The 41,060-nt window shown below is 71.9% G+C and carries 39 protein-coding genes; 16 read left to right on the plus strand and 23 right to left on the minus strand.

Features of this window, described 5'->3' with window-relative positions:
• The first annotated feature begins 135 nt into the window (after window positions 1-135).
• The gene (locus ACZ4NT_RS29690; protein ID WP_467728352.1) at window positions 136-681 is read left to right on the plus strand and encodes a GNAT family N-acetyltransferase; all 546 of its coding nucleotides are present in this window, start codon (window positions 136-138) and stop codon (window positions 679-681) included.
• Window positions 682-748: 67 nt separating this feature from the next.
• On the opposite strand, the gene ACZ4NT_RS29695 is transcribed toward ACZ4NT_RS29690, so the two are convergent.
• The 9 genes from ACZ4NT_RS29695 to ACZ4NT_RS29735 all read right to left on the minus strand — a co-directional run bounded on the left by ACZ4NT_RS29695 (window position 749) and on the right by ACZ4NT_RS29735 (window position 10,491).
• Window positions 749-2,242, minus strand: a complete 1,494-nt coding sequence (locus ACZ4NT_RS29695; protein WP_467728353.1) for a type IV secretory system conjugative DNA transfer family protein — start codon at window positions 2,240-2,242, stop codon at window positions 749-751.
• A gap of 73 nt (window positions 2,243-2,315) precedes the next feature.
• Window positions 2,316-3,740, minus strand: coding sequence for an ATP-binding protein (locus tag ACZ4NT_RS29700; RefSeq protein ID WP_121402112.1), 1,425 nt, complete (start codon window positions 3,738-3,740; stop codon window positions 2,316-2,318).
• Between the two features lie 14 nt (window positions 3,741-3,754).
• Complete coding sequence (locus ACZ4NT_RS29705) at window positions 3,755-5,296, minus strand: SCO6880 family protein (RefSeq protein ID WP_121404647.1); 1,542 nt, start codon at window positions 5,294-5,296, stop codon at window positions 3,755-3,757.
• 14 nt (window positions 5,297-5,310) lie between these two features.
• On the minus strand, window positions 5,311-6,630 hold the full coding sequence (locus tag ACZ4NT_RS29710) for a hypothetical protein (protein WP_467728354.1): 1,320 nt from the start codon (window positions 6,628-6,630) through the stop codon (window positions 5,311-5,313).
• Window positions 6,620-7,462: a hypothetical protein gene (locus tag ACZ4NT_RS29715; protein ID WP_467728355.1), complete on the minus strand. Its 843-nt coding sequence runs from the start codon at window positions 7,460-7,462 to the stop codon at window positions 6,620-6,622. The genes ACZ4NT_RS29710 and ACZ4NT_RS29715 overlap by 11 nt, the downstream gene beginning before the upstream one ends.
• Window positions 7,463-7,647: 185 nt before the next feature.
• Window positions 7,648-7,956: a hypothetical protein gene (locus tag ACZ4NT_RS29720; RefSeq protein WP_099503752.1), complete on the minus strand. Its 309-nt coding sequence runs from the start codon at window positions 7,954-7,956 to the stop codon at window positions 7,648-7,650.
• Between the two features lie 414 nt (window positions 7,957-8,370).
• A complete protein-coding gene (bla, locus tag ACZ4NT_RS29725) occupies window positions 8,371-9,276 on the minus strand; it encodes a class A beta-lactamase (protein WP_467728415.1) in 906 nt (301 codons plus the stop codon).
• Window positions 9,270-9,635 carry a DUF397 domain-containing protein gene (locus ACZ4NT_RS29730; protein ID WP_467728356.1) on the minus strand — a complete coding sequence of 122 codons (366 nt, stop codon included), beginning with the start codon at window positions 9,633-9,635 and terminating at the stop codon, window positions 9,270-9,272. The genes bla and ACZ4NT_RS29730 overlap by 7 nt, the downstream gene beginning before the upstream one ends.
• Before the next feature lie 10 nt (window positions 9,636-9,645).
• Entirely contained in the window at window positions 9,646-10,491 is an 846-nt protein-coding gene (locus ACZ4NT_RS29735; protein ID WP_467728357.1) for a helix-turn-helix domain-containing protein, read from the minus strand.
• Between the two features lie 204 nt (window positions 10,492-10,695).
• Between ACZ4NT_RS29735 and ACZ4NT_RS29740 the strand changes: the two genes are divergently transcribed.
• The 4 genes from ACZ4NT_RS29740 (at window position 10,696) to ACZ4NT_RS29755 (ending at window position 14,194) form a co-directional block, all read left to right on the plus strand.
• Window positions 10,696-11,142: an ATP-binding protein gene (locus ACZ4NT_RS29740; RefSeq protein WP_121402116.1), complete on the plus strand. Its 447-nt coding sequence runs from the start codon at window positions 10,696-10,698 to the stop codon at window positions 11,140-11,142.
• Between the two features lie 87 nt (window positions 11,143-11,229).
• Window positions 11,230-11,994 carry a trypsin-like peptidase domain-containing protein gene (locus ACZ4NT_RS29745; protein ID WP_121402117.1) on the plus strand — a complete coding sequence of 255 codons (765 nt, stop codon included), beginning with the start codon at window positions 11,230-11,232 and terminating at the stop codon, window positions 11,992-11,994.
• Window positions 11,995-12,262: 268 nt separating this feature from the next.
• Window positions 12,263-13,270 carry a bifunctional lytic transglycosylase/C40 family peptidase gene (locus tag ACZ4NT_RS29750; protein ID WP_183116926.1) on the plus strand — a complete coding sequence of 336 codons (1,008 nt, stop codon included), beginning with the start codon at window positions 12,263-12,265 and terminating at the stop codon, window positions 13,268-13,270.
• Window positions 13,271-13,489: 219 nt separating this feature from the next.
• A complete protein-coding gene (locus tag ACZ4NT_RS29755; RefSeq protein WP_467728358.1) occupies window positions 13,490-14,194 on the plus strand; it encodes a phosphatase PAP2 family protein in 705 nt (234 codons plus the stop codon).
• Between the two features lie 42 nt (window positions 14,195-14,236).
• Here the strand turns inward: ACZ4NT_RS29755 and ACZ4NT_RS29760 are convergent, their stop codons facing one another.
• Both ACZ4NT_RS29760 and ACZ4NT_RS29765 read right to left on the minus strand, forming a co-directional pair.
• Window positions 14,237-15,805, minus strand: coding sequence for an FAD-binding oxidoreductase (locus ACZ4NT_RS29760; RefSeq protein WP_467728359.1), 1,569 nt, complete (start codon window positions 15,803-15,805; stop codon window positions 14,237-14,239).
• 204 nt (window positions 15,806-16,009) lie between these two features.
• Window positions 16,010-16,177, minus strand: a complete 168-nt coding sequence (locus ACZ4NT_RS29765) for a hypothetical protein (protein ID WP_183116812.1) — start codon at window positions 16,175-16,177, stop codon at window positions 16,010-16,012.
• Window positions 16,178-16,298: 121 nt separating this feature from the next.
• Here ACZ4NT_RS29765 and ACZ4NT_RS29770 point away from each other — a divergent pair, with 121 nt between their 5' ends.
• The gene (locus ACZ4NT_RS29770) at window positions 16,299-17,135 is read left to right on the plus strand and encodes an SCO4651 family lipoprotein (protein WP_467728416.1); all 837 of its coding nucleotides are present in this window, start codon (window positions 16,299-16,301) and stop codon (window positions 17,133-17,135) included.
• 119 nt (window positions 17,136-17,254) lie between these two features.
• Window positions 17,255-17,446, plus strand: a complete 192-nt coding sequence (locus ACZ4NT_RS29775; RefSeq protein ID WP_121402121.1) for a hypothetical protein — start codon at window positions 17,255-17,257, stop codon at window positions 17,444-17,446.
• 21 nt (window positions 17,447-17,467) lie between these two features.
• Here ACZ4NT_RS29775 and ACZ4NT_RS29780 read toward each other — a convergent pair whose 3' ends face one another.
• Window positions 17,468-17,824 carry a metal-sensitive transcriptional regulator gene (locus ACZ4NT_RS29780; protein WP_121402122.1) on the minus strand — a complete coding sequence of 119 codons (357 nt, stop codon included), beginning with the start codon at window positions 17,822-17,824 and terminating at the stop codon, window positions 17,468-17,470.
• A 236-nt stretch (window positions 17,825-18,060) separates the two neighbouring features.
• On the opposite strand from ACZ4NT_RS29780, the gene ACZ4NT_RS29785 reads away from it, so the two are divergent.
• Window positions 18,061-18,681 carry a DUF47 family protein gene (locus tag ACZ4NT_RS29785; protein WP_121402123.1) on the plus strand — a complete coding sequence of 207 codons (621 nt, stop codon included), beginning with the start codon at window positions 18,061-18,063 and terminating at the stop codon, window positions 18,679-18,681.
• Window positions 18,682-18,688: 7 nt separating this feature from the next.
• Complete coding sequence (locus ACZ4NT_RS29790) at window positions 18,689-19,687, plus strand: inorganic phosphate transporter (RefSeq protein WP_121402124.1); 999 nt, start codon at window positions 18,689-18,691, stop codon at window positions 19,685-19,687.
• A 148-nt stretch (window positions 19,688-19,835) separates the two neighbouring features.
• On the opposite strand, the gene pstB is transcribed toward ACZ4NT_RS29790, so the two are convergent.
• From pstB to ACZ4NT_RS29840, 10 genes are all read right to left on the minus strand, one after another.
• Entirely contained in the window at window positions 19,836-20,612 is a 777-nt protein-coding gene (gene pstB / locus ACZ4NT_RS29795) for a phosphate ABC transporter ATP-binding protein PstB (RefSeq protein WP_121404651.1), read from the minus strand.
• 46 nt (window positions 20,613-20,658) lie between these two features.
• Window positions 20,659-21,723, minus strand: coding sequence for a phosphate ABC transporter permease PstA (gene pstA, locus ACZ4NT_RS29800; protein WP_467728360.1), 1,065 nt, complete (start codon window positions 21,721-21,723; stop codon window positions 20,659-20,661).
• Window positions 21,720-22,727 carry a phosphate ABC transporter permease subunit PstC gene (gene pstC / locus ACZ4NT_RS29805; protein WP_121402126.1) on the minus strand — a complete coding sequence of 336 codons (1,008 nt, stop codon included), beginning with the start codon at window positions 22,725-22,727 and terminating at the stop codon, window positions 21,720-21,722. The genes pstA and pstC overlap by 4 nt, the downstream gene beginning before the upstream one ends.
• Before the next feature lie 100 nt (window positions 22,728-22,827).
• A complete protein-coding gene (pstS, locus tag ACZ4NT_RS29810; protein WP_121402127.1) occupies window positions 22,828-23,958 on the minus strand; it encodes a phosphate ABC transporter substrate-binding protein PstS in 1,131 nt (376 codons plus the stop codon).
• 372 nt (window positions 23,959-24,330) lie between these two features.
• Entirely contained in the window at window positions 24,331-24,786 is a 456-nt protein-coding gene (locus ACZ4NT_RS29815) for an NUDIX hydrolase (RefSeq protein ID WP_121402128.1), read from the minus strand.
• A 64-nt stretch (window positions 24,787-24,850) separates the two neighbouring features.
• Window positions 24,851-26,077: a CHAD domain-containing protein gene (locus ACZ4NT_RS29820; protein WP_467728361.1), complete on the minus strand. Its 1,227-nt coding sequence runs from the start codon at window positions 26,075-26,077 to the stop codon at window positions 24,851-24,853.
• Window positions 26,058-28,289: an RNA degradosome polyphosphate kinase gene (locus ACZ4NT_RS29825; RefSeq protein ID WP_467728362.1), complete on the minus strand. Its 2,232-nt coding sequence runs from the start codon at window positions 28,287-28,289 to the stop codon at window positions 26,058-26,060. Before ACZ4NT_RS29825 ends, ACZ4NT_RS29820 begins: the two co-directional genes overlap by 20 nt.
• 342 nt (window positions 28,290-28,631) lie before the next feature.
• Entirely contained in the window at window positions 28,632-30,671 is a 2,040-nt protein-coding gene (locus tag ACZ4NT_RS29830; RefSeq protein WP_467728363.1) for an ABC transporter permease, read from the minus strand.
• Window positions 30,668-31,567, minus strand: a complete 900-nt coding sequence (locus ACZ4NT_RS29835; RefSeq protein ID WP_467728364.1) for an ATP-binding cassette domain-containing protein — start codon at window positions 31,565-31,567, stop codon at window positions 30,668-30,670. The genes ACZ4NT_RS29830 and ACZ4NT_RS29835 overlap by 4 nt, the downstream gene beginning before the upstream one ends.
• Window positions 31,564-31,980 carry a GntR family transcriptional regulator gene (locus ACZ4NT_RS29840; RefSeq protein ID WP_121402132.1) on the minus strand — a complete coding sequence of 139 codons (417 nt, stop codon included), beginning with the start codon at window positions 31,978-31,980 and terminating at the stop codon, window positions 31,564-31,566. Before ACZ4NT_RS29840 ends, ACZ4NT_RS29835 begins: the two co-directional genes overlap by 4 nt.
• A gap of 165 nt (window positions 31,981-32,145) precedes the next feature.
• Between ACZ4NT_RS29840 and ACZ4NT_RS29845 the strand changes: the two genes are divergently transcribed.
• From ACZ4NT_RS29845 to ACZ4NT_RS29865, 5 genes are read left to right on the plus strand one after another with little or no spacing between them, the layout of a single operon-like run.
• Window positions 32,146-32,688 (plus strand): RNA polymerase sigma factor, encoded by a 543-nt coding sequence (locus ACZ4NT_RS29845; RefSeq protein ID WP_121402133.1) that lies wholly within the window; start codon window positions 32,146-32,148, stop codon window positions 32,686-32,688.
• Entirely contained in the window at window positions 32,685-33,539 is an 855-nt protein-coding gene (locus ACZ4NT_RS29850) for a cupin domain-containing protein (RefSeq protein WP_467728365.1), read from the plus strand. The genes ACZ4NT_RS29845 and ACZ4NT_RS29850 overlap by 4 nt, the downstream gene beginning before the upstream one ends.
• Window positions 33,536-34,417, plus strand: coding sequence for an ABC transporter ATP-binding protein (locus ACZ4NT_RS29855; protein ID WP_121402135.1), 882 nt, complete (start codon window positions 33,536-33,538; stop codon window positions 34,415-34,417). Before ACZ4NT_RS29850 ends, ACZ4NT_RS29855 begins: the two co-directional genes overlap by 4 nt.
• A complete protein-coding gene (locus ACZ4NT_RS29860) occupies window positions 34,414-35,955 on the plus strand; it encodes an ABC transporter permease (protein ID WP_467728366.1) in 1,542 nt (513 codons plus the stop codon). Before ACZ4NT_RS29855 ends, ACZ4NT_RS29860 begins: the two co-directional genes overlap by 4 nt.
• Window positions 35,943-36,605: an ABC transporter gene (locus tag ACZ4NT_RS29865; RefSeq protein WP_121402137.1), complete on the plus strand. Its 663-nt coding sequence runs from the start codon at window positions 35,943-35,945 to the stop codon at window positions 36,603-36,605. The genes ACZ4NT_RS29860 and ACZ4NT_RS29865 overlap by 13 nt, the downstream gene beginning before the upstream one ends.
• Before the next feature lie 27 nt (window positions 36,606-36,632).
• Here the strand turns inward: ACZ4NT_RS29865 and mshD are convergent, their stop codons facing one another.
• Window positions 36,633-37,559, minus strand: a complete 927-nt coding sequence (gene mshD / locus ACZ4NT_RS29870; RefSeq protein ID WP_467728367.1) for a mycothiol synthase — start codon at window positions 37,557-37,559, stop codon at window positions 36,633-36,635.
• 235 nt (window positions 37,560-37,794) lie between these two features.
• On the opposite strand from mshD, the gene ACZ4NT_RS29875 reads away from it, so the two are divergent.
• Together ACZ4NT_RS29875 and ACZ4NT_RS29880 are read left to right on the plus strand one after the other, a co-directional pair.
• Window positions 37,795-39,594, plus strand: a complete 1,800-nt coding sequence (locus ACZ4NT_RS29875) for a bifunctional metallophosphatase/5'-nucleotidase (protein ID WP_121402139.1) — start codon at window positions 37,795-37,797, stop codon at window positions 39,592-39,594.
• 77 nt (window positions 39,595-39,671) lie between these two features.
• Window positions 39,672-40,889 (plus strand): LmeA family phospholipid-binding protein, encoded by a 1,218-nt coding sequence (locus ACZ4NT_RS29880; protein WP_121402140.1) that lies wholly within the window; start codon window positions 39,672-39,674, stop codon window positions 40,887-40,889.
• Window positions 40,890-41,060: the final 171 nt, after the last annotated feature.

Consider the following 41,060-nt stretch of genomic DNA (forward strand, 5'->3'; position numbering starts at 1 on the left):
GGACCCTGTGGGAGAGTAGGACGCCGCCGAACAAATTGTGAGAGAACCCCCGTACCGGGGATACCGGTACGGGGGTTTTCTGCGTTGTACAGAAATCGTTTCCGCTCCGGACGGGCCGGCACTACCGTGACCGGCATGAACCATGTGATCCGGTCGATTCGTGCCGACGAGTGGCGGGCCGTGAAGGAGCTCCGGCTCGACGCGCTCCAGGACCCCGACGCTCCCATCGCCTTCCTGGAGACGTACGAGGACGCCGCCGCGCGGCCCGACTCGTTCTGGCAGGAGCGGGCCGCCGGTGCCGCCGAAGGCACCAAGGAGCGGCAGCAGTTCGTCGCCGAAGGGCCGGACGGGGAGTGGGCCGGCTCCGTGACCGTACTGGTCGAGCAGGCCGGGGCGCAGGATCCCTTCGGAGGCGTGGTCGAGCAGGCGCAGGGACACGTGGTCGGGGTGTACGTACGGTCCGGACGACGGGGGAACGGGCTGATCGGGGCGCTTCTCGAAGCGGCTCTGGAGTGGTCCTGGGGGCTCGGCCTGGAGCGGGTGCGGCTGTTCGTCCACGAGCGCAACTCCCGTGCGGCCGCCGCCTACCGCAAGGCGGGATTCGTGCCGACGGGCATGACGACGTCCATGCCGGGGGACAGCGGCGAGCTGGAGCTGGAGTTCGCCATCGAGCGTGCCTGAGGACGCCGGCGCGAAGGGATACCGAAACGCAGGGAGCGGAAGCGAAGGGGGCGCGGCCCGGCGGTCCTCAGACCGGCAGGTCGTACTGCGGCCAGCGGGAACGGCTCTGTTCCTGACTGCGCAGCAGGGCCAGCGTGGGCAGTCCCCGGTCCGCTCCGCCGGTGAGCAGCTCCGGGAGCTGGGGGAGCGGGGCGACCGCCGCCACGTCGTCCAGGACGAGGGTGAGTGGTGGGTCGAGGCGACCGGAGGATGACCGTTCGGCCATGCGCCGGCCACGCTCGACCACGCTTGAGGCGAGGGCCGTCAGGAGCGGCATCGCGCCGGGGTTCGCCTTCGGGTCCTCGATGGGTTCACCGACCACATAAAGCGTGCCCCCTTCGTTGACGAAGGAATCCAAGGTGAGTGCATCAGTTCGGTTGGGAGTGCAGGCCTCCCGGACGTTGACCGTGAAGAGCGACGAGAGGGCGCGGGCGGTCAACTCGTGGGCGATGTCCCTGCGTTCCGGATGCGAGGTGAGTGCCGCCTCCAGCTCACCCGCCGAGCCGGCGGCTGCCTTCGGGTTCGTGCGGAGGGCGCGTACGGCGTCCTGGACCTGGTTGCCCTGGGCCCAGCGGTGGACGTGGCGGAAGGCGCTGCCCTCCACCGCGGCCGCGTGCAGATAGCTCCGCAGCAGCGTCTCCGCCACATCGGCCATCGCCTGGTCCACCTTGGCGCCGGGGCGTACGGGGGCGAGGAGGGCGGCGGCCCGTGCCGTGGCCGTGGCCCTGTCCTGGCAGCCGGCGAGGGGGGACCAGTGGAGGCGGGCCGGGGTGTCGCACAGGTGTGTCGGATCGTAGAGGAGGACCGGGCCGAGCTTGGCCCGGGCGTCCTTGGTCTCCGACCAGACGGCCGGGCTGGACGTGACGACCAGGACCGGGCCCTCCGCGTCGCGCACCGCCTGGACGGCGAGGGGATGGCGGGTGTCCGGGGGGCCGAGGACGACGGGACCGCGCTGCGGGGGGACCACCGGGGTCAGGGGTGTCTGCCAGGCCGGTGGCCGGGCTGCCGCCGATGGGGAGTTCTCCGGTTCGTCCGCCCGGGCGGTCTGTTCCAGGGCCGTCGTCGGTGCGGCCGGAGCCGTCTCCCGGGCGTCCGCCCGCTGGGCCCGCTCCCGTGGCTCCGCCGCGGCCGCCGTGGACCCTTTCCGTCCGGCGCGGCCGGGTCTTCCCGCTTTCCAGCGGGCCACCGTGCCCATGACGAAGACCGTGAGGACCAGCAGCACCATCAACTGGCCGATGAACAGGCCCCAGAACAGGCCGTAGCCGGAGAGCTGGCCCCCGGGGGTGTCCGGCCAGGCGCCGGGGATGTCGTGCGGGCGGCCGATCAGATGGCGCATGGCCAGGGGCGTACGGCCGAAGGTGACCCCGTCCGGCCAGACGCCGTGGGTGAACAGCCCGGCCAGTCCCGTGGCCGTCCACACCATCAGGGTCATTCCGAGGAGGAAGGCGAGGATCCCGACCAACAGCCCGTCGGGAATGCCTCCGTCGCCCTCCGGGCGGTGGGCGCGCTCGTCCCGTCTCATCTCACGCCGCCGTTCTCGCGTCTGGTGCCGGCGTCGTACGTACGCCGTCTCCCGGCACCGGTCGTGCCGTCGTTCATGCCACCGTGGACTCGGACGAGCCGTCGAGGTCGTTCAGGTGCTGCTCCATGAAGGCCGCCGCCCGTTCCTCGGCCTCCAGTTCCGCGGCGCGCAGGGCGTCGTGGGCGAGGTGGTCCTCGGAGGACTCGGTCATCGCACGGTCGGTGAAGACGAGCGGCCGTTCCGTCTCGGTGATCAGGTGCTTGACCACCTGGACGTTGCCGTTGACGTCCCAGACCGCGATGCCGGGTGTGAGGCTCGGGATGATCTCGACCGCCCACCGCGGCAGTCCGAGGACCCGGCCCGTCATCCGGGCCTCGTCCGCCTTCTGGGCGTAGATGGTCCGGGTCGAGGCCATCTTCAGGATCGCCGCGGCCTCCTTGGCGGCGGCTCCGTCCACCACGTCGGACAGGTGGTGGACCACCGCCACGAAGGACAGGCCCAGCCGTCGCCCGAACTTCAGCAGACGCTGGAAGAGCTGGGCGACGAAGGGGCTGTTGATGATGTGCCAGGCCTCTTCGACGAGGAAGATGCGCTTCTTCCGGTCGGGCCGGATCCACGTGTGCTCCAGCCACACACCCACGATGGCCATCAGGATGGGCATCGCGATCGAGTTGCGGTCGATGTGGGACAGGTCGAAGACGATGAGCGGGGCGTCCAGGTCGATGCCGACCGTCGTCGGGCCGTCGAACATGCCGCGCAGGTCACCGTCGACGAGCCGGTCCAGGACCAGGGCGACGTCGAGGCCCCAGGCCCGTACGTCGTCTATGGCGACGTTCATCGCCTCGGCCGACTCCGGCTCGGGGTGGCGCAGTTGCTCGACGATGTCGGTGAGCACCGGCTGGCGCTCGACGATCGTCTCGTTCACGTAGGCGTGCGCGACCTTCAGGGCGAAGCCGGACCGCTCGTCGAGGCTGTGGCCCATGGCGACCTCGATGATCGTCCGGAGCAGCGCGAGCTGCCCGGTCGTGGTGATCGCCGGGTCGAGCGGGTTGAGCCGGATGCCCATGTCCAGGGCGGCCGTCGGGTCGAGGCGGATGGGGGTTATGCCCAGCTCCTCCGCGATGAGGTTCCACTCGCCGACGCCGTCCTCGCCCTGGGCGTCGAGCACCACGACCTGCCGGTCGCGGAACCGCAGCTGGCGCATGACGTAGGTCTTCTCCAGCGCCGACTTGCCGTTGCCGGACTCGCCGAGCACCAGCCAGTGCGGGGCCGGCAGCTGCTGGCCGTACAGCTGGAAGGGGTCGTAGATGTAGCCCTTGCCGGAGTACACCTCGCGCCCGATGATCACGCCGGAGTCGCCGAGGCCCGGTGCGGCGGTCGGCAGGTAGACCGCCTGGGCCTGGCCCGTCGACGTACGCACCGGGAGGCGGGTCGTCTCGACCTTGCCGAAGAGGAAGGACGTGAAGGCGTCCGTGAGGACGGAGAGCGGATCCCGCATCAGTGCATCAGCCCCTACCTGCGGATTCCGGTGGCGAACGGCAGTGTGTTCACAAAGGCGCGGTGGTGCTCGCGGTCGCACCACTCCAGCTTCAGGTACGACTTGCCGGCCGAGGCGCGGATCGTCCGCTTGTCGCGGGCGAGTGCCTCGGGGGTGCGGGAGGAGACCGTGATGTAGCCGACGAGGTTCACGCCGGCGGCACCGCTCGCGAGGTCCTCGCCGCGCTGGTCGAGCCGGTTGTGGGAGGCGATGTCGCGCGGGTCCACGGTCCGGTTCATCTTGGCGGCGCGGCTGGCCTCGGCCTCGTCGTTCGTCTTCTCGGTCAGCATCCGCTCGATGGCGACCTCGGTGGGTTCGAGGTCCATCGTCACGGCGACGGTCCGGATGACGTCCGGGGTGTGGACCAGCAGCGGGGCGAGGAAGTTGACGCCGACGGGGGTCATCGGCCACTCCTTCACCCAGGCCGTGGCGTGGCACCAGGGGGCGCGGGTGGAGGACTCGCGGGTCTTCGCCTGGAGGTACGTCGGCTCCATCGCGTCCAGTTCGGCCGGCCAGGCGTTGCGCTTCGTCATCGCCTGGATGTGGTCGATCGGGTGGTCCGGGTCGTACATGGAGTGCACGAGTGAGGCGAGGCGGCCCTGGCCGAGCGGCTGCCGTACGCGGATGTCGGCCTCCTGGAGCCGGGAGCAGATGTCCGTCAGCTCGCGGGCCATGACGACGGCGAGCCCGGCGTCCCGGTCGAGCTTGCGTCCGCCGTGCGGCCGGACCGCGCGCGCCATGGCCTGGGCCTCTGCGGCGAGCTCGCGGGAGTAGTGCATGCAGGCCACGAGGTACGCGCGGTGCTGCTCGCTGCTCGTGGACACCATCGACTGCAGTTGGTCGTACGACTGCTGGAGCCAGCCGGGGGCCCGGTCGTCGCCGCGGGTGGCGACGTCCTTGGCGTGGGCGTCCGGGTCGGCGGGGAGGGTACGGGCGAGCATCTGGATCCTGGTGACGAAGCCGTCGCCGTTCGCGACGTGCTTCAGCAGGGTCCCGAAGCGGTCGACGAGGGCCTCCTGGTCCTCGCTGTCCCGCAGGCCGACGCCCGGGCCCTCGATCTCGATCGCGGCCGTCACCGTACGCCGGTCGGCGTGCAGGAGTACGGCGATCTCGTCCGGTCCGAAGGGGGCCGCCAGCCAGTTGATCCGGCCGATGCCCGGCGGCGGGCCGATCTCGATCTCGCGCCCGTCGATCCGCGTGCCGGCCTCCATGACGTTGGACCGGTAGGCGGTCCCGCGGCGGAGCGAGCGCTTGTAGCTGCGGTTGATCTCGAACCACTTGTAGAACGTCCGCCGCTTGTACGGGACGTACACCGCGGCGAGCGCCAGCAGCGGGAAGCCCATCAGGAGCACGATGCGCAGGGAGAGGACGGGAACGAGGAGCCCGCACATCATGCCCAGGAACGCGCCCACGATGATGAGCGCGATCTCGCCCGACTCGCGGTTCCGGCCGACGATCGCGTTCGGCCGGGCGCGGCCGATCAGATATGTACGGCGGGGCGTGACCGGATGGGACATGTGGGACTCGGTCGTCAACGCCCTTCACCTCCCGTGCGGTTGGTACTGCTGTTGCGGGTGTTGCCTGCGTGCGGGGTGTTGGCCGGGCTGGTACGCGGCGGGGGTGCGGCGGAGGGGACAGATCCGCCGCCTCCCGCGGGCGTACGCGTGCTGTGGGCGGCCACACCGCCGCTCGCGGGGTTGGCTGGCCGGGGCGTGGACGACTGGCCGCCGCCTCCGCCGTGGTCGGCTCGGGTGCTGTGGGTCTTGATGCCCTGGGCGACGAGGGTGGCGGGCGAGCTCATCACGGCCGCGGCCTTGCCCTCGGCGCCCTGCATGATGCGGTTGTTGCGGGAGTTCGCGATCTCGTCGCCGAAGCCGGGCACGAAGCGGTAGATCATGCCGCTGGCGAAGATGGCCAGCAGGATGATCGCGAGTCCGGACACGATCGCGGCGATCGAGTCGGGGCCGCCGTCGGAGGCGAGGGCCCCGGCGAGGCCGAGGACGATCACGATCACCGGCTTGACGAGGATGACCGCGATCATCACGCCCGCCCAGCGGCGGACGTGGCCCCAGAGGTTCTTGTCGACGAGGCCCGCGTAGACGACGACGCCGAGGAGGGCGCCGACGTACAGCAGGACGGCCCTGAGGTACAGCTCCAGGTAGAGGACGCCGGCGGCGACGATGGAGACCAGCGACACCAGCATCAGCATGATGGGGCCGCCGCCGATGTCGTCGCCCTTGTCCAGGGCCTCGGAGAACGTGCCGAAGAACGCGTCGGTCTGGTTGCCGGTCGTCTTCGCGAGGACGTCGCTGACGCCGTCCGTCGCCGAGACGACGGTGTAGAGGATCAGCGGGGTGAAGGCCGACGCGAGCACCGTCAGCCAGAGGAAGCCGACCGCCTCCGACAGGGCGGTGGTGAGCGGGACGCCCCGCACCGCCCGCTTCGCGACCGCCAGCAGCCACAGCAGCAGGGTCAGGATCGTCGACGCCGCGAACACGACGGCGTACTGCTGGAGGAACTTGGGGTTCGTGTAGTCGACGTTCGCCGTCTCCTTCACGGCCTCCGACAGCTTGTCGACGGTCCAGGAGGCGGCGTCGGCGCAGCCCTTCGCCAGGGACGAGAGGGGGTCGAGGGTGGCGGTGAGGTCGTTGGACCCACCACCGGTGGATCCCTTGTCGCTCTCGCCGCGCTCGCAGTACTGCTTGGCGGGGCCCGCAATCAGAGAGCAGGGGTCGTCGGAGGGCTTGGGCGTGGGAGCTGCGTAGGCGTTCGACGCCAGAAGTACGGCCGTGGCTTGCGCCGCCGACAAGATGCCGGTGAGCTTGAGCGTGCGGTGCGAGCTACCGGGCATACGTGAACCCTCCGAACTCCTCGACCGCCTTGCCGATCTCGTCGGCTCCGGAGACGGGATTGTCTCCGTTGACCGGCGTCGGGCCGGTCTTCTGACTGGTTTCCAGGACTTTCCAGTCGCCGTTCCAGTTGAGCTTCATGGTCACGGTGAACCAGCTGCTGGTCACGGGCTTGGTCGAGCTTTCGCCGGCAAGGCCGAAGAGGCTGTTGCACCAGACCTCGACGGTGGCGGCTGTGTCGCTGGAGGACGTGACCTTGGTGCCTACGGGCAGCGTGCGGTAGACGAACGTGTTGCCTGCGGGCGCCGTGCCGTTCTCCGTGAGGCCGATCTTCTTGAACAGCTCCGGTGAGTAGTCCGCATCGAAGCCGGACTGCAGTCGGTCCACTGCGGAGGGGGCTGCGATGGCCTGCACGATCTCGTGCCGCTTGGCCGCGGTGAACATGCCGTCGGAACCCAGCGCGACCGCGTAGTTCGCCCCGGCGCTCTGTGCGCCCAGCTCGCTGTGGCTGTACCCCGACGGGATGTCACCCGTCTTCGACCGCACCGGGCGTTCCCCCGACGCGGCCGTCGCCGCCGCGTCGGGCTTGTCGCCGTCCGCGCCGGACGACGCGTCGTCCTCGCCGCGGTTCGCGAAGGCGATCGCCGCGATGAGGAGGACGACGACACCGACGACGGTGATCAGGCTGCGGGACGAGGACCGGCCCCGCCGGGCACCGCCGTAGACGTCACCGCCCCGGTCCGGCAGCCGCGTCCGGGTCTGCCCGGACCCGCCGTACCCGCCGTCGTCACCGCGCGAGGTCTCACCGTAACCATGATCGTCACCGAGACTCATGCCGCGCACGCCCCCTCGACCTCGTACCGAAACGCCTCGTACCGAAACGCGTAGCAGTACGACGGTAGCCGTGCTGGTTCCCGCGCGGGCGCGGTGTGGTGACTGGACATCAGGGAAACGCAACCTCAGCCGGTGGGCACGACGGACGGGTGGGTCGGAGGGGCACCGGGCGCGCCCGGCCGGGCCTAGACGGCCATGCCGTACACGATGGTGAAGAGCGTGCCGAGGGAGCCGATGATGAAGACCCCGGTCAGGCCCGCGATGATGAGGCCCTTGCCCTGTTCGGCGCTGAAGGTGTCGCGCAGTGCCGTCGCACCGATCCGCTGCTTGGCGGCACCCCAGATGGCGATGCCGAGGCACAGCAGGATGGCGACCGCCATCACGACCTCGATCATCACCTTCGCCTCGTTGCCCAGGCTGCCGAAGGGCCCCCAGTCCGGAGCGATCCCGCCGATGATCGTGGTGATGTCGCCCTTTTCGGCTGCGAAAAGCATGTAAGTCACCGCCCCTTGTGGGTAGTTCTCCACCCCCTGCCGCTGCGCAGAGGTCAGCTCATTCTCGCCGACAAAGACGCTGTCGTATGTCGACTTGACGTCATTGGTTGGCGGGTTTCGTACGAATCCCTCGCCTCCGCCCCGCGGGGCACCCTCTCGGGAGCGCGGGACGGAAGACAAGGGGTCGTATGGTCACTCTGTGTATCACGGCAGGTCACGCCGGGCAATGAAGGCGAACCGGAACCTGTCGTGTGGTTCTGTCGTTAACCCCTTTTACGCCTCGGGGCCCTCCCGGGCGGTCCGCGGCGCGGACGGAACCCGCCCGTCGCGTTCCGGGCGGCGCCTGTCCGATACAGAGGTTATCTCCGGACGGGGAGACCGACGACAGCGGGAGCGGACCCTCTTGACGACGTCTCAGGCGACGGCGTCCGCCAGGACCTTGGCCGTGGCCGCGACCAGGGCGTCGTCGGGGGTGGCGTCCTGGGCGGGCTTGGTGGTGAGGACGGCGAGGACGACGGGGACGCCCTCCGGGGTCCACGCGATGCCCACGTCGTTGGCGGTGCCGTGGGAGCCGGTGCCCGTCTTGTCGGCGATCGACCAGTCGTCGGGCAGGCCCTCGTGGAAGCGCTTGGCGCTGGTGGTGTTGCCGAGGAGCCAGGCGGTCAGGCGGGTGCGGTCGTCGTCGTCCAGGGCGTTGCCCAGGGTGAGGCGGGCGTAGGTGCGGGCGATCGCCGCCGGGGTCGTCGTGTCCTGTCTGCGCCACGGTTCCGCCGTGTTCAGGTCCGGCTCGCTGCGGTCCAGCCGGGTCTTCGGGTCCCCGACCGAGCGGCAGAAGCGGGTGACCGCGGTGGGTCCGCCGAGCTCCCGCAGGAGCAGGTTGGCCGCCAGGTTGTCGCTGTAGCGGATCGCCGCGTCGCACAGCTCGGCGATGGTCATGCCGGCGGCCACGTTCTCCGGCTTGACCGTGATCGATCCGCCTCCGGCGGCCACCACGTCGGCGGCCGTGTAGTGCAGGCGCCTGGCGAGCGTCTCGCCGTCGCGGTCGAGGTCCCGCAGGACGGCGGCGACCGCCAGTGTCTTGAACACCGAGCACATGGGGAAGCGCTCCCCGGCCCGGTGCCGCGCTGTCGTCCCCGTGGCCAGGTTGTGCGCGAAGGCGCCCACCCTGGCGCCGTGACGTTTCTCCAGCTCCCGCAGGCGGGCCTGCGGGTCCCGGGTGCGGGGGCCGGCGTGCGCCGGGGCCGCCGGGAGTGCGAGGGCCGCCGCGGAGGCGGCGGCTGTCGTGAGCAGTGTGCGGCGGGTTGACGTCGATCCTAAGATTGCTCGTCCTCCTGTACCTGTGCGAAGTGGTCGAACTCGCCCGCTCGTACGCCCCGTACGAAGGCGTCCCACTTCTCCTGAGTGGTAGTGACGACGGTCGTGGGGTCACCGGTTTCACTGAGGCGTACGAGGTCGCCGTCCCCGGGGGCCGCCGCGATCCCCGCGTTCACGGGAGTGCCGGGGGCTTTCAGGGCCCGCAGGAGGGTGCGGAAGCTGCCGGGGGTCGTGGTGAGTATCGCGCCGGCGGGATCGCCGCTCTCGGTGAGATGGATCGTTCCGGCGGCGGGGTCGGCGGCTACGTGGACGCAGGAGTTGCCTTGAGCGCAGTAGGACGACCGCTGCCAGTTGAGCGTGGACATCGTGATTCCCTCACAGGTCCTGGACGACTTTGTGGATGAAGTCTCGCGACTGCGCGGGGGCCAACGCCGTGGCTTCCATACGGTCGAGCAGGACGCGGTACTTGTCGAGCTGGGCCTCGGAGTCGAGGAACGCGGGACCGTGCGACTGGTCGAGGTTCACGGTGTCCAACTGCGGCACAGGGCCCTTGGAGTAGTAGATCGACTGGCCCGAACCGGGGAAGGTCCCGGCGTCGAAGGGGATCACGTGGACGGTGATGTGCGGCCGTTCGCTCATGTCCAGGAGGTGCTTCAGCTGTACGCGGGTCACGGAGGGGCCGCCGAACTTCATGCGGAGCGCGGCCTCGTGGATGATCGCCTGATGCGGGGGCGGAGTGTCCCGATAGAGGACGGCCTGCCGTTTCACGCGGAATGACACCCGGTGCTCGATGTCGGGGGGTGACATCTCGGGTACGTCTTGGCGGAAGATCTCGCGAGCGTAGTCGGTGGTCTGGAACAGGCCGGGGATGTGCACCGTGACGGCTGTGCGCAGCATCGTGGCGTGGTGCTCGACCTCAGCCAGGTCCAGGAGCACGGCAGGCAGGATCTCCCGGTACTCCTCCCACCAGCCCCGCCCGCGTTCGGTGGTCATCTCACTGAGGGCTTGGACGAGGGCCCTGTCCGAGCAGTCGTAGTGGCAGGCGAGGATCCGGACACGCTCGGCGCTCACGCCCACGCGTCCGGCCTCCATGTTGCTCACCTGGGCCTGCTTGATTCCCATGAGTTGACCCGCCTCGGTCGAGGTCAGGCCCGCGCGCTCACGGAGTTTGCGCAGTTCCGTGCCGAAACGGAGCTGACGACCCGTCGGGTTGGTCCTCACGGCTTTGATGCCTCCTGGTACCGCTGTTCACTCACAAGAGTGGCAGTGAAGGTGGTAAATGCCATTCGGTAAACACCTTCACTCGCGACCGCTACTTTGGTTTCTGGGCCCCTCACCCAGAAGCACCCCGCTCGACGGAGCGGCCACGGTCACTGGGCAACGTAGCCAAACCACCCAACTCCCCTCCGAACCGGGAGACTTCCGATGGCAACCGTATCTCCGTCGTGGGACTACACCCTGCACCTCCCGCACGATCCCCGTGCCCCCGGCATCGCCCGCGCCACCCTGCGCACCGTGCTGGCCGCCCACGGGCTCACCGAGCTGACGCCGACCGCCGAGCTGCTGGCCGCCGAACTGCTCACCAACGCGCACCTGCACACCAGCGGCCCGTACGCGCTGCGGGTGCGGTCGGCCGAGCCGGACCGCCTGGTGGTCGCGGTGTGGGACAGCGATCCGCGGGTCCCGGCCGGCTTCCGGACGGGCGCTCCCGGCGGTCCGCCGCCGGGGGACGCGGAGAACGGCCGGGGCCTGCATCTCGTGCGGGCCTGCGCGGACGCGTGGGGCGTGTCCGTGCTGCGGGAGCTGGGGGCCTCGAAGGGCGGGAAGCTGCTGTGGGCGGAGTGCGCACGGTCCGGCGTGTCAGGGGCGTGAGCGCCTCGTGGGCCTTACTGAGGTCGTACAGGCCTTTGTACACCGGGTCCCGGAGATTTTTCCGGGGCCGTGGGCCACAGTGGATGGGTGAAGCGGCGCAGCACTCGTTCCGGGAGCCCACGGCGGCACGTTCTGTCCGCCGTGGTCCTGCTGCTGACCGCCACCACGTCCTCGGTGGCGGCCGCGGACGACGGTGCCGGGCGGCTCGGGACGACCGAGGAGGCCGCGGCGGGGCTGCCGGGCGACCGGGTGGGCGCCGTATTCGACGGCACGGGCGAGCTGGAGGGCGGTCACTTCTGCACGGCCTCCGTGGTGCACAGCGAGGGACGGAACCTGATCGTCACGGCCGCGCACTGCCTGGACGGCGGCGGCCCGTTCCGGTTCGCGCCCGGCTACCGGGACGGCCGGACGCCGTACGGCGTCTGGGAGGTCGGGAAGACGTACGTCACCGACGCCTGGAAGCGGGACCGGGACGAGGACGGCGACCTGGCGTTCGCCGTCGTGGGCGACAAGACGGGACGGGCCGTCGAGGACGTGGTCGGCGGCAACCCCCTGGCCACCGGGCGGAGCACCGGGGCGACCCCCGTGACGGTCCGCGGATATCCCAGGTCCCGCGAGGTGCCGATCACGTGCACGAACAGGCCGACGGCCCACAGCGCCACCCAGCAGCGCATCGAGTGCCCGGACTTCACGGGTGGCACGAGCGGCAGCCCCTGGGTGAACGGCGAGGGGCAGGTCGTCGGCGTGATCGGCGGCCACGAGGAGGGCGGCGACACGGCGGACGTCTCGTACAGCGTCGTTCTGGGCCCGGAGGCGGCGGCGCTCTACCGCAGGGCGACCACCGACCCGTGACCCGCGCAGGGGAGCCGGCCGACCTGCGGTCGGCGACCACCGACCCGTGACCCGCGCGGGGGAAGTCGGAGCCGGCCGACCTGCGGCCGGCGGTGCCGGTGCCGTGTTTGGCGCGTAACAGTCTTGTGTGGCCGACGGGTTGCCACCGGCCCGAGCCGGGAGCCCCGGCCGCCCCGCCACGTGCGAGTTCCTCTGGTGCGTGATCATCCCGCGGCGGCGGGACCACCTCTACACTGACGTCGGCGGACTCCTGTGCGGTGAGGGGCGGTTGACGGTGCGTAAGGCGTTGATCCTGGCGACCGCTGCCGTCGGGGCCGGACTGAGCATGGTGATGCTGCTCGTCGTCGGTGTGTACCTGGTCGCCGGGAACCTCGCCGGCGGAGCGGGCGCGGGCTCGGTGGGGCTTGCCAAGGGCGCCGTGCCAGCCGCGTACCAGTCCCTAGTGAGGAAGTGGGGCAACCTGTGCGACGCGATCAATCCCGCCTTGCTGGCTGCCCAGTTGTACCAGGAGAGCGGCTTCAATCCGCGGGCCAAGAGTCCGGCGGCGGCCCAGGGGATAGCGCAGTTCATCCCCGGCACCTGGGCCACGCACGGCCTCGACGGCGACGGGGACGGGGACCGGGACGTCTGGGACCCGAAGGACGCGATTCCGTCGGCGGCGTCGTACGACTGCAAGCTCGCCTCGTACGTGAAGGACGCCCCGGGGAACCCGACCGAGAACATGCTCGCCGCGTACAACGCGGGCGCGTACGCGGTCATCAAATACGGAGGCGTGCCGCCGTACAAGGAAACCCAGAACTACGTGAAGACGATCACCACCCTGGAGAAGAGCTTCGCTGCCCCGGTGGCTCGGGTGGATCCGTCGAAGCAGGCCGCCGGGGCCATCTACTACGCGCAGAAGAAGCTCGGCACCCCGTATCTCTGGGGTGGCAACGGCACCGCCGACCAGGGCGGACGGTTCGACTGCTCCGGGCTGACCAAGGCCGCGTACGAGAGCGTGGGCATCACCCTGCCGCGGGTCGCCAACGACCAGTACAACGCCGGGCCGCATCCCAGCCGTGAGGAGCTGCTGCCGGGGGACCTGGTCTTCTTCTCGGACGACCTGACCAATTCGCGGACCATCCGGCACGTGGGGATCTACGTGGGTGGCGGGTACATGATCGACGCGCCGCGGACGGGGGCGGTGATCCGCTTCGACCCCGTCGACACCCCCGATTACTTCGGAGCGACCCGGGTGACCGAAGATGGCGCGAAAGCACTCCCCACGGCGGTCTGAAACCCGTCGGAAACCACCCCCTGAGCTGCGGCGATGGATCTCTCTTCGATAACGTCTGCGTGATCATTCGGTGGAGGGTGGAACGTAGTGGAGGGGACTGTGCGTTCCTGTTGAGGTGACGCGTGTCCAGCAAGCGGATCGCGGTTTCACGGGGGTGGCACCGAGCGGCGCACGAATGTGTGCGGTCGCGGAAGAAGACGACGAAGGGGCCTCAGCACCATGGCTGGACTCGCCGATTCCGGTTCCAACCCCGACGTCAGCCTGCTCTACGACATCAATGGCCTGGCCAAGGACGCCCCGCACTGGTTCGACCGCGGCATGGAGTTCGTGGGCGAGTACGGGCTGCTCCTCGCCATGGTGCTGCTCGTGCTGTGGTGCTGGTGGGGTGTGCGGCGGCGCGGCGGGGAGAACGCCGCCCCGTCGGTGGCCGCGCTGCTCTGGGCCCCGCTGGCGGCGGGTATCGCCGTCCTGGTGAACGTGCCGATAAGGGGTTTCGTGGAGCGCCCGCGGCCCTTCGTCGACCACCGGGGACTCGACGTCCTGGTCGACGGCAAGAACGACTTCTCCTTCGTCAGCGACCACGCCACCCTGACGATGGCGATGGGCGTCGGGCTCTTCGTCGCGAACCGGAAGTTCGGCCTCGCCGGCATCGGGCTCGCGCTCCTCGAAGGCTTCTGCCGGGTCTACATGGGTGTGCACTACCCGACGGACGTCGTCGGCGGATTCGCGCTCGGCACGGCGGTCGCCCTGCTGCTCTCGCCGCTCGCCATGGCGCTGCTGACGCCCCTCGTCCGGGCGGTGGAGCGGTCCCCGCGGGCCGGGCGGCTGGTCCGCGCCCGTGGAGCGGGGCCCGCCGAGCGGGACGCCCTCGTCCCCGGGACATCGCTGACGGAGCGCCCCGAGGACCGGGATCTGGCGGCCTGACGCCCACTTCGGTGGACGCGGGGGGCCCGGGCCCCGGGAGCCCTAGAGGGCCTGCGGGAAGCTGAAGAAGCGGTCCGGGTCGTACTGCTTCTTCAGCGCCGTGAGGCGGGTGGCCGCGTCGCCGTAGTAGGCCTTGCGCCAGTTCGTCAGGGTCGGGTCGGTGTAGTTCTGATAGGCGGCGCCCGAGGCATGCGGGCCCATCGCCCGGTGGGCGGTGTCCAGCCAGGCCTGCGCCGTGCCACCGGAGGTGCCCGCCCGCCACGAGGCGATGTACTGGGCCAGCATCCGTGAGCGGCGGTGGACGAAGGCCGTCGCGGTGGGCGCGACGCGGTTCACCGCACCGCCGAGCGCGGTGAGCGCGATGCTGCCGGAGCCGCCGCGCACCCCCGACATCTGGTGGAGCAGGGTCTGGATCCCGGCCGAGGGGATCGACCGGTCGAAGAAGTCCGAGCGGGCCGCATAGGTCTCGCGGCCCAGGGCGCCCCGGGGGGCGCGGCCCGGCGTCGTGCCCGGGAGGTGGCACTGGGCGTCGTCGGCGAACGCCGAACAGCCTGCGTACACCTCCATCGAGTCCTCGTACGAGCGCCGCTTGAGCGAGACGCTGCGGGCGGGGGCGCCGATCCGGTCGGCCAGCCGGTCCACGGCGTTCTGCAGTTCTCCGTACGTGCCCAGGGAGAACGCGGAGACGGAGACCGTCGGGGTGCCGCCCGGCGCGTTCCCGAGGTGGCAGGAGGACCAGATCTCGTCCGGCTGGTCGGGCCCCCACTCCTGCCAGGCCTTCACCACGGCGGCGGCCCTGGACCACGGCCAGGACATGTACGCCGTCACGCTCTGCGGCGCCGGGTGGGTCCTGAAGCGCAGTTCGGTGACGACGCCGAAGTTGCCGTTGCCCGCGCCGCGCAGGGCCCAGAAGAGGTCCTTGTGCTCCGTGGCGCTCACGGTGAGCCGCTTGCCCGCGGCCGTGATCAGCGTCGCACCGGTGAGGCTGTCGCAGGTCAGACCGTAGGCGCGGGAGACGACGCCGTGACCGCCGCCGAGGGTCAGGCCCGAGATGCCGACGGTCGGGCAGGAGCCGGCGGGGACGGTGACGCCCTTCGCGGCGAGCGCGCGGTACACGTCGATCAGCTTGGCGCCGGCGCCGACGACGGCCTCGCCGGACGAGACGCGGATCCGGCTCAGCTTCGAGACGTCGAGGACGAGCCGGCCGTTGCCGGAGGACCAGCCGGCGTAGGAGTGGCCGCCGTTGCGTATCGAGACCTTGATGTGGTGGACGCGGGCGTAGGAGAGGGCGGTGCGGATGTCGTCGGCGTGGGCCGCGTAGGCGACTGCGGCGGGCTTCAGGGAGTCGAAGCGGGTGTTGTAGAGCTGGTGGGCGGCCGGCCAGGAGCCGTCGCCCGGGCGTATCAGGGTGCCGTCCAGGTCCTTGGACAGGGCGGTCCAGTCGGCGGCGGGGGCGGCTGCGGCGTGGGTGGCCGGGGTCGTGGTCCCGCCGGGGGCGGGGGTGTCCTTCGCCGGGCTGCCGCTCGGGGTGCCGTCGTCGCCGCTGCATGCGGTGGTCGTCGTCGCCGCCAGTGCGGCGGTGGCTCCGCCTATGAATGTGCGCCGGTGCATGTTGCCCCTCCCGTTGGCTCCCTGGGGACGAGACGGGGTGGCGGGGCCGGGGGTTCCATGCGGGGACGTACGGGCGCCGGTGAGGGGGTGCTTTTCGCCCCCTCCGCCCCTTCCCGTCCCGTTCGGGGGCTGCGCCCCCGGACCCCCATCGCGCCGCGCGCTCGTCCTCAAGCGCCGGACGGGCTGAGACGGCTCGGCCCGGTGCTAGGCGGGACCCTCCGCGTGCGTCGTCGCGTCCGTCCTCGCCAGGCTGCGGGCTCTTCTTGCCGGGCCGCGCCAGCCGCAGGTGCAGCGGGCCAGGCAGAAGCGGCCTTGTTCGACCGTCGTCGTGCGGTGTTCCCGGGGAGCGTCCACGTCGTTCTGCTGCGCCACGCCGACAACGTTACCCAAGGCAAGTGAACGGCCGGAGTACGCGTGACGGGGACTGGCACCGGTCGTTAAGCGGGGCAGGGGCCCGTGACGGATGGACCGGCTTGGGGGTAGGCAGGCGATGGTGGAGCGGGAGCACAGGCGGACCGGACCGGCGGTCGCCGTCGTCGCCGCGCTCGGGGTCGCGGTCTGCGGGACGGGATGTTCGGGCGGCGGAGCGGTCGCGGAGGACGGGCGTACCGGCGCCGAGGCCGTGCGGGTGCTCCAGCGGTCGGCCGGTGCGCTGGTGCGGGCGGGCAGTTCCAAGGCGCGTACGTCGATGGAGATGGCGACCGGCGGTACCCGCGTCACCATCCGCGGCGAGGGGGTGTACGACTTCGAGGGACGGCTGGGGCGGCTGAAGGTGATGCTGCCTCAGGACCCGGCGGGCACGGCCGAACACCGTCCCATCACCGAACTCCTCGCCCCCGGAGCCCTGTTCATGAAGAACCGCGGTGCCGGGGTGCCCGCCGACAAGTGGGTGCGTGTCGACACGGCAGGGCTCTCCGACGGGAATCTGGTGACCGGCGGCGCGACCGACCCGTTCGCCGCGGCCGAGCTGCTGCGCGGGACGCGCACGGCCTCGTACGTCGGCCGGACCGAGGTCGCCGGGACACCGGTCCGGCACTACCGCGGCACCGCCGATCTCGGCGTCGCCGCCGCGAGCGCCTCCGACGGGCACCGGCAGGCGCTGAAGGCCGCCGCGAAAGGGTTCGCCACGGTCAAGGTGCCCTTCGACGCCTACCTGGACGACCAGGGACGCATCCGCAAGGTCCGGCACCGGTTCAGCTTCGTCAACGGCCCGCGGAAGGACGCGGTCGCCGTCGCCTCGACGACTCTGCTCTACGACTTCGGGGTCCCCGTGGACGTGACGCTGCCGGGGTCCGCAGACATCTTCGCCGGCCGGATCGCCGAGCCGTAGGGCATCGTGGCGGGAGGGGACAGGCCGGAATGTGCGGGGCCGGAAATGGTCCGTTGGTGCCATGCGCGTTGTGTAGGCCGCTCCCTACTCTAGGAAGTCGGTGACGGCAGAAAGAGGTGATGCACGTGGCTCCGGGCGGCGGTACGGCAGTTCAGGACCACGTGGCCCTCGCCGAGATCGAGCTGTGCGGAGAGCTGATCATCGCCGCGTCGGCCGCCGACGAGGACCGGCTCAGCCTCGAGAGCATCGACGAGGTGCTGAAGGTCGCCGAGGAGCGCTCGCGCGGCCGGGACGCGCGCGCCCAGGCCTGACGCCCGCCGGAGCCCGTGCGGTCAGGTGCGCAGCAGGCGGCCGATGGCCTTGGTGGCCTCCTCGACCTTCGCGTCGACCTCGGCGCCGCCCTTGACGGCCGCGTCCGCGACGCAGTGGCGCAGGTGCTCCTCCAGGAGCTGGAGCGCGAAGGACTGCAGGGCCTTGGTCGAGGCGGAGACCTGGGTGAGTATGTCGATGCAGTAGACATCCTCGTCGACCATGCGCTGCAGGCCGCGGATCTGTCCCTCGATGCGGCGCAGGCGCTTGAGGTGCTCGTCCTTCTGCTTGTGGTACCCGTGCACACCCCGGTCGTGGTCCGTGACGGTCTCCTGCGGCTGGCCGGAGGGCGCCGTCGCGCCGGCCTCGGTGGTCGTCATCGCGTCCTCCTGGTGTTCCGGAGGCAAACCTGTCTGGTTCGCCGCTTACATATACCCCTGGTGGGTATATGGTATCGAACTTCACCGGGTATGTGGCCCTTGCCCGGCGCCGGGACCGGGACCCCGTGCGGAGCACTGTGCCCGATGGGCGACACTGGGGGACGGCCGGTTAGCCGTGGCCGGATGATGCGCCTAGCATCAGCCTGACCGAAACAAAAGGACCCCGAGGACCCCACGTGCGCTTTCGTCTGACCCCCAGGGAGACGAGCTTCTACGACATGTTCGCCGCATCCGCGGACAACATCGTCACGGGCTCGAAGCTCCTCATGGAACTGCTCGGGGCGGACTCCTCCGCCCGGGCCGAGATCGCAGAGCGTATGCGGGCCGCGGAACACGCCGGTGACGACGCCACGCACGCGATCTTCCACCAGCTGAACTCCTCGTTCATCACGCCGTTCGACCGCGAGGACATCTACAACCTCGCCTCGTCCCTCGACGACATCATGGACTTCATGGAGGAGGCCGTCGACCTGGTCGTGCTGTACCAGGTCGAGGAGCTCCCCAAGGGAGTGGAGCAGCAGATCGAGGTACTGGCCCGCGCGGCGGAACTGACCGCCGAGGCCATGCCGCACCTGCGGACCATGGACAACCTGACCGAGTACTGGATCGAGGTCAACCGCCTCGAGAACCAGGCCGACCAGATCCACCGCAAGCTGCTCGCCCACCTCTTCAACGGCAAGTACGAGGCCATCGAGGTGCTGAAGCTCAAGCAGATCGTGGATGTGCTGGAGGAAGCGGCGGACGCGTTCGAGCACGTGGCGAACACGGTGGAGACCATCGCCGTCAAGGAGTCCTGACCCCTTCATGGACACCTTTGCACTGATCGTGACCATCGGGGTCGCGCTCGGATTCACGTACACGAACGGCTTCCACGACTCGGCGAACGCCATCGCCACGTCGGTGTCGACGCGGGCGCTGACCCCGCGGGCGGCGCTCGCCATGGCCGCGGTGATGAACCTCGCGGGTGCGTTCCTCGGCAGCGGGGTCGCCAAGACGGTCAGTGAGGGGCTGATCCAGACGCCCGAGGGCTCGAAGGGGATGGGCATCCTCTTCGCGGCACTCGTCGGTGCGATCACCTGGAACCTGATCACCTGGTACTTCGGCCTGCCGTCGTCGTCCTCGCACGCCCTCTTCGGCGGCATGGTCGGCGCGGCGCTGGCCGGCGGTACGGCGGTCTACTGGCACGGCGTGCTCGACAAGGTCATCATCCCGATGTTCGTGTCGCCGGTGGTCGGTCTCATCGCGGGTTACCTGGTGATGACCGCGATCATGTGGCTGTTCCGGCGGTCCAACCCGCACAAGGCCAAGCGCGGCTTCCGGATCGCGCAGACCGTGTCGGCGGCCGGTATGGCGCTCGGCCACGGCCTCCAGGACGCGCAGAAGACGATGGGCATCGTGGTGATGGCGCTGGTCATCGCCGATGTGCAGGGTCCGGGCGACCCGATCCCGGTCTGGGTGAAGATCGTCTGTGCGGCGATGCTGTCGCTGGGCACCTACGCCGGTGGCTGGCGCATCATGCGGACGCTCGGACGGAAGATCATCGAGCTCGATCCGCCGCAGGGCTTCGCCGCGGAGACGACCGGTGCGTCGATCATGTTCGCGACGGCCTACCTCTTCAAGGCGCCGATCTCGACGACGCACGTCATCACGTCCGCGATCATGGGCGTGGGCGCGACGAAGCGGGTGAACGCCGTGCGCTGGGGTGTCGCCAAGAACATCATCCTGGGGTGGTTCATCACGATGCCGGCGGCTGCCGTCGTGGCCGCGGTGAGCTTCTGGATCGTGAACGTGGCGGTGCTGTAGCGGGTTCCGCTCCCGCGCGGCCTCCGTCGCGCCGGACCGGCCGGGGACCACAGCAAGCGGGCCCTTCCCCGACTCGGGGAAGGGCCCGCTTTCTGTGTCCTCGCGGTGGCACCGCCATGCAGCACCGCGAGGGGCTGGGGGGTGCGGCCTAGCCGAAGCGGCCGGAGATGTAGTCCTCGGTGGCCTGGACGGAGGGGTTGGAGAAGATCCGCTCCGTGTCGTCTATCTCGACGAGCTTGCCGGGTCGGCCGACCGCGGCCAGGTTGAAGAAGGCGGTGCGGTCGGAGACGCGGGCGGCCTGCTGCATGTTGTGCGTCACGATGACGATCGTGAACCGCTCCTTCAGCTCCCCGATCAGGTCCTCGATGGCGAGGGTGGAGATCGGGTCGAGGGCCGAGCAGGGCTCGTCCATGAGGAGGACCTGGGGCTCGACCGCGATGGCGCGGGCGATGCACAGGCGCTGCTGCTGACCTCCGGAGAGGCCCGAGCCGGGCTTGTTGAGGCGGTCCTTGACCTCGTTCCAGAGGTTGGCGCCCCGGAGGGACTTCTCGACCACGTCGTTCAGTTCGGACTTCTTGTAGGAACCGTTCAGGCGCAGGCCGGCCGCCACGTTGTCGAAGATCGACATCGTGGGGAAGGGGTTGGGGCGCTGGAAGACCATGCCGACCGTGCGGCGTACGGCCACCGGGTCGATGCCCTGCCCGTAGAGGTCCTCGTCGTCCAGGAGGACCTTGCCCTCGACCCGGCCGCCGGGGGTGACCTCGTGCATGCGGTTCAGGGTGCGCAGGAAGGTCGACTTGCCGCAGCCGGAGGGGCCGATGAAGGCCGTCACCGAGCGCGGCTCGACCGTCATCGAGATGTCTTCGATCGCCTTGTGGGCGCCGTAGTAAGCGGTCAGACCGCTCACGTCGATTCGCTTGGCCATGTGGATCACTGCTTCTTTCACGGGATTCGGGTCGCTGATGGCCGCGTCAGCGGCCCGTCTTCGGGGCCTTCCAGCGGGCGATGCCGCGGGCCGCGAGGTTCAGGATCATGACGAAGGCGATGAGGGCGAGTGCCGCCGCCCAGGCCCGGTCGTAGGCGGCGCCGGAGCCGGCGCTGTTCGCGTACTGCTGGTAGATGTACAGCGGCAGCGAGGCCTGCGGGTCCTTGAAGGGGTTGCTGTTGATGAACCCGGTACCCCACACGAGCAGCAGTACGGGCGCGGTCTCGCCCGTGATGCGCGCCACCGCGAGCATCACACCGGTGATGATGCCGCCGATGGAGGTGGGCAGGACCACCTTGATGATGGTGCGCCACTTCGGCACGCCCAGCGCGAGGGAGGCCTCGCGCAGCTCGTTCGGGACGAGCTTGAGCATCTCCTCCGTGGAGCGGACCACCACGGGCATCATCAGGATGGCCAGGGCGAGCGAACCGGCGAAACCGGAGTAGCCCATGTCCAGGATCAGGATCCAGAAGCTGAGGACGAAGAGGCCGGCGACGATCGACGGGATGCCCGTCATGACGTCGACGAAGAAGGTGACGGCCCTGGCGAGCCCGCCCCGCCCGTACTCGACCAGGTAGATCGCGGTGAGGACACCGACCGGCACGGCGATCAGGGTGGCGATGCCGACCTGCTCCAGGGTGCCGAGGATGGCGTGGTAGATACCGCCGCCGGGCTCGGTGTCGGCGACCACGCCCATGGAGTGGGTCAGGAAGTAGACGTCGAAGACCTTGATGCCGCGCTTGGCGGTCTCCCAGATCAGGGAGGCCAGCGGGATGACGGCGATCAGGAAGCAGACCCAGACGAGGCTGGTGGCGACGCGGTCCTTGGCCTGGCGGCGGCCCTCGACGCGGGCCGCGATGGCGTAGGTGCCGAGGACGAACAGGAGGGCGGCGATCAGGCCCCACTGGACGCGGCTGTCGAGGCCGCCGGCCAGGCCGATGCCCACCGCGAGGGCGACGGAGCCCGCGGCGATCCCCCAGGGGGACCACTTCGGCAGGCGTGCGCCGCGCAGGGTGCTCGGGCGCTTGTCGGTGACGGGTGCGTGGCTCATGCGTTGGCCCCCGAGTACTCCTTGCGGCGGTTGATGATCATGCGCGCCGCGCCGTTGACCACCAGCGTGATGACGAACAGGACGAGACCGGAGGCGATCAGCGCGTCCTGCCCCAGTTCGGTCGCCTCGCTGAACTTGCTGGCGATGTTCTGGGCGAAGGTGCCGCCGCCCGGGTCGAGCAGGCTGGCGTTGATGTCGAAGGTCGGGGAGAGCACCGTGGCGACGGCCATCGTCTCGCCGAGCGCGCGGCCGAGGCCGAGCATCGAGGCGGAGATCACACCGGAGCGGCCGAAGGGCAGCACCGACATGCGGATGACCTCCCAGCGCGTGGCGCCGAGGGCCAGCGCGGCCTCCTCGTGCATTCGCGGGACCTGGCGGAAGACCTCGCGGCTCACGTTGGTGATGATCGGCAGGATCATGATCGCGAGCAGGATGCCGACGGTGAGCATGGAGCGCGGGGCGCCGCCCTGCCACTCGAAGATGCCGGTCCAGCCGAAGTAGTGGTCGAGCCAGCCGAAGAGGCCGTTCATGTGCGGTACGAGGACGAGGGCGCCCCAGAGGCCGTACACGATGGACGGGACGGCGGCGAGCAGGTCGATCACGTACGCGATGGTGCCGCCGAGCTTGCGCGGCGCGTAGTGCGTGATGAACAGCGCGATGCCCACCGCGACCGGGACCGCGAGGGCCATGGCGATGATCGCCGAGACGACCGTGCCGAAGGCCAGCACCGCGATGCCGAAGACCGGCGGGGTGAGGTTGGTGTTCCACTCGAAGGTGGTGAAGAAGTTGCCGTGGTCCTCACTGATCGCGAGGGTCGCACGGTAGGTGAGGAAGGCCGCGATGGCGGCCATGATCACCAGGAGGAAGATGCCGGACCCGCGGGAGAGACCGAGGAAGATCCGGTCTCCGGGGCGGGTGGCGCCGCGGGCGGCGTTCTTCCGCTCGGCCGCGGAACGTTGGGGGGCAGGGGGCGGCGCCTCTGCGGTACGTGTCGATATGTCCATCAGGATTCTCCGGTCTGCGGAGCCGGATCGGGTGGCGGCTCCAGGCGGCGGTGCACCGGACGGTGCGGCCCGCCTCGGGGAGGCGGGCCGCACACTCAGGTCAGCTCAGGCCCGAGATGGTGTCGCGGACCTTCGTGATGATCTCGTCGGGGATCGGCGCGTACTTGGCGTCGGCCAGCTGCTGCTGTCCGGCCTCGCTCGCGATGTAGGTGAGGAAGGACTTGGTGGCGGCCAGGGTGTCGGCCTTGTTGCCCTTCTCGCAGACGATCTCGTACGTGACCAGGGTGAGCGGGTAGGCGCCCTCCTCGGTCGGCTTGTAGTTCAGCTCCAGCGCCAGGTCCTTGCCGGTGCCGGCGACCTTGGCCGTGGCGATGGCCTTGGTGGCGTTCTCCACGGTGGCCTTGACGGGCTCGCTGGCCTCGGTCTTCAGGTCGACGGTGCCGATGCCGTCACCGGCGTAGGAGAGCTCGAAGTAGGAGATGGCGCCCTCGGTCTGCTTCACCTGCTGGGCCAGGCCGGAGGAGCCCTGCGCGGACTGGCCGCCCTTGGCCTGCCAAGCCTTGCCGCCCGAGTACTTCCAGTCGGAGGGCGCGACGGCCTTCAGGTACTTGGTGAAGTTGTCCGTGGTGCCGGAGTCGTCCGAGCGGTGGAACGTCTGGATCTTGGTGCTCGGCAGCTTGGCGTCGGGGTTCAGCTTGCCGATCGCCTCGTCGTTCCACTTGGTGATCTTGCCGTCGAAGATCTGGGCCAGCGTGGCGGCGTCCAGGGTCAGGCTGTCGACGCCCGGGACGTTGTAGCCGACCGCGATCGGGCCGCCGACCATCGGGAGGTCGATGGCCGCGTTGTTCGCGCAGGCCTTCTTGGCGGCGGTGACCTCTTCGGGCTTCAGCGGCGAGTCGGAGCCGGCGAAGGCCGTCTGGCCCTGGGTGAACGCCGTGATGCCGGCGCCCGAGCCCGTCGGGTTGTAGTTGATCTGCACGCCCTTGCAGGAGGCGGAGTACGCCTTGATCCAGGCGTCGATCGCGTTCTTCTGCGCGGAAGACCCGGAGGCCTGCAGCTGTCCCTTGGCGTCGTCGCACTTGATGGCGCTGTTGCCGGCCGTGGCCGAGTTGCCGCCGTCGGTGCTCTTGCCGGTGTCGTCCGAGCCGCACGCCGTGAGGGCCAGGGCGCCGGAGACGGCGACAGCACCGAGGGAGAGGGCGCGAAGCCGGTTCTTGCGCTGAAGCTTCACTTTCGGGAGTTCCTTCCAGGAGCCGCCCACACTTGGCGGCGCGCGAAGTCGGTGTATGCGGGCGCCTCGTCCAGCAAGCGCTCCGCACCGGGTAAGGCCGAAATTAGGCAGAACAGGTGAAGCCGCCGACTGGCGTGAGTGAACGGGGGGTGAACCCCTGAGGGCGGTGCGGTGAGGTCACGGAACGCTCACGTCGAGGACACGGGCCGGTTTCGGACAACTCGGGAAACTCGGGTCACCTTGGAAACACTAGGCAACGGGACACCGTCATCCGGGTTTCCACACTCGCGGACGGCGGTGCGGGCGTGGCGGATACTCCGGCTGCCGTAGGCCGACCGGGCGTCCGGGTACGACCGCGGTCCTGCGGTGCCGTCAGGCGGGGTCCCCGGGGGCCGGCCGGGCGCGAGCTGTCTCCTGGGCGAAGCGCAGGGTGGCGAGCAGGGCGTCGACCAGGTCCCGGTCCCGGGGCTGGGTCAGCCGGAGGCGGGCCGTGGCCGGCGAGAGCCACAGGATGCGGTCGACCTCACGGTTCGGAGTGAAGTGGCCGTCCGTCGCCTCGGCGGCCCAGTAGCGGACCTCCTTGGGCCGGCCGCCGACGGTGTAGCGCAGGGCGGGCAGCAGGGCGCCCGGTTCCGCGGCGTACCCCGTCTCCTCCTCGACCTCGCGCAGCGCGCCGGTCAGGGGGTCCTCGCCGGGTTTCAGCTTGCCCTTCGGGTGGGACCAGTCGTCGTACTTCGGCCGGTGGACCAGACAGAGCCGGAGTTCGCCGCTGCCGGGGGAGCGGCGCCACAGCACGCAGCCCGCCGCCCGGATCATGGTGCCGGTCATGGGGTGCTCATGGCCTCCTCCCGCCCGCCGCGGCCGGTCGGCCGCGCGTGGCTCGATCGCGCGGTCAGCCGGTGCCGACCGCGGCCTTCTGCCAGGACTGCTGGAAGGCGAACCGCGCCGCCTCCACTTCGTGCCTTTGGTCGGCGTGCAGCACACCGAGCGCGTACGCCGTCGCCGGGGCGATGCGCGGGGTGCGCGCGGCCGCAGCCGCGGCCGCGGCCGCCTCCGCCGCGTCGCGGTGCTGGTTCAGGGCCCGGCCCGCGTTCAGCAGGCGGACGTCCAGGGGGCCCTCTCCGCCGTACAGGACCTCGCGCGCGTAGCGGTGCAGCCGCAGCAGCAGGCGGACCTGGTGCCAGGGGGCGTCCTGCGGCTGGGAGGCCGGGTCGGCGGAGAGGCCGTGCACGAGGGCCTCGGCGTTGTAGGGGTGCCCCGCGGTGATCAGCGGCAGCGCGGTGACCGCGTCGCACAGGCGCTCCTCGGCCGCGGCGGCCGGACGGCGCAGGTCGGCGGCGGCCGCCGCCGGTGTCAGCGGGACCTCGCTGGCGAGGACGGCGACGCTGTCGGCGACCGCGTGGAAGCGGCTGGAGCCGAGGGCCTGCAGGGCCGCCGAGTGGGCTCGCGTCCGGGCGAGGGTCAGCTGCCGTTCGAGCAGCGCGCCCGCCTTCGCGGCGCCGACGGTGAGGTGGCCGCGCGCCGGGAGACCGGGGCTCGGGGCGACGGGGCCCGCCGCCGGGGGTTCCGCCTGATCCGCCGCCGCCCGGTCCGATCCCGCCCGGTCCGGCCGTCCGCCCATGCTGGTGGCACCCGGCCGGACCGCGGAGGCGGCGGCCTGGGCCGGGAAGGCGGCCGAGCCGGAGAGGCGGTGCAGGGCCAGCAGCAGGCGTTCCAGCCGGGCCGCGTACGCGTGTTCGCGGGCCAGCGTGCCGGAGAGCCAGGCCAGTTCGGGTCGCATGGACTCCGACCACTCGGCGTCGAGCAGCGGGCGGAAGGTGTGGAGGGTGCCGCTGATGCGGCGGGCCGAGCGGCGCAGGGCGCGCGCCGCGTCGACGGAGTCCTGCGGGCTGCTCTCCGCGGGCTTCGGCCGCGCCCGGGCGGCGGCACCGCCGTCGCCGCCGGCGTCCCGGTGCTGCCGCAGCGAGCGCAGGAACTCCGTCGCCTGGGCCCGCAGATAGCCCGCGAGCGCCTCACCGGTGGGGGCGCCCCGCAGCTCGTCGAGGCCCCCGCCGGGGAGGGCCGGGCGGGCGGAGGACCCGGCGGTGGGGCCCTGGGGATCAAGGTGTCGCTGTGCCACGCCGGCGCCTCCGGGCGTCTATGAGCATCTCCTGGACGTTGCGCAGGGGCTGGCCGTCCGCGTCGGTCGCGTGCCGGGTCCACTCGCCGTCGGGGCCCAGGTGCCAGGAGGAGGTCGTGTCGGACATGCCGGTCTCCAGCAGCCGGTTCAGGGCGGCCCGGTGAGCCGGGTCGGTGACCCTGACCAGCGCTTCGATCCGTCGGTCGAGGTTGCGGTGCATCATGTCGGCGCTGCCGATCCACACCTCGGGTTCGCCGCCGTTGCCGAAGCCGAAGACCCGGGAGTGTTCGAGGAAGCGGCCGAGTATCGAGCGGACCCGGATGTTCTCGGACAGGCCGGTGACGCCCGGGCGGACGGCGCAGATCCCGCGGACCCACACGTCGACCTGCACGCCGGCCTGCGACGCGCGGTACAGGGCGTCGATGATCGCCTCGTCCACCATCGAGTTGACCTTGATGCGGACGTGCGCGGGACGTCCGGCGTTGTGGTGCTGGACCTCCTTGTTGATCCGTGAGATCAGGCCGTCGCGCAGGGACTTGGGGGCGACGAGGAGCCGGCGGTAGGTCTCGCGGCGCGAGTAGCCCGAGAGCCGGTTGAAGAGGTCCGAGAGGTCCGCCCCGACCTGCGGGTCGGCGGTGAGGAGGCCCAGGTCCTCGTACAGGCGGGCGGTCTTCGGGTGGTAGTTGCCGGTGCCCACGTGGGAGTAGCGGCGGAGCGTGTCGCCCTCCTGACGGACCACCAGCGACAGCTTGCAGTGCGTCTTCAGGCCGACCAGCCCGTACACGACGTGGCAGCCCGACTCCTCCAGCTTGCGGGCCCACTTGATGTTGGCCTGCTCGTCGAAACGGGCCTTGATCTCGACCAGGACGAGAACCTGCTTGCCGGACTCGGCCGCGTCTATCAGGGCGTCCACGATCGGGGAGTCGCCCGACGTCCGGTACAGCGTCTGCTTGATGGCCAGCACGTCGGGGTCGCCCGCCGCCTGCTCCAGGAAGGCCTGGACGGAGGTGGAGAAGGAGTCGTACGGGTGGTGCAGGAGCACGTCGCGCTCGCGCAGCGCGGCGAAGATGTCGGGCGCCGACGCGGACTCGACCTCGGCCAGGTCGCGGTGGGTGCCCGCGATGAACTTCTGGTACTTCAGCTCGGGCCGGTCGAGGTGGCTGATGCCGAAGAGGCCCGTGAGGTCCAGGGGACCCGGCAGCGGGTAGACCTCCGCCTCGCTGATCTTCAGTTCCCGGACGAGGAGGTCGAGCACGTACCGGTCGATGGACTCCTCGACCTCCAGGCGCACCGGAGGCCCGAAGCGGCGCCGCATCAGCTCCTTCTCCAGGGCCTGGAGGAGGTTCTCGGTGTCGTCCTCCTCGACCTCCAGGTCCTCGTTGCGGGTGAGGCGGAAGGTGTGGTGCTCCAGGACCTCCATGCCCGGGAAGAGCTCTTCCAGGTGCGCGGCGATGACGTCCTCGATGGGGACGTAGCGGTCCGGGGAGGCCTCCAGGAAGCGGGAGAGCAGCGGCGGGACCTTGACGCGCGCGAAGTGGCGGTGGCCGCTGACCGGGTTCCGTACGACCACCGCGAGGTTCAGCGAGAGGCCGGAGATGTACGGGAAGGGGTGCGCGGGGTCGACCGCCAGCGGGGTCAGGACCGGGAAGATCTGGTGCCGGAAGAGCGTGAAGAGGCGGGCCTGCTCCTTCTCGGTCAGCTCGTTCCAGCGGACCAGGTGGATGCCCTCCTCGGCCAGCGCGGGGGCGACGTCCTCCTGGTAGCAGGCCGCGTGCCGGGCCATGAGCTCGCGCGAGCGGGCCCAGATCATCTCCAGCACCTCGCGGGGCTGGAGTCCGGAGGCGGAGCGGGTGGCGACGCCGGTGGCGATGCGGCGCTTGAGGCCGGCCACCCGGACCATGAAGAACTCGTCCAGGTTGCTCGCGAAGATCGCCAGGAAGTTCGCGCGTTCCAGCAGGGGCGTGTTCGGGTCCTCGGCGAGTTCGAGCACCCGCTCGTTGAACGCCAGCCAACTGCGCTCCCGGTCCAGGAAGCGGCCCTGGGGCAGCTGGACGCCGTCCTGGACGGTGTCCTCGTACGCGTCGAGATCGGCGTCGAGGTCCGGTTCGAGGTCGGATACGTTCGCCGCCACGGTGTGGGGCCGGTGCGCGGCGATGGAGCCCACGGAGGGCTGCGGGTGCTGGACCTGTGCCTGGGCGCTGGGCTGGTTCATGGACCCATTCTTCCGCGCCGGGGGCGGTACAGGCGCGTCGGAGAGGGCGGGCGGGAGCGCGACGGCGAAACGACCGCTCCCCCCGGCCTTCCCGTTCTCCGGGGGAAGCGAGGGCTCGGGCACGGCGGGGTTCATTCGGTGAGGGTCGCAAGCCCGTCTGAATCGATGGTTACGGCGACATGACGTGCGGGATATCGGGGGGCGGCTCCGGGGAGTCCCGGGAGCCCTGTGCGGCCCCCCGTCCCGTCCGCTCCGGGGGGGCCGGCGGGTCCCCCGGAACGGACCCGCCCGCGCGGGTCCGGTACGCCCCGCCCCCCGTGCGGGACGTACCGGGAGGCGGGGTCAGGCCGTACGGCGCCTCAGCAGGGCGTAGGCGGCGGCCACCGCCCCGGCGGCGATCGCGAGGACGATCCCGGACTCCACCAGCTGGAGGGGCCAGAAATGGGATCCGGGGTGGTAGGTGGCCCAGAAGTCGCTGATCCCGGCGTCCGCCATGCAGCGCCTGATCTCGGCCGCGCCGCCCCACTCCGTGCACGCCGTGTCGTTGCCGATGCTGGTGCCGTCCAGGGTGATCACGCCGTGTTCGAGGACCTGGACGCCCGCCGGGGGGTTCAGGGCGTCGGTGCCGGTCAGGGTGTCGGCCGGCCACAGGCTCGGGCGGTACGTGTTGCCCAGGACGTACACGACGAGCAGCGCGGCGAAGGAGGCGCCCAGGGCGGCCAGCGAGCGGCGCGTCAGGATGCCCGCGAGGACGCCGAGGGCCAGTCCGCACAGGGCGTAGGCGACGGTGACGACTCCGTTGGCGTGGAAGACGTCCGCGTCGTACCAGGAAGCCCAGAGGAGCTCCCGCCCGCCGTTCCACATCATCCGGTGCAGCGGGACGAGGAGAGCGGTCCCGGCGGTGACGAGCAGCGCCGGGACGGCGAGCTTGGCGGTCAGCCAGCGGGCCGGGGAGACGGACTGGGTCCAGGCGAGCTGTGCGGTGCCGCTCTCCAGTTCGCGGGCGGTCAGCGTGGCACCCGCCCAGGCCGCGATCAGCAGCGGCAGGTGGGCGACGGTGAGGGTGGTGGCCGCGACGGCCAGGCCGTAGCGGTAAGACCAGGGCCCGGACACGACATCGCAGTAGTCCATGCCGGCGCCGCAGCCGCTGCGGGACTCCGCGAGGGCGTCGTCGAAACCGGGTCCGTGCGCCCACAGCATCGCCGCGGACGCCGCCGTGACCAGCGCCGGCCAGCACCACAGCGCGGGGCGGTGCAGGCGCAGCACGGCCCAGGGCAGGCCCCGGAGGGCGCCGCTGACCGTGAAGGAGCGCGAGGGGGCCGCCTCCTTCGTCGCGGCGGTGCCGGTCCTCGTGACGGTGGCGCCGGTGAGGCGCATCCCGTTGCCGGTGCCCTCGGTGCGCCGCTTCAGCACCCGGAAGGCGGCGAGGACGGTGAGGGCGGTCAGGGCGAGGGCCGCGCCGGTCGCCGAGAGCTGCAGGGGCCAGTAGTGGGAGGCGGGCTGGATGTCGCTGTAGAAGCCGGTGAGGTGAAGCCGGTCGAAGGTGCCGGCGCAGGTCCTGGCGGGGTCCCACGCCGAGACGCAGTGCGGCACGGGCAGCTGGGTGCCGGCGGAGTCGACGACACCGCGGTCGGTGGCGAGGCCGCCGTACCAGGGGCCCTCCTTGAGGCTCGTGGTCCGCGTGACGGGCGGCCAGAACCAGGCGCGGTACTGGTTGAGGGCGTACCAGACGGCGCCGGTGGCCGCCGCGGTGACGGCGAGGGCGGCCAGGGTCCGGCGCAGCAGCAGGCCGGTGAGGGCGCCGGCGGCCAGGGCGAACAGGGCGAGCGCGACGGTGGTCGGGCCGTTGGCCTGGAAGACGAGGATGTCGTGCCACGCGAGGCTGTTGCCGCCGCGGCCCGCGTCCCACATCAGGTGGTGCAGCAGGACGAGCGGAACGGTCCCCGCGGTGACGAGCAGCGCCGGGACGGCGAGCTTGGCGGCCAGCCAGCGGGCCGGGGAGACGGACTGGGTCCAGGCGAGCTGTGCGGTGCCGCTCTCCAGTTCGCGGGCGGTCAGCACGGCGCCCGCCCAGGCCGCGACGAGCAGCGGCAGCAGAGTGACGGTCCAGTGCGCGTACGTCGAGGCGTCCTTGAACGCCATGTACGCGTCCTGGTCGTACGAGCAGGAGTAGTCGCAGGCCCGCAGGCGCCGGTACGCGGCGACCGCGGGTCCGGCGAGCGAGCCGTACGCCCACAGCATCAGTGCGGCGGCGGCGGCGACCAGGGCCGCCCACCCGTACAGGGCGGCACGGTGCACCCGCAGCAGCGCGCGCACGGTGCCCGGGCGCCCGGCCTCCGGGTGGGTCGTCACGGGGGTGTCGGCCGTGGTGAGGGCGGTCATGCGGCGGGCCCCGGGGCGGTGGCGCGGTGCGACGGGCCGAGGATCAGGTCGGGTGCGTCGGGGCTGCGCAGGTGCGCGAGCAGCAGTTCCTCGAGGGAGGGGGCGCTGGTTTCGCCGCCGTCCGTGAGGGGGCCCTGCGGCCGGACGAGGGCGGTCAGCTGGCGTCCGGCGGTGCGGGACTCGATCACGGTGTGCGGAGCGAGGTCGCGGGCCGGGCCCGTGGTGAGCACGTGGGCGGCCAGCAGGTCGTCCAGGTCGCCCGCCATGCGCACCCGACCGCCGCCGAGCAGGACCAGGTGGTCGCAGGAGTTCTCCAGTTCGGAGACGACGTGCGAGGACATCACCACGCTGGTGCCCCGCTCGGCGGACTCCGCCAGCAGGACGCCCATCAGCTTGTGGCGGGCCAGCGGGTCGAGGTCGGCCATCGGCTCGTCCAGCAAAAGGAGTTCGGGCCGCTTGGCGAGGGCGAAGGCGAGGGCGACCCGGGTGCGCTGGCCGCCGGAGAGGGCGCGGATCCGGGCCTTGGGGTCGAGGCCGCCGGCCGCCACGATCCGTTCGGCGACCCCGGGGTCCCAGCCGGCCGGGTTGAGCTCGTGGCCGAGGCGCAGCGTCTCGGCGACGGTGAGCTGCGGGTACAGCGGCTTGTTCTGGGCGACGTAGGCGATGCGTGCGCGGGCCGCGGCCGGGTGCGTGCCGAGCACGGTGAGCGCGCCCTCGGTCGTCCCGAGCACGCCGGCCGCGAGGGCCAGCAGCGTGGACTTCCCGGCGCCGTTCGGGCCGACGACGGCGCAGACCCGCCCGGCGGGCAGCCGCAGCGTGCAGTCGCGCAGGGCCCAGCCTCCCCGGCGCCCGAACCGCTTGCCCAGTCCGGCCGCCTCGATGGCGGTGTCGGTCATCCCCGGCCCCTCTCGGTGTTCATGCGCTGGTCCCCCTCGGTGTTCGTGAACTGCTCCAGTACGGCGGTGAAGAGCGCCGCCACGTCCTCCCGGTCCAGGCCGGCCGCCCGGGCCCGCGCGGCCCAGTCGTCCAGTTCCGCCCGCAGCGGCGAGTCCGCCGGGGCGGCGCCCAGGGAGCGCTGGACGAAGGTGCCGAGACCTCGCCGGGCCTCGACCAGACCTTCGCGTTCCAGTTCGCGGTAGGCCTTGAGGACGGTGTTCGGGTTGATCGCGGTGGCTTCCACGACCTCGCGAGCCGTGGGAAGCCGGTCGCCCGGTTCGAGCAGACCGAGGCGCAGCGCCTGCTTGGTCTGCTGGACGATCTGCAGATAGGTGGCGACGCCGCTGCGCCGGTCGATGCGGTACTCGACCACGCGGACAACCCCCTTTCACTAATCAAGTAGTGAAAGGGTGGTGCAAGGGCGTGTCCGTGTCAAGCGCGGTCGGGTCCGGGGCACCCCCAACTCCGGGAAAGCGCCCGGAGGAAGACGGCCCGACCCGTCGTGAACCGATCCGGGGGGCTCGTCCGATGATGGGGCGTGAGGGATACGAGAAGCGACGGGGAGCTGCTGCGGGCCATCGCGGCGGACGGGGACCGGCGCGCCTTCGAGGAGCTGTACCGGCGGTTCGCGCCGTGGCTGACCGCGCGGCTGCGCGGCCGCTGCGCCGACGCCGGAGTGGTCGACGACGTCGTGCAGGAGACATTTCTCGCCGTGTGGCGCGGCACCGCCCGCTACCGCGAGGAGGGTGACCCGGCCGGCTGGCTGTGGCGCATCGGCTCCCGCCGGCTGATCGACACCCTGCGCGGCGACGGGGCCCGCGGACGGCTGCGCCAGGCCCTGGCCCGGCTGCGGCACCGGGACGAGGCCTCCGCCGAGGAGCGGGTGCTGGCCGGTGTCGAGCACGGCGACCTCGCCGGTGCGCTGACCCGGCTCTCGCCCGAGCTGCGGGCGGTCCTGCAGGCCACCGTCGTCGACGGGCTCACGACCCGGGAGGCGGCCGTCCTGCTCGGCATCCCGCCCGGCACGGTCAAGACACGGGCCTCACGCGCCCGCAAGCAGCTGCGGGAGGCGCTGGCATGAACGGAAACGACACGACCTGGCACGTGCCGGAGGAGGACCTGCAGGCCTACGCGCTCGGTGAGCTGGCGGCGCCGCGGCTGTGGTCCGCCGACACCCACCTCGCCGCCTGCGCGCGGTGCCGGGAGGCGCTCGGCGACGTCGTCGGACCGGCCGCCCTGGACGCGGGCTGGGCCCGGCTGGACGCCGAACTCGACGCCCCGCGGCCCGGACTCCTCGAAGCGCTGCTGGTGCGGATCGGCGTCGCCGACCACACGGCGCGGCTGCTCGCCGCGACACCCGTGCTCCGGCGCGCCTGGCTCGTCGCCGTGGTCGCCGTCCTGATGACGACCGTCGCCGCGGCGTCCGCCGTACGGGCCGCCCAGTCGCCCACGCTGTTCCTCGCCCTCGCGCCGCTGCTCCCGCTGGCCGGGGTCGCGCTGTCCTACGGGCCCGCGCTCGACCCGACGTACGAGATGGCCGTCGTCGCCCCGACCCACGGGTTCCGGCTGCTGATGATCCGTACGGTCGCCGTGCTCGCCACCGGGACCGGGCTCAACGGACTGGCCACCCTCGCGCTTCCCGGGTACGGACTGCGCGCGGTCGCCTGGCTGCTGCCCGCGCTCGCCCTCACCGGCCTCGCCCTCGCGCTGACCCCCCGGCTGGGGCCGGTCGCCGCGCCCGTCCTGGTCGGCGGGGCCTGGATCGGGCTGCTGCTGGTGGCCGGCCACGGGAGCGAGGGAATCCTCGCGCCGTTCACCGCGGCGGGCCAGGGCGTCGCCGCGGCCGTCGCACTGCTCGCCGCCGGACTGCTGTACGCCGTCCGCGACCGTTTCGACTCGTCCACCGCCTCGATCCACAGGAGTGCCGCATGACCTCCGCCTTCCCCGGTGGCGCCCCCACCGTGTCGGCCGCCGGACTGACCCTCCGCTACGGCGGCACCCCCGCCCTCGACGACGTCTCGCTGCGGCTCGCCGACGGCGTCACGGGGCTGCTGGGACCCAACGGCGCCGGCAAGACCACCCTGCTGCGGGTGCTGGCGACCGCCCTGCCCGCCGACCGCGGTTCGTTCACGGTGCTCGGCCGCGACCCGGGCACCACGGCCGGCCGGCAGGAGGTGCGCCGCGCGCTCGGTTACCTGCCGCAGACCCCCGGCTTCCACCCGGACTTCAGCGCCTTCGAGTTCGTCGACTACGTGGCGATCCTGAAGGAACTGACCGACCGTGCTGCCCGCCACGCCGAGGTGCGGCGGGTGCTCGACGCCGTCGGCCTCTCCGACGTGCGCGCCCGGCGCATCAAGAAGCTCTCCGGCGGGATGCGGCAGCGGGTCGCCCTCGCCGCCGCGCTCGTCGGCGACCCCGGATTCCTCGTCCTGGACGAGCCGACGGTCGGACTCGACCCCGAACAGCGGATGCGTTTCCGGGAGTTGATCGCCCGGGCGGGCGAGGGCCGGACGGTCCTGCTCTCCACCCACCAGACCGAGGACGTGGCGATGCTCTGCCACCGGGTGATCGTCATGGCCCACGGCCGGATCCGCTTCGCGGGCACCCCGGCCGAGCTGACCGCCAGGGCGGCGGGCCGGGTGTGGAGCAGCGCCGAACGCGCCCCGCACGCGAAGGCCGGCTGGCGCACCGGCACCGGCGCCTTCCGCAACGTCGGGGACCCACCACCCGGGGCGGAGCTGCTCGAACCGACCCTGGAGGACGGCTACCTGCTCACCCTCGACGGCGAGCCCGCGGAGGTGGCGGCATGAGCGTCACGGTCACCGGAACGGCCCCCGCGGCTACCGCGCCGGCCACCCGCCGCCCGCGCCGGCCCCGCACGGCGGCCGTGCTCGCACTGGCCCGCGTCGAGACCCGCGAACTGCTGCTGCAGATACCGGTGTCCGCTCTGCTGGTCCTGTACCTCGGCTACACCTGCTGGCAGTTGTGGCCCGGCAGTGCACCCATGGACGCGTTCCCGGCCCTCCAGGACGCCGACCGGGCCACGCAGGACCGGCCCCTGCTCGTCGCCGTCGCCGTACTCGTCTGCGCCAACCGGGCCGTCCTGCGTTCCCGCCGGCGCGGCACCGACCAGAGCTTCGACGTGCTCGTCGTCGAGCCGTGGCGGCGTACGGCGGCCCACGCGCTGTCGGTCGTCCCCGTCGCCGTGCTCACCGCGCTGGTCGTCGCCCTCGACTTCACCCGCACGGCGCTCAGGCCGGGCGCGGTCGGCCACGGCTCCGCCGCCGAACTGGCCGTGGGCCCGCTGACGGTCCTGCTGGCCGGCGTCGTCGGGGTGCTGCTCGCCCGCCTGGTCCCGTCCGCCTTCGCCGCCCCGCTCCTCGTGGTCGGCGCCCTGGTCCTGGCGACCCTGCTGTCCGCCGGCCCGGCGGACAGCAGGGTGCAGTGGCTGCGACCGGTCGTCACCGACGTCGGCACGGACCCGCTCCCCTCCGACCTGCTGGGCCGCCCCGCCGCCTGGCACGCGCTGTATCTGCTGGGACTCGCCGCCGCCCTGGCCTGCGCGGCGGTCCTCGCCTCCGGTGGGCGCACCCGGCTCGTCGCGGCCATGACGGCCGCCGCGCTGGCCGCCACGGGCGCCGGGGTGGCCGGGCAGTCGTCCGGCGACCCGGCGGCGCTGGCCGCGGCCCGCGAGAAGGCCTCCGTCAGCCCGGAGAAGGTGCAGTCCTGCCTCACCCGCGGCCGGTCCACGTACTGCGCCTACCCCGAGTGGGCCCCCTGGACCGCCGAGTGGGACCGGGTCGTCGGACGCGTGCGCTCCCTCGCGGGCGGCGCCGCCGCGGGCATGCCGCTGACCGTACGGCAGCGCGTCGACGCCCGGTACGGCCCGGACGGTGACGCCTCGCTGGTCCCCTCGCGCACCCCCGGCCTGGTGACCGCGGGCACCCGCTGGGGCGGCAACCGGGTGCCCGAGTTCGCGGTCGCGGTCGCCTCGGTCCTGGTGACGGGCGACGAGAACACCATGAGCACCGTGTGCGACGCCCGTGTGGTCACCGTCATGTGGCTCGCGCTCGGCGCCGAGTCCGACCCGGTCTCCGCCTTCGGCCACGTCCGCCTCGACGACAACGTCAGCGGCCCCGGCATCGCGCTCACCCCGACGAACCCGCTCTCCATGACCGCCGGGCAGACCGCCGTCGTCCGCGAGCTGCTCCGCAAGCCGCGCTCCGGCGTCACCGCCAAGGTGAAGGCCCATTGGGCGGAGCTGACCTCTCCGGGAACGACGACGGCACGGGCGGCGGAGCTGCTCGACGTGCCGGCGCCCGAGGGGGCCGACGCATGCGGGGAATGACCCGGGCCCTGATGCGGCCCGTGCTGCGGACGCTGCCCTGGCGGGCGCCCGCCGCGGGTGCGGCCCTCGGCCTGCTGCTCGCCGGGATCCCGCGGCTGCTCTCCGGGCCGCCCGACGCGTGGCTGTCCCTGATCCTCCTGCGCGCCGCGATGCTCGCCTGCGCCCTCGGGGTCGCGTTCCTCCTCGACGATCCCGCCCGGCACACCACCGCGGCCGTCCCGGCCCGGCGCACGCTGCGCACCGGGCTGCGCGTGGCGCTCCTCGTCCCGCCGGCCGTGCTCTGGTGGGCGGCGGTCCTCGCCCTCGTGCCGGAGGCGGTACGTCCGCCGGTGGGGGCGGTGAGCCTGGAGGCGGCCGCCGCCGTGGTCCTCGCCCTGGCCGCCGCGGCGGCGGCGGTGCGCATCTCCGACGAGGCCGAGCCGGGCGTGGGGGCGGCCGTCACGGTGCTGGTCGCCGCCGTCGCCGGTCCGCTGCTGGCACCGCACCGGTGGACCCCGTTCGTCTCCGTCGGCGACGAGCGCTGGGCCGCGGCGCACCACCAGTGGGGCCTGCTCCTCGCCGCCGGAGCGGTGGCCTGCGCGGTGCTCGCGCCGGAACCCCTGCGCGGCAGGGCCGGGTTCGGGCGACGGCCGCCCGTCCCGACCGGGTAGGCCCCCCGGACGGGCGGCGGGACGCCGTCACGACTCCGTGCGGTACATCAGGTCCGTCTCGTAGGTCGAGAAGCCGAGCCGCTCGTACACGGTCACCGCCGCCTTGTTGTCCGCGTCCACGTACAGCATCGCGGTCGGCAGGCCCTGCGCCGCGAGGTGCCGGAGCCCGATCGTCGTCAGGGCCCGGCCGAGACCGCCGCCCTGCGCACCGGGGCGGACCCCGACGACGTACACCTCGCCCAGCCGCTCCTCGGCGTGCACCTTCGTCCAGTGGAAACCGGCGAGTTCACCGTCGCGGAACGCGAGGAAGAAGCCGGCCGGGTCGAACCACGGCTGCGCCGTCCGGTCGTCCAGGTCCCGCTGGGTGAGGGAGCCCTGCTCGGGGTGGTGCGCGAAGGCCTCGGCGTTGGCCGCGAGCCAGGCCGCGTCGTCCCGGCCCGGCACGAAGGTGCGGACGGTGACGCCCTCCGGCAGCACCGGTTCGGGCAGCTCCAGGTCGGTCAACGGCCGCCGCATCTGGCGCAGTTCACGGAACAGGGTCAGTCCGAGCACCTGGCCCAGGTGCCGGGCGGCCGAGTGCCCGCCGTGCGCCCAGACCCGCAGCCGCTTGCCGGACGCGGCCAGCAGCGCCGTGCCCAGCGCCCGCCCGTGTCCGCGTCCGCGGTACGAGGGGTGCACGACCAGCTCGGCCGCCGGTGCCTCCACCGGGTCGGTGTCCTCCAGTTGCGCGTATCCGACGAGGGTCCCGCCCACCGTCAGCAGCAGATGCCGTACGCCCTCGCGCTCACCGCCGCTCAGCCGCAGGCGCCCCTGCTCGGACACCGCCTGCTGCCCGTCGGTCCGGGCGGCCTCGCCGAGCAGGTCGAGCACGGCCCCGGCCTGTTCGGGCGAGAGCTCCGCGCAGGTCTCGATGGAGCGGGAGAGGGCGCCGGGTGCGAAGTCGTCGCTGGTCATGGATACGAGGGTACGGCGCGAAGATTTCCGGACAAGGAGCCGGGCGCGGCGGGGCGTGCGTGGCGTCGGCCGGGCGGTCCGCCGACGGGGCGCACCCGGGAACGGTGGGGCAATTCGGAGAAGCGTCGGCCGAATGGCAACCAGTCCGTAACCCGAACCCCCTGTTGCGCTACGCGCGTTGATTCTAGGCTGCGCCCCAGCCACAGCCGTACCACGCTCCCACAGGGGGGAACCCATGCTGCCGACGCCCCGGCACCGACGCACCCGTCGCACACTCGCCGCCGCCGCAGGCCTCGCCACCGTCGGTGCGCTGGCCGCCGCGATGCCCGCGAGCGCCGGACAGGACACCGCGACCGCCCGCCACCACCAGGACAGCGGCCGCTACCAGGATGTACAGCTGCTGTCCTTCAACGACCTGCACGGCAACCTGGAGCCCCCGACCGGGTCCTCCGGCCGGGTCACGCACCTCAACGCGGACGGCACCACCAAGACGATCGACGCGGGCGGTGTCGAGTACCTCGCCACGCACCTGCGCGAGGCCCGCCAGGGCAACAAGTACTCCATCACGGCCGCCGCCGGTGACATGGTCGGCGCCTCTCCGCTGGTCTCGGGCCTCTTCCACGACGAGCCCACGATCGACGCGCTGAACAAGCTCGACCTGGACGTCACGAGCGTCGGCAACCACGAGTTCGACGAGGGCTCCAAGGAGCTGGCCCGCCTCCAGCACGGCGGCTGCCACCCGACGGACGGCTGTTACGAGGACGGCGAGGAGTTCGAGGGAGCCGACTTCCCCTACCTGGCGGCGAACGTCACCAAGGAGAAGACCGGCAAGCCGCTCCTCAAGCCCTACTGGGTCTGGAAGAAGAACGGCGTCAAGGTCGGCTTCATCGGCGTGACCCTGGAGGGCACCCCGAACATCGTGTCCGCCGAGGGCGTCAAGGGCCTGAAGTTCGGCGACGAGGTCGAGACGATCAACAAGTACGCCAAGGAGCTCAAGAAGCAGGGCGTGAAGTCGATCGTCGCGCTGATCCACGAGGGCGGCGCGCCCGCCTCGACGGCGTACAACTACGACTGCGACAGCCCCGGCGCCGGCGACGGCATCTCGGGGCCGATCGTCGACATCGCCAAGAACGTCACCCCGGCGGTGGACGCGCTGGTCACCGGCCACACCCACCAGGCGTACGCCTGCACCATCGCGGACCCGGCGGGCAACCCGCGCATGGTCACCTCGGCCGCGTCCTTCGGCCGCCTCTACACGGACACCACGCTGACGTACGACCGCTGGACGGGCGACATCGCGCGTACGGCGGTGAAGTCCGCGAACCACGTGGTCACCCGCGACGTGGCGAAGGCCGCGGACATGACCGGCCTGATCACCAAGTGGAAGGCGCTGGCCGCCCCGGTCGCCTCGCGTCCGATCGGCTACATCGCCGGTGAGATCCCCAGCACCGGCACCGAGTCCCCGCTCGGCGACCTGATCGCGGACGCCCAGCTGGCCCACGCCAAGTCCCTCGACGCCGAGGCCGACCTCGCGCTGATGAACCCGGGCGGCATCCGCGCCGGACTCACCTACGCGTCCAGCGGGGGCGAGGGCGACGGCGTGGTGACGTACGGAGAGGCGTACACCGTCCAGCCGTTCGCCAACACCGTCAACCTGGTCGACCTCAAGGGCTCCCAGGTGATCACCGCGCTGCAGCAGCAGGTCAGCGGGGCCAACGAGAGCGCGCCGAAGATCCTGCAGGTCTCCAAGGGCCTCACCTACACCCTGGACCTGACCAAGACCGGCGCGGCCCGCGTCGTCGCCGACTCGGTCAGGCTCAACGGCACGGCGATCGACCCGGCCGCCACCTACCGCGTCGCGATGAACTCCTTCCTCGCGGGCGGCGGCGACGGCTTCACCGAGCTCGGCAAGGGCGCGAACATGCTCGTCGGCAGCGACGACCTGGCGGCGCTCGAGTCGTACCTGACGGCCAACTCCTCGGCCACGGCGCCGTACCCGGTGCCGACGGCGGACCGGATCACGGTCGTCAAGTAGGGCGCACACCGTGAGGTGGATCGCATACCTCCGGTAGAGGTTGCGGGCGAGGGCGGTACGCATGGTCAGATGAGACGATGCGTACCCCCCACCGCATAACGACGCATCCCTTGCCGAACCCCTACGAAGAACTCGGCGCCCTCGACCAGGGCCCGCTGGAGGAGTTCCTCCACGAGGAAGAACCGGCGCCCGGACGGGCGCCGCTGGACGAGTGGCCCCCCGAGGACGCCTGGGCCCCGCCCAACCACCGCCGGGGCTCCCGGCGCCGCCGGCGGCGCTTCGCCGGACTGCCGCTCGCCGTCAAGGCCGTCGTCGGCGTCCTCGTCCTCACCGCCTTCCTCGCCCTCGGCGACCGCTGGGCGCTGCTCTACGCCGAGCACCGGGCGGCCGACGGGCTGAAGGACCAGCTGCACCTCGGCGCCGCACCCGAGGTCGAGATCCGGGGATTCCCCTTCCTCACCCAACTCGCCGACCAGCGGCTCACGTCGGTGAAGGTGACCGTGCCGGACGTCGCGGCCGACCGGGTCTCGCTGGCCGAGGTGTCGGCGACCGCCACCGGCGTACGGATCGTCGGCGGCCCCACCTCCGTACGCGGCGCCCGGATCCCCGCGCTGCGCGGCGAGGTGCTGCTCTCCTTCGACGACCTCAACCGTGAACTCGGCGCCTCCCAGGTCACGTTCACCGGGCACGGCGGCGACGAGGTGCGGGCCCGCGGCACCCTGCCCGTCGCCGGGCACGACCTCGGGCTCCGGGCGGACGCCCGCATCCGCCGCGACGGCGAGCGCGGCATCGCCACGCAGATCGGCGGCATGCGCCTGGACATCGGCGGCCTGGCGACGTACCGGCCGGGCGCGCGCGCCTCGCAGGGGCTTCATCTGACCCCGAAGTCGGCGGCCCGCCTGGGCAGGGAGACCCGCAAGGCGCGGGCCCTGCTCTCGGTCCCGTCGATCGTGCGCCGGCTCGGGATCCCCGACGCGGCGGTCGGACAGGCCCTGCGCGACGACACCCACCTGGCGCGGCTCACCGGGTCGGACCGCTTCGCGCGCCGCGCGATGAGGCTCAACCTCCTCGACGTGGCGGCCGGCCACCCCGAACTGCTCAAGCTGCTCGGGCTGGACCCCGCGCTCCTCGACGGCCTCACCCGGCTCACCCGGCCGGTCCTCGCGGACCGGCTCTCGCTCGGCTTCCGTCTGCCGCAGCCGGCGGACGGCGATCTGCGGCTGCGCGACGTCCGCGTGACGAAGGACGGAATCCGGGTACGGCTGACGGGTTCGGCGCTGGCCGTCGGGCGCTGAACACCGGTCCCGTGGCACGGGTGTGGGGGGGGGGGGGGGGGGGGGGGGGGGGAGGAGGGGGGGGAGGGGGGGGGGGGGGGGGGGGAGGGGTGGGGGGGGGGGGGTGGGGAGGGTCAGCGCGCCATGGGGCAGGTCATGAAGATCGTGAACCAGAAGGTGGCCGGGCTGGCC

Source organism: Streptomyces sp. NPDC026417, assembly GCF_055567695.1.

What these genes read in the sequence shown, in the direction of transcription:
- ACZ4NT_RS29690 (WP_467728352.1), top strand. Translation starts at nt 136, where the DNA reads ATGAACCATGTGATCCGGTCGATTCGTGCCGACGAGTGGCGGGCCGTG.
- ACZ4NT_RS29695 (WP_467728353.1), bottom strand. Translation starts at nt 2,242, where the DNA reads ATGAGACGGGACGAGCGCGCCCACCGCCCGGAGGGCGACGGAGGCATT.
- ACZ4NT_RS29700 (WP_121402112.1), bottom strand. Translation starts at nt 3,740, where the DNA reads ATGCGGGATCCGCTCTCCGTCCTCACGGACGCCTTCACGTCCTTCCTC.
- ACZ4NT_RS29705 (WP_121404647.1), bottom strand. Translation starts at nt 5,296, where the DNA reads ATGTCCCATCCGGTCACGCCCCGCCGTACATATCTGATCGGCCGCGCC.
- ACZ4NT_RS29710 (WP_467728354.1), bottom strand. Translation starts at nt 6,630, where the DNA reads ATGCCCGGTAGCTCGCACCGCACGCTCAAGCTCACCGGCATCTTGTCG.
- ACZ4NT_RS29715 (WP_467728355.1), bottom strand. Translation starts at nt 7,462, where the DNA reads ATGAGTCTCGGTGACGATCATGGTTACGGTGAGACCTCGCGCGGTGAC.
- ACZ4NT_RS29720 (WP_099503752.1), bottom strand. Translation starts at nt 7,956, where the DNA reads ATGCTTTTCGCAGCCGAAAAGGGCGACATCACCACGATCATCGGCGGG.
- ACZ4NT_RS29730 (WP_467728356.1), bottom strand. Translation starts at nt 9,635, where the DNA reads ATGTCCACGCTCAACTGGCAGCGGTCGTCCTACTGCGCTCAAGGCAAC.
- ACZ4NT_RS29740 (WP_121402116.1), top strand. Translation starts at nt 10,696, where the DNA reads ATGGCAACCGTATCTCCGTCGTGGGACTACACCCTGCACCTCCCGCAC.
- ACZ4NT_RS29755 (WP_467728358.1), top strand. Translation starts at nt 13,490, where the DNA reads ATGGCTGGACTCGCCGATTCCGGTTCCAACCCCGACGTCAGCCTGCTC.
- ACZ4NT_RS29760 (WP_467728359.1), bottom strand. Translation starts at nt 15,805, where the DNA reads ATGCACCGGCGCACATTCATAGGCGGAGCCACCGCCGCACTGGCGGCG.
- ACZ4NT_RS29775 (WP_121402121.1), top strand. Translation starts at nt 17,255, where the DNA reads ATGCACGTGGCTCCGGGCGGCGGTACGGCAGTTCAGGACCACGTGGCC.
- ACZ4NT_RS29780 (WP_121402122.1), bottom strand. Translation starts at nt 17,824, where the DNA reads ATGACGACCACCGAGGCCGGCGCGACGGCGCCCTCCGGCCAGCCGCAG.
- ACZ4NT_RS29790 (WP_121402124.1), top strand. Translation starts at nt 18,689, where the DNA reads ATGGACACCTTTGCACTGATCGTGACCATCGGGGTCGCGCTCGGATTC.
- pstB (WP_121404651.1), bottom strand. Translation starts at nt 20,612, where the DNA reads ATGGCCAAGCGAATCGACGTGAGCGGTCTGACCGCTTACTACGGCGCC.
- pstA (WP_467728360.1), bottom strand. Translation starts at nt 21,723, where the DNA reads ATGAGCCACGCACCCGTCACCGACAAGCGCCCGAGCACCCTGCGCGGC.
- pstC (WP_121402126.1), bottom strand. Translation starts at nt 22,727, where the DNA reads ATGGACATATCGACACGTACCGCAGAGGCGCCGCCCCCTGCCCCCCAA.
- ACZ4NT_RS29815 (WP_121402128.1), bottom strand. Translation starts at nt 24,786, where the DNA reads ATGACCGGCACCATGATCCGGGCGGCGGGCTGCGTGCTGTGGCGCCGC.
- ACZ4NT_RS29825 (WP_467728362.1), bottom strand. Translation starts at nt 28,289, where the DNA reads ATGAACCAGCCCAGCGCCCAGGCACAGGTCCAGCACCCGCAGCCCTCC.
- ACZ4NT_RS29830 (WP_467728363.1), bottom strand. Translation starts at nt 30,671, where the DNA reads ATGACCGCCCTCACCACGGCCGACACCCCCGTGACGACCCACCCGGAG.
- ACZ4NT_RS29835 (WP_467728364.1), bottom strand. Translation starts at nt 31,567, where the DNA reads ATGACCGACACCGCCATCGAGGCGGCCGGACTGGGCAAGCGGTTCGGG.
- ACZ4NT_RS29850 (WP_467728365.1), top strand. Translation starts at nt 32,685, where the DNA reads ATGAACGGAAACGACACGACCTGGCACGTGCCGGAGGAGGACCTGCAG.
- ACZ4NT_RS29855 (WP_121402135.1), top strand. Translation starts at nt 33,536, where the DNA reads ATGACCTCCGCCTTCCCCGGTGGCGCCCCCACCGTGTCGGCCGCCGGA.
- ACZ4NT_RS29860 (WP_467728366.1), top strand. Translation starts at nt 34,414, where the DNA reads ATGAGCGTCACGGTCACCGGAACGGCCCCCGCGGCTACCGCGCCGGCC.
- ACZ4NT_RS29865 (WP_121402137.1), top strand. Translation starts at nt 35,943, where the DNA reads ATGCGGGGAATGACCCGGGCCCTGATGCGGCCCGTGCTGCGGACGCTG.
- mshD (WP_467728367.1), bottom strand. Translation starts at nt 37,559, where the DNA reads ATGACCAGCGACGACTTCGCACCCGGCGCCCTCTCCCGCTCCATCGAG.
- ACZ4NT_RS29875 (WP_121402139.1), top strand. Translation starts at nt 37,795, where the DNA reads ATGCTGCCGACGCCCCGGCACCGACGCACCCGTCGCACACTCGCCGCC.
- ACZ4NT_RS29880 (WP_121402140.1), top strand. Translation starts at nt 39,672, where the DNA reads ATGCGTACCCCCCACCGCATAACGACGCATCCCTTGCCGAACCCCTAC.